Source organism: Rhodothermales bacterium, assembly GCA_040221055.1.
Classification (GTDB): domain Bacteria; phylum Bacteroidota; class Rhodothermia; order Rhodothermales; family UBA10348; genus 1-14-0-65-60-17.
In genome coordinates, this window is record JAVJVN010000019.1 from 57,672 (window position 1) to 113,260 (window position 55,589).

A 55,589-nucleotide genomic window follows, 5' to 3' on the forward strand; every position below is an offset into this window, starting at 1 on the left:
CTGGGTCCACATGCGTCGCTCCAACACGGAGCCCATCATCCGGGTCTATACCGAAGCCGGATCCCCGGAAGCCGCTCACGCGCTGGGCGAACGGTTCATGGCCGAGCTGCTGGACGATTAAATTCGGACGTTACGCGTATCCCTTGGTCGTGTCAGTACGTTAGGCAGCGTATTCCGTGTGCACAATGACCTGTCTGGGATGAAGGTCCGGGAAGTCATCGTCAATACAAACACCCTGGGAAAAAGGGGCTGGTTACGGTTGCCGGCAAGGCAGGACTTGACTTGCCACCAGGAACACTGAACAGTATTTTTCGTCAAGCTGGACTGCGTAAATAGATGCCAGCAATGAAATACGCCGTAATAATTGAACAGGGAGCGTCGAGCTTCGGTGCATATGTCCCTGATCTGCCCGGTTGTGTAGCGGTGGGCAAGACGGCTGACGAGGTCATGACGTTGATAACTGAAGCAATCCAGCTTCACCTGGAGCACATGAGAGCGGAAGGGGAGGTGATTCCGAAGCCGCACTTTCGGGTTGAATATGTCGACGCCACGGGCTGAAGCCGTCAGGGCAGGTCCACGAAGCGCGCATCTTCCACATCTTCCTTGGTACGTGCCTGTGTTGGCACATGAGTGGACGCTCTGTGGGACATCGACGGATCCTGCCGCGTACCCGACCCTGTTCCCGGACGCGATGGCCCCAGCGGCCGCTCAGGCTGTCCCCGCAGCGCACGGATGAGGTTGCCGGCGGTCTTGAATACGTACCAGGCCAGGATGGCCAACAGGATCAGTTTGATCATGCCGTTCTGTCCGATCAGCGCGACGGATTGAAGTAGCGGGTGCCGGGATGCGTGATGCCCCCGATCTGTCGGATGAGTTCGTCCAGATCGCCCGATTGTTTCACGAAATCAATGTGCGTTGCGTTCACAATGAGCAACGGACTGGCCGTGTAGTGGAAGAAGTACGCATTGTAGGCGTCATTCAGCTGGGCAATGTAATCGCGCTCCATGTTCGCTTCGTAGGGGCGGCCCCGCTCGGCGATGTTCACCATGAGCCGCTCGGTGGAGGACTGCAGATACACCACCAGATCCGGCACGGGTGTCCGGGGCTGCATGATGCCGAACATCGTTTCGTAGAGGGACAGCTCGTCGCCGTCCAGGTTGGTCCGCGCAAATATGCGATCCTTGTCGAACGAATAGTCGGCCACCACGACATCGTGGAACAGGTCCCCGCGTGAAATGCCCTGCTGCTGCCGGAACCGGCTGGCCAGGAAACTCAACTGCGTCTGGAAGGCCCAGCGGGGCCGGTCCTGATAGAACCGTTCCAGGAACGGATTTTCATCGAACTCCTCCAGGACCAATCGGCCGTTGAAGCGCTCGGCCAGTTCGCGCGCCAAGGTGGTCTTGCCGGCTCCGATGACCCCTTCAATGACGACGTATTGCAGATTGTCCGGGAGCACACGGGGTACGGCTACCGGCCCGCTCTCCCTGGGGCCATCCTGGAGTTCGTCAAAGAGGCTCATCGAGTCGGAGTCTGGTTGGGATTGCCTCGTCAGGGCACACGGACAGAAGATACTCGACAGACGCGTCCAGTGGAGGACCAATGAGGAGTCCCGGGGCAATTTCCGCAAGCGGTTCAAGGACGAAGCGGCGTTCGGCCAGACCTGGATGGGGCACCGTCAGGTCCTCGCTCGCCAGGTGGACCCCCTCCATGTACACGATGTCCAGATCCAGGGTACGCGATTCCCACCGGCGCCCCGCGCTGCGTACCCGGCCGTGACGGCGTTCGATGTCCAGGCAGCGCTCCAGCAATGCGTCGGGGGAGAGCGACGTCCGCACGTGGACGACGGCGTTCAGATACGGGGGTTGAGGCTCCTCTGACGGCCGGAGGTTGTCTGGTCCGGATTTGTCTGCAGGCGCCTGCAATGCCGGGCTTTCATAGACGGATGATACGGCGCATACCTCGAGGCCAGCCGATGCGCCGAGCTCCCGGGTGGCCGCCCGTAGGAAGTCCAGGCGCGTCCGATGCGGTTCGTCGAGGTTGGATCCCATTGCGATGTAGGCGTGGTTCATGTCCCCAACTTACGATCAAAAAAGTGCACCAAAAAAAGTGGGGGCGGGCCGACAGGCCCGCCCCCACAGGAACGTCAGGAATTGACGGTCACGGCTTACATCATGCCGCCCATGCCGCCCATTCCACCCATGCCGCCCATGTCCGGAGCACCACCACCCTGGCCTTCCGGCTCAGGCTTGTCGGCGATCACGGCCTCGGTCGTCAGGAGCATGCCGGCCACGGAGCCTGCATTCTCGAGAGCCGAACGGGAGACCTTGGTCGGGTCAATGACACCGAACTCGAACATCGAGCCGTAGACGCCCGTGTAGGCGTTGTAGCCGAAGTCCTTCTTGCCTTCGAGCACCTTCTGCACGACGATGGATCCTTCCATGCCGGCATTGGCTGCAATCTGGCGCAGCGGCTCTTCCAGGGCGCGGCGAACGATGGAGACACCGATGGTCTGGTCTTCGTTCTCCGTCTTGACCTTGTCGAGTACCGAAAGGGCACGCAGGTAGGCAACGCCACCGCCGGGCACAATGCCTTCTTCGATGGCAGCACGCGTGGCGTGAAGCGCATCTTCAACGCGGGCCTTCTTTTCCTTCATTTCAGGCTCGGTAGCGGCACCAATCCGCAGCACGGCAACACCACCAGCCAACTTCGCCAGACGCTCCTGGAGCTTCTCGCGATCGTAGTCGGACGTCGTGTTCTCGATCTGCTGCTTGATCTGGCCAGCGCGGGCCTTGATCTGCTCCTTGTCGCCGGCACCGTCGACGACGGTCGTGTTGTCCTTGTCCAGAACGACGCGCTTGGCACGACCCAGGTAATCCATGGTCGTGTTTTCCAGACGGTAGCCCTTCTCTTCGGAAACGACCGTTCCACCCGTCAGGATGGCAATGTCTTCCAGCATGGCCTTGCGGCGATCGCCGAAGCCCGGAGCCTTGACGGCAGCGACCTTGAGCGTGCCACGCAGCTTGTTGACCACGAGGGTTGCCAGGGCTTCGCCCTCGATGTCTTCCGCAATGATGAGCAGCGGCTGACCGGACTGGGCTGCCTTCTCGAGGATGGGCAGCAGGTCCTTCATCGCGCTGATCTTCTTGTCGTGGATCAGGATGATGGCATCGTCCAGGACGGCCTGCATGGAGTCCGAATCCGTGACGAAGTAAGGAGAGAGGTAGCCACGATCGAACTGCATGCCTTCCACGACGTCCAGCGTCGTTTCCATGCCCTTGGCTTCCTCGACCGTGATGACGCCTTCCTTGCCGACGCGCTCGAAGGCTTCGGCGATGTCGTTGCCGATGACTTCGTCGTTGTTGGCCGAGATGGTGGCCACCTGGGCAATGCGGGAGCGGTCCTTTACGTCCTCGCTCATGCTGCGCAGTTTCTCGACAATGGCGGCAACGCCCTTGTCAATACCCCGCTTCAGGTCCATCGGGTTGGCACCTGCCGTCACATTCTTGAGACCGGCGGTCATCATGGCCTGGGCCAGGACCGTGGCGGTCGTCGTGCCGTCGCCGGCGACGTCGCTGGTCTTGGAAGCGACTTCCTTGACCATCTGGGCACCGACATTCTCAATCCGGTGCTCCAGTTCGATTTCCTTCGCGACCGTGACACCGTCCTTGGTGACCGTCGGGGCGCCGAATTTCTTTTCGATGATGACGTTGCGACCCTTCGGGCCCAGCGTCACTTTTACGGTGTCGGCCAATTTGTCGACACCACGCTTCAGAGCCTGACGGGCTTCTGAATCAAATACAATTTGCTTTGACATATCGTGTATTGTGGGATTTGGGTGTGTTCAGAATCAGCCTGCTACGATGCCGAGGATATCCGACTCACGCATGATGAGCAGGTCTTCCTTGTCAAGGTTGATTTCCGTACCGGAGTATTTTCCGTAGAGGACGGTATCGCCTTCTGCGACCGTCATGTCGACCTTCGTGCCATTTTCGACCTTTCCGGGGCCGACGGCGACGACCGTGCCTTTCTGTGGCTTCTCTTTTGCAGTGTCAGGAATGAAGAGGCCGCTGGCCGTCTTCTCGTCCGCTGGCAGCGGTCGGACCACTACGCGGTCGCCCAATGGTTTGATGTTGGCCATAGATACGTACTGTTGTTTCTGGTGGTACAGGTTGGCACTCTCAATGGGAGAGTGCTAAGGCATGTATAAAATGATGCGGAATCCGGGCCCCGAAGGGGGTCCACCGCAGATCCATAGAACCTGATGACCCCGTTCGCTGTTCCACGCCGTCCACGCCAAGCGTCTCTTATCCGATCAAGAATCCGTGAACAGACCCACACGCATCCCGTCCGGCTCCGGCATCCTCCTGCTGACCGGACTGGTCCTGCTGGCCATCGTGCCTGCGCTCACCCCGTTCGTCGGGGAGGGACTCCGGGCATCCCTCATGCAGGGCTTCTCCATGGTGTGCCACCAGATACCGGGACGGTCGCCGCATTCACATGGCGTGCAGTGGGCCATTTGCCATCGGGACCTCGGTATCTACTGGGGGTTGCCGGCGGGGGCGTTGGCGTACATCGTGACCGGATGGGCACCGTCCTGGATGAACAGGGGCATTCCATTCCTTTTCGCGGCCGCGCTCGTACCGCTGGGTCTGGACTGGGGCCTGGATGCATTCGGTGTCCTGGCCAACTCGGCGCCGAGCCGGATAGCCACGGGGGCCGTTTTCGGAATTACGTCCGGGTTCATCCTGGCATGGACGGTACTGACGGACCGGTCCGTAAAATGACAGATCATCGCATGGACGCGCGTATGTCATGATGCGGACGCTCGTTTTGTGTAGATTGACGCATCCATCCAACCCAACCGCGTTTTCGCCATGAACAGCAAAACCCAATCGCTCATTCTCGGGGGACTGGTAGCCGGACTGCTCAGCACGTCCTACCTGGGCTTCATCAACATGATCTGCTGTCTGGGCGTCATAGCAGGCGCGCTTACGGCCGTCTGGCATTACACGACAACGTACGATGTGACCATACCGTCCGGTGAAGGGGCCGGCATGGGCGCGGTAGCCGGCCTCATCGGTGCGGTGGTATCGACCGTTCTGAACCTGGTACTCATGGCCGCCGGTATTCGCCATGATCTTGCGGTGAACCAGTTCATGCTCGATCGTTTCGGCGATCAAATGCCGCCCGAGCAGTACGATCAAATGATTGCCATGATCGAGAAGCCGTTCACGATCGGTGGATGGATGGCGGAGAACCTCGTGGGGCTCGTCATCGGTCTCGCCGTGTCCGCGGTCTTCGGTGCCATCGGCGGCGTGATCGGCGCGAAATTGTTCAAGAAGGGCGGCGAAGAAGTCTCCGATCCGCTGGCGGCGTAAGACGCGGCCTCAATAACGCCGTTTCGAGACCGGCGGGCGCAGGATTTCCGACAGGACCACGGCCTTCCGCATGGCGGCGATGTCGGTTGCCGGGTGCAATGTGGCGTCGCGCTCCTGCGGCAGGGGCTCCAAAACCAGCTCCGGCTTAGGCTTCGCTTTGGGCTTCGGTTGTGCCTTGAACGGATCCTTGGCCCTGGATTCTGATTTGGGCGTCGATGTTTGCCCGAACTCCATGTCTCCGAAGGTTTCCCAATGGGCCGGGGGGAGTTCGACCTCCTGAACCCGTGTGGGAGCAGGACGGCGTGTTGCCTGGGCCGCTGGATCTGACTGGGGCTGGGGCTCCGGACGTCGCAAGGGCTCACCGGTCAGGATACTGCGGATTTCCTCGAGCGCGGAATCCATGTCCGGTGACGATTCCACGGACGGATCCACCCCGTCGGGCGACTGCCCGGCGGGACCTTGCTGCGGTTTTTTCCGCCCGATGAACCCCTGCAGCAGGTAGATGGCTGCAATGGCAATCCAGAAGATGATGTCGAGATCCATGGAGCTGTGTACGACGGGGAATTCGAGGGGTTCAATCAGTCATATCCTTGCGCACCAATCTGTCTGTCAAATGCCGGTTGGCGCGAGGAAACGGCAGGTCTTCCATTTCGGACGGCGTTGACCATGCGGAGCGAAGATCGGTCCGGGGCGGACGCGACGCATCGGTCAGGCGACAATGCCAGGCATGCAGCGTGATCCTGAAATGCGAATAGGCATGCTGTATGGGCGGCTCCGGCTGCCCGATCTCAATGTCCGTGTCCAACTCCTCGCGGACCTCGCGTCGGAGCGCATCTTCCAGATCTTCTCCCGGCTTGCGTTTACCCCCCGGGAATTCCCAAAGGCCACCCAGCATGGCATCTTCCGGGCGGCGCTGGACGAAATACCGGCCTTCGGGGTCCCGGATGAGCGCGACCACGATGTCATGGTGGGGTACGCGATCCTTCTTCCGCTTGATCGGGTATCGCATCGGATCTCCTTCCGAAAGACCCACGCAGGCAAACGAGACCGGGCAGTCGCCACAACGGGGATTCCGCGGTGTACAGACCGTAGCTCCCAGTTCCATCATGGCTTCGTTGTGATGACCGGGTCGGGTCGGGTCCAAAAGACGTGAGGCCAGGTCGTCCAGGTGCTTCCGGGTGGCCGAGCGTGTGACATCTTCCGGGATGCCGGCCAGGCGGGTCAGGACGCGTATCACGTTTCCGTCCACGACGGCGCGGGGCTCGCCGTGGGCCAGGCTGGCAATGGCGGCTGCGGTGTAGGATCCAACACCCGGCAACTCCAGCCATTCGGAATAGGTGGAGGGAAGGGCGCCGTCCCGCTCCCGTACGACCTGCCGGGCTGCAGCATGCAGATTCCGGGCGCGGGCATAGTACCCCAGGCCTTCCCACTTCCGGAGCACGTATTCCAGCTTCGCCGCAGCGAAATCGGCGACGGTGGGCCACTCCCGGATGAAGGCCAGGAAGTATGGCAGTCCCTGGTCCACGCGGGTCTGTTGGAGCATGACTTCCGACAACCAGATGTGCCACGGATTCCGCGTGGTTCGCCAGGGCAAGTCCCGGGCATTGCGTTCGAACCACCGGGACAGCTCCGTACGCACGGCGATGAGGTCCGAGGATGGCCAAGGTCCTGCTTCGTCCGGCCGAGCCTCGTCCGGTCCGTCGGTGGTTCGGGGACCCGGTGCGCTCATGATCGTTGAACGGGAAATGTTGCCATTCCGAAAGATAGTGTGCCATCCTGTACGCTGTGTGCAGTCGAGGCGTTCGTCGTCCGCGGTGTTCGTGCTCGCTGTGCTCGCTGTGCTCGCGGCTACGCCTGCCCGGTCGCAAGCCACGGCGGAATGGACCCTGGCGTACGAACAGATTGGAAAGGAGCCGGGTGGCGATGGCGGGGAGGCATCGGCGTCCAGTCCATGGCCCGCCGGCCTGATAACGCCGGACGTACCGGGCGACCGGTGGCGGAATGACCTCGAGCAATGGCTGCACGCAAACGGATGGTTCCAGGCCCGGATCCTGCACGTGGATCGACAGAATCGGGCCGTTTCCGTGCGGCGTGGACCGGCAGCCCTCGTGTCGGCGGTATCCGTTGAAGGCTGGACGGGATTCGCCGCCGGGCTCGCGCCCGGCGATACGCTGACCGAACGGGCCCTGGAACGGGAGATGGACACCATCCTGGCCGCCACGACGCGTGCGGGTCGACTGGCCTCCCGCGTCCGTGTGGCCCGTCTCGAGCCCGACGGCGACCGGATCCGGGTCACATTCGCCGTGGAGCCGGGGCCCATGGCGATTGTGGAAGGGGTCGATTTCGAGGGGGACGAGCGGACCAAGCCCGTGTACCGGGCACGGGTCGCGGGGATCGTACCGGGGCAGGGGGCGGCGGGGCTGGACCTGGAACGGGCACGACGGCGCACCGCCGCCGCCCCCACCGTACGTCAGGCGGGCACCCCCAAATACGTCCTGACATCCGATTCCACGGCCCGGCTCGTCATTCCGGTTGAGCCGGCACCTCCGGGTCAATTCGACCTGACGGCCGGCTGGCTACCCGGCGCGAGCGGCAGTCGGGGACAACTCATCGGGGGCGGTCGCCTTAACCTGCTGAATGCGTTCGGGGCAGGCCGAGCCATTGACGTTGAATTGGATCGTCGGCCGTCGCAGGTCAGCCAGGCCTACATCCGCCTGTCCGACCCGATGGCCGCCGGCCTGCCGTTCGGCGTGGAGGCATCGTTCTCGGGCATCCAACAGGATTCAACCTATGCGGACAGGCGCTGGTCGGGGGCCGTCAACTACCTGCTGGATGATCGGCTGTCCCTCGGGGTGCGGTTGACCAAGGACGTGACGCGGCCGGGCCAGGCGGGGTTGCGGGTGGAGGACGGTCGGCAACGCATCCCCCGGGCGGAGGCCCTGTTCTGGGGGGTGCAGGTCGAACTCCGGAACGTGGACAGCGAATGGCAACCCACACGCGGCATCCTTTTCCGCTCGCTCTACGAAAGGGGGAATCGCACCACGCGTGCGCGGGTCGTGGCAGAAACCGGCGCCGAGGAAAGCACGATTGCCGAAACCAGCGCCGTGGAGCGGCTGGAACTGGCACTCCGGGCATTCCTGCCCACATCCGCACGGACGGTCCTGGCCCTGGGAGCCGATGTGCGCGGCGTGCGAGGTGAGCAGCTCGACGAGAGCCAACGCATCCGGTTCGGCGGAGCCCGTTCACTTCGCGGATATGACGAGGACCGGTTCCTGGTCCGGAGTGCGCTTCGTACCTTTGCCGAGTGGCGATACGTACTCGAACGCGGTCAGCGCGTTTTCGCCTTCATGGACCTGGGTTGGCTGGATGAGGGAGCGGGGTCCACGGGTTGGTATCCGGGATTCGGCGTCGGGGCCCAGGTGGAAACCGGGGCGGGCGTCATGGACCTGACGTACGCCATGAATCCCGAGGAATCGCTGATCAACGGGCGCATCCACATCGGACTCTCTTTTGGACTGTAACTGTCAGAACATGGTCGTCGCAGCATGAACGCAAAGCATCGTTTCTACTGTCCTCCTTCCTGTTTTTCGGACAAGCACGTGGTGTTTCCCGAGGATGAGGCGAGGCATGCCGTGAAGGTGCTGCGCCTGGCTCCCGGAGACCTCGTGACGGTGGTGGATGGCGTGGGCGGCGAGTTCCAGGTCCGCATGGAGACGCTGGCCAAACGAACGGTCATCGGGGCCGTCGAATCCCGGTCCACGGTGCAGGTGGAGCCGGCCGTCCAGGTGCGTGTGGGGTTGGCCTTGCTGAAGCAGTCGGCCCGGTTCGAGACCTTCCTGGAAAAGGCGGTTGAACTGGGGGCGCACGAAATCATTCCGCTGACCACGAGCCGGTCCGAAGCGTCGTCGTTCCGCCGCGCACGGGCCGAAGCCATCATGGTGAGTGCGCTCAAACAGTCCGGTCGATCGGTCCTTCCGGTACTCCGTGACGTCACCCGCCTGGAAGATGCGCTCCGTGAGCCCCCGCCCACGCCCGGTGGCGCACGGCTCCTGGCGCACGAGGGGACCGGACCCGCATCCCATATCCGTCACGTCCTGCCGGCCGATGCGTCGCATGTGACCGTCCTCATTGGCCCGGAAGGTGGGTTCACGGACGAGGAAGTCCAGGCAGGCCGCGAGCGGGATTGGACACCGGCCTGGTTGGGCGCCCGCCGATTGCGTGCGGAGACGGCGGCCATGGCGGCACTTGGATTCATCATTATGTCACTTGAGTGAACGCCTGCGGATGTTGTATCTTGACAGGCTGGAAACCCAACTCTGTTTGACCCATGTTTACTTTTATAGTGGTCCTTATTTCGATCATCGCCGTCCTCATGACGCTGGCTGTACTCTTGCAGAGCGGAAAAGGAGGCGGCCTGGCCGGTATTGCATCCGGCGGTGCGACCACGCAGATCCTGGGTTCCCGGCAGGCTCCGGACTTCCTGGAGAAAGCCACCTGGTATCTGGGCGGCTCCTTCATCGTCCTGTGCATCCTGTCGAACTTCGTGATTGACCAGTCCACGGCGCCGAGCTCGGTCATCCAGGGCCAGTCACAGGGTCAGACGCAGCAGTCCATCCCGGTTCTTCCGCCCGCCGATGCCGGTGCCGAGAATGCGACGGAAGGCGCTGTGAACCCGGACAACACGCCTCCGGACAACCAGTAGTTGCTGTAGGCTCAACGGACCAATGACCCGAATGAAACAGGGGCGCTCCGCGTATGCGGAGCGCCCCTGTTTGCATTACGCGGCCATGCCGACCTGTAAGCCGAATTCTGTCTGACTGCGAAGCGCCGCCCTCGACGCAGTGAGATCATCATTTATCTGGGACCGGTGTCACCACCGGCCTCATGCAGTCTACCCGCATCGCACTTCGACGGGCCGCCATATCCCTTGCGGGAGCGATGCTGCTTGACCTTGCACCCCATGGGGTTTGCCTGGCCACCCCGGTCACCCGGAATGCCGGTGGGCTCTTACCCCACCATTTCACCCATTGCCTGTGCCCTTGCGGGCCATCGGCTGGTTTGCTTTCTGTTGCACGTGCCGTCACGGTCCGAAGACCGTGCCTTCCTGTTAGGAAGCACGGCGCCCTGTGGTGTTCGGACTTTCCTCACCCGGAAACCGGGCGCGATGATCCGATCGGCATGATTTGGTTTACAGCGAGAGGCTGTTGGCCGTCTCCTCGAACAAGTCGCCGTCGACAATAATCCGTCCGGAGTGCTCGCAGACCACGACGCGGTTGCGCTGACGGATTTCAAGCTGACGCTGGGGCGGTACGGCATATCCGGCAGCGGCACCCCGCTCGAGCGGGACCACGGCGCGGCCGTCACGGACGCGGCTGCGGAGTCGGTCGTAGGCGTTGATGTAACGACCTTCAACCGCATTCACGGCATCCTTGCGAAGCTTTTCAACCGCCGTCTGCTCGCTTTTCGTGTCCTTCAGCACTTCCGACAGTTCAGACTGCTTGGAGGCCAGGATCTCGTTCAGTTCCGCGAGACGGTTGGTCGCTTCCTCGACCGCCACTTCGACAACCGGAGCGGCCGCCGCCAGCTCTTCGATTTTCGTCTGGCTGTCAATGATCCGCTGCTTCTGGGCTTCGATTTCCTTTGTCAGGGCATCGTATTCCCGGTTGTTGCGGACCTGGAGTTGCTGCTCCTCATACTTCTTGATGAGGCCTTCGGACTCCTTGATGTCGTTGGCCGCCTGCGCCTTTGCAACTTCGTTGTCCTTTTTTTCCTGCTCCAATTTCTCGAGCCGGATTTCAAGGCCTGCCTTTTCGTCCTCCATGTCATGGATTTCGTCAGGAAGGTCGCCCCGCAGCTTTTTGATCTGATCGATTTTGCTGTCGATGGTCTGAAGACGGACGAGGGCTTTCAACTGTTCGCCGATCGTCGTTTCCGTTGCAGTGGTGGGCATATCGTATGTGTGTCGTTCTTTGGCAGACGGAGATGAACGATGCGTTCCTGATTTGGTTCAGTATAATTATCGTGAACCGGCGGGCTTTTCACGTATTCAATTGCCTGCCAGCCAAGTGCGTACCGGCGCCGTTCGCGTGCCCGTAACATGCCACGTGACGTCCGGAATGGCGTCCGCCAATCGGTCCCTCAGGAGATCCTCGGTCAGGCGTTCGGTTTCGTAGTGTCCAGGATCGACCAGCGCCATGGCGACGGATCCGTCGGGTGCCATGACGTCGAACCACGTATGGTACGTGATGTCGGCGGTAACGTACACATCGGCCCCGGCCCGCTGCGCAACGGGAATGAAATCCGATCCCGATCCGCCACAGACGGCAACGCGCTGGACCATGCGTTCGGGGTCCCCGGCATAGCGCAATCCCGGGGATGCGAGCGCGTCGGCGACCCGGTCCAGGAACGTGCCCAACGGGATGGACTCAGGCAACTGCCCGATGGCACCCAGACCGGCATCCCGGTACGGTTGCTGCACCGGGTACAGGTCGTAGGCCACTTCCTCATAAGGATGCGCGTCGCGGAGGGCAGCCACGACGGCCGATACGCGATGTGCCGCAACTTCCATTTCGAGGCGGATTTCCGGGACCGATTCAAGCGGCCCCCCGGCCGTTCCCGTGTGGGGGTTGGCCTGTGCGCCCGGACGGAACTGTCCCGTGCCGTCTGATCGGAAGGCACAGGCTTCATAGTGGCCAATCCGACCTGCTCCAGCCGCGGCAAGTGCCTGGTGGACCGCGTCGGCATCATCCGGCGGCACGAAGGTCACGAGTTTCCGGACGGCATCCTCCAGTCCGGACAGGAACGTCACGTCCCGGGCTCCCAGTCGGCGGGCCAATTCAAAACTGACGCCGTCCCGCGCGGCGTCCAGGTTGGTGTGGATGCTGTAGAGGGCAATGCCCTGTTCGGCCAGGCCGAGCACGAGGCCGGGAACGAGGCCGTCGGGCGTGACGCGCTTGATGCCCCGGAACAGCAACGGATGATGCGTCACAATGAGTTCCGCATGCATGGCGCGCGCCTCTTCCAGCACGTGCGGGGTCATGTCGAGGGCAATGACGGCGCGGGTAACTTCGGCGTCCGGGCGGCCCACCTGGAGACCCACATTGTCCCAGGACTGGGCGGTTCCACCCGGCGCCCACGCTTCGAGGACGCGTGCTATTTCGGAAACGGTTGCGGACATGGGGGAAATATAGGGCTCGCGTGGTTGGGCGGATTGGGCGGGTCAGGCGGGTCAGGCGGTGGGGCGGGCAGCCGATGCGATGCCTTCGGCCTCGTTCACCCGGAGCAACAACAGGCCGCCAACCAGGAACAGCACGACGACCACGGCCACGCCGAACCGCATGCTGCCGAAAATGACCGTCAGTTTGGCGAGCAGGAAGGGTCCCAGGAACGCCGTGAACTTGCCGGAGAAGGCGAAGAATCCGAAGAATTCGTTTTCGTGGTCGGGGGGCGTGAACCGGCCCAGCAACGAGCGGCTGGCACTCTGGTTGGGGCCGGCCAACAGGCCGACACCGATTCCGGCAACCCAGAAAAGGACCACACTCTGGCTGAGTACGGCCAGAAGCGCGGCCGCAATAAGTCCTACGAGCGACACCAGGATGGTCCGCTTGCCACCGAGCACATCATCCAGGAATCCGAGGGCAAAGGCGCCCACGCCGGCGGCCAGGTTCAGGGCAATCCCGAAAATCATGATGTCCTGAAAGCTGAAATCGAACACAACGGCCGCATACACGCCCCCGGCTCCGAATATGGTGATGAGCCCGTCGTTGTAGATGAGCCGCGCAACCAGCAAACGGAACACCTGACGGTATTTGCGGACGTCATTGAAGACCCGTTTCAGGTCCTGCCATGCCGCGCGTACGAGGGTGCCCATGGAGGGCGGGTTCTCCACTTTCTTGTCCCCGACTATCAGGAACATGGGGAGACTGAAAAGCGCGAACCAGGCCGCAACGAGGAGATTCGTGGCCCGGACGTTTTCACCCGTGGCGGCGTCCAGTCCGAAGAGGGGAGGGTCGGGATTGATGAAAACGACCAGTCCGACGACCATACACAACAGTCCGCCCACGTAGCCCAGTGCCCAGCCGAAGCCCGATGTCCGGCCAATCCGGTCGAGCAGGGTAATGTCCGGGAGGTAGGCATTGTAGAACACGTTGGCCATTTCGAACGCCACGTTGGCGACGACGAAGATTCCGATGGCCATCCAGACGTCTCCGGGCCCCGGGAAATACAGGGCCACCGTGCCGGCAATGCAGACGATGGTGGCTCCAAGGAGGAATCTTTTCCGATGTCCGCCTTTGTCGGCCATGGCACCCACGAAGGGGGCCAGCACGGCTACGATGAGGGCCGAAATGGTAATTCCCGTGAACCACATGTCCGCGCCAGTGGTCTCGTCCGGTGCAATGCCTTTGGTGAAGTAGGTGGCGTAGATGAACGTCACCACCAGCGTCGTGAAGGCCGAGTTGGCAAAATCGTACAGGGCCCATGCCGTTGTGGACCTTCGGGTTGGGACAGCAATGGGCATGAGGCGGGACCAGGTGGGTGGGATCCGCAAAAGTAGCCGGTTCGAGCGGAGCGGTCAAGTCGTCGCCAAGCGAACGGCATCCGTGAAGCGATCAACCTCGTCCAGCGTATTGTAGGCGTGGATCGATGCGCGGATCATGATCGGCAACCCTCGGCGCTCGGCGTCCAGTCGGGCCCAGTCCGGATCCGACAGGTTCACGTTCATTTTCAGGGCGGCCAGATGCGTCCGGATATCGCTCGACGGCGTCCTTGCATGGGAAAACGTGACAATGCCGCATTGACGGACGCCCTCGTCATGGACGGTGATGCCCGGCAGGCCTGCGAGCTGTTGCCGCAGTCCGGCGGCCAGATCCCGGATCCGGGCCTCCAGGGTGGGCATTCCGATTTCCAGAGCGTACCGGACCGCTACGCCAAGCCCGATCTTTCCGGCCACATAGCCCTCCCAACTCTCGAACCGGCGGGCGTCGGGCATGAGTTCGTACGCGTTGAGGGCTGACCAGCGGGCGGCGTGCAGGTCCAGGAAGGGCGGGTCAAGGAGATCCATGGCGTCCGAGCGCACGAACAGGAAACCGGTTCCGCGCGGTCCGCGCAGGTATTTCCGTCCCGTAGCGGAAAGGAAGTCACATCCTATGTGATTCACATCCAGGTCCACCTGCCCGGCCGACTGGCACGCGTCGAGCAAATAAGGCAGACCGTGCTTCCGGGCCACTTCCCCGACGTCCTCCGCCGGATTGACCAGACCGGAGTTGGTGGGTACATGGGTCAGGCAAATGAGCCGCGTCCGCGCCGAAATGAGGCCTTCGAGCGCATGGACATCCACCTGACCGTCCGCGTCGTTGGGAGCCACGTCGATATCAATGCCGAACCGGTCCCGCACCTGCATCATGGCCAGGTAATTCGAGGCATAGGACGCCTGCGCGGTCAGCACCCGATCGCCCGGCTTCCAGCGGATCCCGTAGAACACCATGTCCCAGGCGCGGGTGGCATTCTCCGCCAGGGCAATTTCCCCGGGATGCGCCCGGATGAGTTCGGCAATGGCATGGTACGTGTCGAGATACGCCGGTTGCACGGCGGCAAACGCCTCGTATCCTCCGGTCGATGCCTCCAGGTCCAGATGCGTCTTCACGGCATCGAGCACCTGGCGGGGCATGAGTCCCGCCCCGGCATTGTTGAAATGCAGCACCTTCTCGCATCCCGGCGTTTCGGCTCTCAGGCGCGTTGTCAGTGGGTCCTCGGTACGGTTCTCGCGAGTCTTGTGGGTCATGACGAGTTCTTCGTTTGGCAGCGTCGTTTGTCCGTGCAGTCCGTATTTTAAGGAATACCCGCCCTCGTAGCTCAGGGGATAGAGCACCGGTTTCCTAAACCGGGTGTCGGAAGTTCGAATCTTCCCGAGGGCGCATGAGCGCAACCCTATCAGACGTGATTTCCAAAACCACCGCCGTTTTCCTGGCCGTGGCAGGAATGGCGATTGGGCTTTCCGGCTGCTACGCGCTGTCGCGCGGAGACGACAACCCCTGCCGCGAGGCCGCTGCACTGGTCATGGAACGGGAAGACCTGCGTCAGGACCTGGATGCTCAGCAGGACTACTACCGCCGCCGGGAAGTCCTGCTCAAGCTGAACCGGCTGCAGCGCGAGTTGGACAAAGCCGACGCGGCGTGCGAAAAATATCGGGCCCAACCGTAACAATGCATGGAAGTTCGAGGTATCACAGGCATACCTTGAACTTCTATCCATTGTCGAAGGCGGAAAAGTGATCTCAAAGGAACTCATTGGCGCGAGTGCACGCCCATTGTTGCTGACCATCCTGGCGCGCGGCGAATCGTACGGGTACGCCATCCTGCAGCAGGTCCATGACCTGTCGGGTGGCACCATCGAGTGGAAAGACGGTACGCTCTACCCGGTGCTGCATCGTCTGGAAGATGAAGGGCTCATTGCGAGCACCTGGAAGACGCCGGCCGGGCAGCGGCGGCGCAAATACTACCACCTGACCCCGGCCGGCCAACGCGCGCTGGCCCATGAGCGTCGCCAGTGGCTGCAGGTCGATTCCGTGCTCGCCATGTTGTGGGGCCTTGAACCGCGGGTGGCATGATGAACTTCAACGTCAACGTGGCGCTGGCAACGTGGCGCCGGTTCATGGAGCGGAATCCCGCCCTTTCGTCCGAGGATATCGACGAAATGGAAGTCCACCTCCTGGACCATATGGACCGGCTCATCGCCGATGGGGAGGAACCTGAGGCGGCTTTCCGTGGCGCCACGCATCGGTTGGGCGGATACGATCTGCTCGAGCAGGAATTCGACAAAGTCCGGTGGGGGCGCACGTCGCGCAGCGCATCGATCAAGAAAACCATTCTCGCCATGAAAGACATCCTGGGCACCTTCCTCCAGAGCAGCATTCGCGGTATCCGCCGGCATCCGGCCCATACCGGCATCAATCTCGTGGGACTGGCCATCGGGCTGGCAGCCGTGTTGTTCATGGCGCTGTTCATCCGGGACGAACTGGCCTACGACACCCAGCACGCGGACGGAGATCGGCTGTACCGGATCGGAAATTCGACAACCGGTTGGCCGTACGGCCGTCTGGTGATGGAAAACAACCCGGAAGTCGAAGACGTCACCTATTTGCGGTCCTATCCTGCGCTTTCCATCAAGCACGAGGGCCGGTATTCCTACAAGAATCAATTGTATGCAGATGGTGCGTTCCTGCGGATGTTCGACTTCCCGTTGCTGCTCGGCGATCGGGAAACCGCCCTGGAGCGTCCGTTCACGGCGGTGGTCACAGAGCCCCTGGCCCGGGAGCTGTTCGGACACACCGACGTGCTGGGTGAGCCCCTGGTCATGAACGATTCGCTCGAAGTGACCATCACCGGAGTGACGCCGGCTCCGGAACGGTCACACATTGATTTCGATTTGTTGGTCTCGTTCTCGACCTTCCGGGCGTTCGATCCTGAATCCTTCGATAGTCAGATGCAGTCCGGATGGTTGAATCTGAACGTGGTGACCTACATCCGACTGGCCGAGGGCGTCGATGCAGAGGCATTCGAGGCGAAGATCGCCGGACTTCCCATGGAACACGCAGGGGATATGTTGCGCTCCTGGGGTGCCAACTATGCGCTCAGCCTGCACGGCGTCCAAGATATTTATCTGGATCCGGACGCAGCGAATTCCATCGGGCCGTCCAGTTCCATCGAGGTCGTGTACCTGATGTCTGCCATTGCCGCCTTCCTGCTGCTCCTGGCCATCGTGAATTTCGTGAATCTGTCGACGGCCCGGTCGCTCCAACGGGCGCGGGAGGTGGGCATCCGGAAGGTGGCAGGGTCCTCAAGAGGCCTGCTCGTTGCCCAATTCATGATCGAAGCGGTGGTGTTGACCGGTCTGGCAACCATTCTTGCCGTCGTCCTGGCCACCGTCACGTTGCCGGTGTTCAATGGACTGGCGGGCAAGTCCTTCCTGCGTTGGGACCTGGTGGCACCGGGCATGGTCCTGGCCGTCGTGATGGCCGGGATCGTCGTCGGACTCCTGGCTGGCTGGTACCCGGCCCTGGTCCTGTCCCGATTCGCGCCGGCCCGTGTCCTGAAGGGCCTCCACGACCCTGAAGGAGGAGGCAGCGGATTCCGTCGGGCGCTTGTTGCCGTCCAGTTTGCCATCTCGGCCGTCATCATCCTGGGTACGCTGCTTGTGAACAACCAGGTGCGCTACATGCAGACGGCCCATCCCGGGTTCGATGCCGAGCAAGTCCTGCTCGTCGACGCCCGCCAGGTCCCCTATGCCGTTCGCGCCTCGAACATGGAGGCGCTCAAGAACGGATTGGAGTCCCATCCAGGCGTGCTGTCCATGTCCGCGGCACTGGCGGTACCGGGACGGAACGGCTGGCGCGGACAACTGTCGTTTCCCGAGGGGTGGGATCAGGATCAGTCCATTTCCCTGGAGTACATCGGCGTGGATCCATGGTACGTCGGCACGCTCGGCCTGGAAATCGTTGCCGGACGCGATTTCAATCCAGAAAGTGGTCTCGACGAACGGCAGTCGGTCATCATCAATGAGGCGGCTGTCCGGGAAGTGGGCTGGTCATCTCCCGAGGAAGCCATCGGCAAGGGATTTGCCTCGCCCGGCTCCGGAAAACCGGACGGCGTGGTCATCGGAGTGGTGCGCGATTTCCATCAGCACGGACTCCAGGAGGCCGTGCAGTCCATCATGTACGGCATCCGGCCATATGGCGGATTGCTGGCTGTACGGTTCCATCCGGAACAGGCGTCTGCGGTCCTCGAACACGTAGCAACCACCTGGAACGAAATGCTTCCGGAGTACACGCATGAAACGGTCTTTTTGGACCGCGATTTTGCGCGTCAGTATGAGCAGGAAGACCGACTGCGCAAGGTGGCCGGCGTGTTCTCGTTCCTCGCCATCGTGATTGCCTGTCTGGGACTGCTCGGTCTGGTCTCGCACGAGACGTCCAGGCGAACGAAGGAAATCGGTATCCGGAAAGTCCTCGGGGCGTCGACGGCCGGGATCGCGCTCATGTTGTCCCGCCAAATGGTCCTCCTGGTGGTACTGGGGTATGCGGTGGCGGTCCCTGTCGCGTGGCTAGCCATCCGGGCGTGGCAATCGTCCTTCGCTTACGCAGCACCCATCTCCATCGGCTGGATCCTGGTGGGCGGGTTGCTCCTCGTGCTCCTGGCCGTGATCACATCCGGGCAACAGGCCATCCGGGCCGCCATGGCCAACCCGGCGCAGAGCATCCGGGCGGAATAAACGGACTTACGGCCGGAGCGTATCGGTCAACAGCTGCTTGAGCTGACGCATCTGCTCCATCCCGAGATGCCGCCCCATCTGTCCGGCAGCGTAGACGAGGGCAGCCGCTGCCGCAGCCGCCGGTCCGCTCCAGAACGCCATGCCTGAGCCGCCAAGGGTCCAATCGGCCCAGCCGTAGATGACCCCCATGCTTCCGGCGAATCCGATGCCCACGTAAAGCGCCACGAACAGGCTCCAGATGGTCGGGCGCGGCCCGAACAGTCCATGCACGACCGAGCCGGACGGCAGATGGGGGTCTACGGAAACGCTTAGTTGGGGACTCCAGAAGTGGAACGCTTCGGGCGGCACGGTCAAGACGGCCGAAGAGGCGAAAATCTTGCCCGTAACTGACGCCGACGGGTCCCGTAGCACGTGGTCGAGCCGTCTCAGCACATCGTTGGGTTCGACAGCAACGATCATGTCGAACCGGGGTCTTAACCGGAGATCCGTCTTCATACACCAAAGGTATTATGAAAAAAGACATTCTGCCCGCCCTCGTCCTCATTTTGGCTGCGGGTTTTTTCGCCGTCAGCCTGACAGCCCATTCTGCACACGCCCAGTCAGGGGACATGGATGACACGGAAGCCGTCCACGCGGCTGTCGTGGACTACGTGGAAGCCCTGTACAGCGTCGAACCGGAGCGCATTGCCCGGAGTGTCAGCACGGATCTGGTGAAGTTCGGATGGTTCAAGTCGAACGGAGCCTACGTGCCGGCGCCCATGACGTACGAGCAGTTGGTCCGGCTGGCCGGATCATGGAACCGGGACAACCGGCAGAACATCACCGACGAGACCGTCCGTGATATCGTGGTTTACGACGTTCTCGACAAGACGGCCGTCGCCAAACTCACGGCGCAGTGGGGGATTGACTACTTCCAGCTCGAGAAAATCGACGGAACGTGGAAAATCCGGCACATCCTGTGGCAGAGCCACCCGGACTGACCCACTTCTTCAACAGCCTTCTAAATCCCGAACCGCAGCGCCACCGTCGTCCAGCTCTGGACAATCTTGCCCTCCTCGCGCGCCGGACTGAACATCCACTGACGGGCGGCATCCAGGGCGGCCTCTTCAATGCCGTAGCCGATGGTGGCCACGGATTCGTCCCGCGACCCGTCATCCTTGCTGAGCAGATAGCGTTCAACGATCTCGGTCTGCTCCACGCGGCCGGAGCGGTTCACCAGGACGCGCACCACGACTTCGGCCCGGACATTCCGCCGCCGGGCCTCCCGGGGATATTGGGGCTCCACAATCCGGCGGGGCTGCGGACCACGGTCGGCCCGGGCAGCGGCTCCGGTCGTTTCGGCTGTGCCTTCCTCAAGCTCCATGTCGGTTCCGGGGTCATCCACCGGGAGCAGATTGTCGTCCAGGTCCAGCTCGACTTCTTCGAATTCCTCATCGTTGGGTACAAGAACAGGGACGAGGGGGCGCGGTGGCGGTGGTCGCCGGGCGCGCTGCGTGGTCTGCTGGATGTCCTCGACCTGGATGGTTTCCGGGCTGCGCGCATCGTACACGAAATCGTCGTCCCCGCCCCAATCCGATGGCCACCACCGGACGAGCACGTTCGCCAGGATGAGCGCGGCAAGCATCCCCCACATGACATGCGTGGGATACCGTTCATACCGCCGGGTATTTCTATCGAGTTTCTTCACGGTATGCACTAACGACATGCGTGCTATGGGGTTCGGGCAAATCGTCGAACAGGCAAAAGGGCCCGCCGGACGGGAGTCGGGGCATTGTGGACAGTTTTGGTTTGTGGGGAAGGAGCCATCGCCGTATTTTGACCGAAACGCATAAGAGACGACGTGTCCCACCGAACAGCTCGGACCTGCCACACATGCCGATGACCATTCGCTGGTCCAAACCTTCCCGGGTTGCGGGGAGGTTTTTTTTTGGGCATCACGTAAGGGACACGATCAACGAGACCCACACAGGAGACAATCCGGATGATTGAACGAATGGAGCCATGCAAACTGGCACTCGCGGACGGCACCGTCGTGACCGGCGAAGCGGTCGGCTATCGCGGGGAAACGAGCGGGGAGTTGTGCTTCAACACCTCCATGACGGGCTATCAGGAAATCTTCACCGATCCGTCCTACCACGGACAGATCATGATGATGACCTATCCGCACATCGGAAACTACGGCGCCATGGACATCGACATGGAAGCCCGGGAGCCGATGGTGGCGGGCGTGGTGGTGCGGCAGTTCTCACACCGGTATTCGAACCATATGGCCGACGAATCGCTGGACTCCTTCATGAAGCGGTTCAAACTGGTCGGGATTTCCGGAGTCGATACGCGACGTCTGGTCCTGCACATCCGCGACCAGGGGGTCATGAACGCCGTGATTTCGTCGGTGGATCTGGATGATGCGTCGCTGGTGGAAAAGGCCCGATCCTGGCCCAGTATGGCCGGCCTGGAACTGGCCTCCCGGGTCACGACGGCAGAAGCGTACGATTTCTGCGAGGGATCCGGCCCACGGATTGCGGTCTACGACTACGGGGTGAAGCAGAACATCCTGCGTTCATTCAAGGCGCGCGGATGCACGGTCCGTGTTTTCCCGGCCGACACGGACTTCGCGGTCATCCGGACCTGGGATCCCGATGGGGTCTTCTTCTCAAACGGACCGGGCGACCCGCGTGCCATGGAGGGGGCCATTGCCACCGTGAAGGAGGCCACGGCCTCCGGACTTCCGTTGTTCGGCATCTGTCTGGGGCATCAACTCATGTCACTCGCCGCCGGACTGGATGTGTACAAGATGTTCGTCGGCCATCGGGGCGCCAACCATGCCGTCAAGAACCTGCAGACGGGGCAGGTGGAAGTGTCCACGCAGAACCACGGTTTCGCCGTCAACAAGGACTCCCTGTCGCCGGACGTGGCCGAGTTGACGCACATCAACCTGAACGACCAGACCCTTGAGGGCGTCCGTTTCAAGCAGTTCTGCGGATTCTCTGTCCAGTACCATCCCGAAGCTTCGCCGGGTCCGCACGACAGCCAGTACCTGTTCGATGCCTTCATGGCTGACATCAAGGAAAAACGGGGCGTCCAGGCGACGCACCTGAAAGACGACCACATGATTTACGCCGGACGATAACGACCCATGCCCAAACGCACCGACATCAAGAAAATCCTCCTCATCGGATCCGGTCCGATCGTCATCGGCCAGGCCTGTGAATTCGACTATTCCGGCAGTCAGGCCTCCCGTGCCCTCCGGGCAGAAGGGTACCATGTGGTCCTGGTGAACTCGAATCCGGCCACCATCATGACCGATCCCGTCACTGCGGACACGGTCTATCTCAAGCCGCTCACCCCCGAATCCATCAAGGAAATCGTGGAAAAGGAGCGCCCGGACGCCGTGTTGCCGACCATGGGTGGGCAGACCGCCCTCAACCTGGCCAACAAGCTCCACGAGCAGGGCTACTGGGAAAAAATGGGCGTGGAGGTGATCGGCGTGGACATCGACGCCATCAACATCACCGAGGACCGGCAGCAATTCCGCGACCTCATGGAGCGGATTGGGGTCGATCAGGCCCGGAGCAAGGTGGCGAAAAGCCTCCTCGAGGCCAAGGAAATCACGCAGGACCTGGGCGGACTTCCGGTCGTCATCCGGCCGTCGTTCACGCTCGGCGGCAGCGGGGGCGGCATTGTCTGGGCCCCCGGTGAGTTCGACAAGAAAGTCATGCGCGGCCTGGAGCTGTCTCCCGTCCACGAGGTGCTGCTGGACGAATGTCTGGTCGGGTGGAAGGAGTACGAGCTGGAACTGCTCCGCGACAAGAACGACAACGTCATCATCATCTGTACCATCGAGAATCTCGACCCCATGGGGGTCCATACGGGGGATTCGGTGACCGTGGCGCCCAGCCAGACGCTCACCGACAAGCAGTTCCAGAAGATGCGCGACGCCGCCATCAAGATGATGCGCTCCATCGGTACCTTCGCCGGCGGATGCAATGTGCAGTTCGCCGTCGAGCCGAAGACGGGTCGCATGATTGCCATTGAAATCAATCCGCGCGTCTCCCGGTCGTCCGCGTTGGCCTCGAAGGCTACCGGTTACCCGATTGCCAAGGTCGCGGCCAAACTGGCCGTGGGGTATACCCTGGACGAATTACCGAACGATGTCACGGGCACGACCAGCGCCTGCTTCGAGCCGTCCATCGACTATGTCGTTACCAAGATCCCACGGTTCAACTTCGACAAGTTCGAGGGCGTGGACGAGGAGTTGACGACCCAGATGAAGGCGGTCGGCGAGGTCATGGCCATCGGCCGGACGTTCCCCGAAAGCCTCCAGAAGGCGTGGCAGAGTCTGGAGAACGGATACAGCGGGTTGGGATCGGACCGCGAAGAATCTTCCCGCAACGAAATCCGGGACCGGCTGAAGAAGTCCTATTGGGATCGCACCCTGCAGATCAGGAATGCCTTCAAGATGGGCGCGAGCGTGGATGAGGTCGCGGACGTGTCGAAGGTGGATCCGTGGTTCCTGTACCAGATCCAGGATATCGTATCGATCGAGGAGAGCATGCAGTCGAAAACGCTCGGCGAGCTCGATGAAGCGACCCTGCGTACCATCAAACGATACGGATTCTCCGATCTCCAGATTGCCTGGAACGTGCTGGACGATGTAACGGAAGCAGATGTGCGGGCGCATCGGTTGGCGCAGGGCGTGAAACCGGCCTTCCTGCTCGTGGATACGTGCGCGGGTGAGTTCCCGGCCCAGACCCCGTACTTCTATTCATCCTACGAAACCCACTCGGAAAGCGTGCGCTCGGACAGGCAGAAGATCATCATTCTCGGAAGCGGGCCGAACCGGATAGGGCAGGGCATTGAATTCGATTACTCCTGCGTGCATGCCGTCCTGGCGTGCCGGGAATTGGGGTACGAAGCCATCATGGTGAACTGCAACCCCGAGACGGTTTCAACCGATTTCGACGTGGCCGACAAGCTGTACTTCGAGCCCGTCTTCAAGGAGCGGGTCATGGACATCATTGACCACGAGCAGCCCATGGGCGTCATCGTTCAGATGGGCGGGCAGACCGCGCTGAAACTGGCCGAGCACTTCCACAAGGAAGGCATTCCCATCATCGGCACGTCGTATCGGGACATGGACATGGCCGAGGACCGGGGACAGTTCTCCGACCTGTTGAAGGCCCTCGAAATCCCGTATCCCCCGTATGGTGCTGCGCGAAGCGTGAACGAAGCCGTTACGACGGCCGAGAAGATCGGATATCCGTTGTTGGTCCGCCCGAGTTACGTGCTGGGCGGTCAGGGCATGCGGATTGCCATCAACAAGGAAGAAGTCGAACAGTATGTGGGCCAGATCTGGAAATTGTTGCCCGACAATGTGATCCTGTTGGACCTGTTCCTGGAGAATGCCATCGAGATCGATGTCGATGCCATCTGTGACGGGGATGAAGTGTGGGTGGCCGGGATCATGCAGCACATTGAACCGGCCGGGGTCCACTCCGGGGATTCAACGGCGGTGGTCCCGCCGTACTCCATTCCGGAGCACGTCCAGGACAAGATCCGGGCGTATGTGACGTCCATCGCATCGCACATGAACGTGCGGGGCCTCATCAACGTCCAGATGGTCATCACCGGAGAGGACGTCTTCGTGATTGAAGCCAATCCTCGTGCATCCCGGACGGTACCGTTCCTGGCGAAGGCGATGGGCATTCCGCTCTCGAACATCGCGACGAAGGTCATGCTCGGTCAAAAACTTGCAGACTTCCGGAAGCGGGGCGAATTGGAGTCCAAGCTGGTGGGTTATGCCGTCAAGGAGCCGGTCTTCTCGTGGGACAAATTCCCTGAGGTCCGGAAGGAGCTGGGTCCTGAAATGAAATCCACCGGCGAGGCCATCGCGTTCATCCAGGACTTCGACGACGAACATTTCCGCAAGCCGTTCGAAATGCGGAACCTGTATCTGTCCCGGTAGGCGTCAGGGCAGCATGGCCATCAATCCGTTGGCCAGCATGGGGCCAATCCGGACCGTACATATCTCGCCAGTCTGCGATTCGTCGAACGGGGCCTGTACCCGGATGTGGTTGTCCGTGAAGCCGGACATCGTGCCGCCGTCCTGGGCGTATTCCCAGAGGACAGGGCGCTCCGTTCCCGTGAACTGCCGGTAAAACGCGGCCCGCTTCTTCTCCGAGAGCAGCCTGAGGCGCCGGTTGCGCCGGGATCGATCGGCCTTGGGTACCGGCGAGCCACCCAGCCGGTCCACGGCCACGGTCCCTGGCCGTTCCGAGTAGGTGAATACGTGGAAATACGATGCTGGCAGGTCGGCCAGGTACGCGAAGGTGTTTTCGAAGCGTTCCGGTGTTTCGTTCGGGAAGCCCACAATCACGTCCACACCGATGGCGGCATGGGGCATGGCGTTGTGGATCCGTTCCACGCGCTCGGAATAGGTCTCCCGGCGGTACCGGCGTCGCATGGCCCCGAGCACGTCATTGTCGCCGCTCTGCAGCGGGAGATGGAAATGAGGAACGAAAGCGCGTGATTCCGCCACGAAATCAATGATGCCGTCCGTGAGCAGATTGGGTTCGATGGATGAAATCCGGTAGCGATCAATGTCCGTCACTCCGTCCAGGGCCTTCAGGAGGGGAAGCAGCTCCTCGCCACGCTCCTGACCGAACAGGCCTATATTGACGCCACTGAGCACGATTTCCCTGTAGCCCCTGCCGGCAATGGTCCGGGCCTGGTCCACGATGTCCTGAACCGTAGCGGACCGGCTCGGTCCACGGGCTGCCGGAATGGTACAGAACGAACACGAGTAATCGCATCCATCCTGGACCTTGAGGAAGGCACGCGTTCGCTCGGTCGCGGAAAACGCGGAGCCGAACGACGTCACGCCATCAATACAGGATACATCGATTTGTGTCCGCTCCCCTTTGTGAAAGGCCGACACGTACCGGAAGACGTCGAACTTTTCCTGCGCGCCCAGGACGACATCAACGCCTTCGATTCCAGCAATCTGTTCCGGGCGGAGCTGGGCAAAACACCCGGTCACAATGACGAACGTATCCGGGTTCTTGCGCAGGGCACGGCGGATGGTCTGACGGCATTTCCGGTCGGCCTCCTCGGTGACCGTGCACGTATTCAACACCACGGTATCGGCGTGCTCGCCGAACGGTACGATTTCCCACTCTCGGGCACGGAATTGCTCGGCGATTGAACCGGTCTCGGCGAAATTGAGCTTGCATCCCAGCGTATGAAAAGCAACAGAAGGCAACAGAACGGGGGATGATGGGCAGATGGAAACGTGTGCGGCAAGTACGAAAGAGGTATTTTCGGGTTTCCGACACCCCACCCCAACCCATCCGGAATCGATGTTCGCCAAAGAAGGAATTGCCCTCATTCTTGCCTCACTCCTGATTGGAGCGGCTATTGGTGTGTTGGCGTGGCAATTTCCGGGACCGGTGCGATGGCTGATCATGATCCTCGCCGTTGCGGTCCCGTTGTTCACCATGTACTTTTTCCGGGATCCGCAACGTACGCCACCGGCCGACACGACCAACCTCGTCCTGGCGCCGGCCGACGGCAAGGTGGTGGTCATCCAGGACGTGGAAGAGCCGCTCTATCTCCAGGGTCCGGCCAGGCAGGTGTCCATCTTCCTGTCTCCGCTGAACGTGCATGTGAACCGTGCACCGGCGGATGGGGTGATCGAGTTCGATGAATATGTCCCGGGAGACTATCTCGTAGCCTGGCATGAGAAGGCGAGTGAATTGAACGAACGTTCCCAACTTGGATTGCGGCATCCGACGGGCCAGAAAATCCTCTTCAAGCAGATTGCCGGCGCCGTTGCGCGTCGGATTGTGTATCACATTTCCATCGGGGATGCGGTCAAGGCCGGGGAACGGTTCGGAATCGTGAAATTCGGATCGCGTATGGACATCCTGGTCCATCCGGATACGGAAATCCTGGTTGGACTCGGCGACAAGGTGACGGCCGGTGAGACCCTTCTGGCTCGACTGTCGCCGGAGGCGAAGCATGCCGAATAACGGATCCCGGAAGAACGGTCGGCGCCCGGGCCTCAAGCAGCGCCGATTCCGTCAGCGGCTCTCCGCGTACCGGGAATCCCGGGCCGGTCGTGCGCCCCGGCGGATTCCGCGTGCGGCCGTGCCGTCCTTTTTCACGCTCATGAACCTGTTCTGTGGATTCCTGGCCATCGTCCAGGTACACGAAGGACAGTTCGTGACAGCCGGATGGTTGATTGTGCTGGCGGGTTTCTTCGATGCGCTGGACGGCATGATGGCACGGCTCACCAACGGCCAAAGCCTGTTCGGGGTCGAACTCGACTCGTTGTCGGACATCGTCAGTTTCGGCGTGGCACCGGCCTTTCTCATGTACGTGTACGCCCTGAACGGTCACGGCACGGCGGGACTGATTGTGGCGTCGCTGCCTGCCATGTGCGGGGCGGTCCGACTGGCCCGGTTCAACGTGTCCTTCGACGGGGACAAGAAGGAGTTTTTCACCGGGCTACCCATTCCCATGAGTGCCGCCGTATTCGTCGCAGTCATCCTGAACGCGGATTCCCTCGCCTTCCTGTCTCCGGATGCGGAAAGCCATCGGGTGCTGTTGACCACGGTCATCGTGATTTCCGGACTCATGGTGTCCAATGTCCGGTTCGATACATTGCCCAAGCCGTCGGCGGCCAGCTTCCGGGAGAATCCGACGAAGGGGTTCCTGTCGGTGGCTGCCATCCTCATGCTGGTTTTCTTCAGGGAGATGGGGCTGTTGATTGTCCTCGTGGTCTATTTGCTGTTGGGCATGGGACGGGGACTGTATGCGTTCGGACGCAGTGTCTGGGTCGCCGAATCTTCAACGGAAGCCGATGCCTGACGACGTATCTTTCTGTTCAAATCCCTGTCCAGTGACCTGAATCATGAAGTTTACCGCACACGTTACCGTCACGCTCCGACCGTCCATCCTGGATCCGCAGGGCAAGGCCACGCATCATGCCCTTACGCAGCTCGACTTCACGCAGATCGGTAGCGTGCGGATCGGCAAGTTCATCGCGTTGGAAATTGAAGCGGGATCCGAGGATGAAGCGCGTCAGATTGCCGAGAAGGCCGCTGGCCAGTTGCTTGCGAACCCGGTCATGGAGGACTTCCATGTGGTCATCCATCACGCATCCTGATCGAACGCGTCGGGCACCGATGACGGTGCCGACACCGGAACCGGCCCAGCCGGACGTGGCTTCCGACCAACCCTGGCACGTCCTGCTGTTCAATGACGACGTGCACACGTTCGAAGAGGTCATTCTGCAACTCATGAAGGCTACGGGGTGCACACAGTCCACGGCCGAAGGGCAGGCCTGGACCGTACACACGAAAGGCAAGTGCACGGTCTTCACCGGGACGTTCGAAGCCTGCCTTTCCGTGCAGGGCGTCCTGAACGAGATTGCGTTGCTGACCGAAATCAGGGGCTGATTTTTCCGGGTCCACGGAAAAGAATTCCCCGGAATGACCTGTTTCCGGGACACAAGGACGGGATTTGACGGTCCGAATGGCCCGGAACGCCGTTCCAACGCGAATGTCCATACGTGGCACGGCAATTGGATGTCCCAAGCCACAAACCAACCCCTCCTCTCGGGACACAACCATGAAATACATTTCCTCACTTTCCATCTTCATCCTGATGGTCGGCTTTGCGTTGCCAACCGCGCATGGCCAGCTTCTGGCCACGGCCGACGGATCCAACGGAACGGCCAGCTATTACCATGAAGGGTATCACGGCTCCACTACGGCGAGCGGTGAACAATACGATCACAATGCGCTTACGGCGGCCCACCGGACGCTGCCGTTCAATACGCTCGTCCGTGTAACCCGCGTCGACAATGGACGCGCGGTCATCGTACGCGTAAACGATCGCATGGCCATGGGACCAGGCAAGACCATCGACCTGTCGGGCGCCGCTGCAAAGCGACTCGATATGATGACGGAAGGTGTGGTCGACGTCCGAATTGATGTCCTGGATACGGGATCCGTTACGGCTTCGGCCGACGTCGATTCGCGTCCCCGCGTCATTGGCTGGTCCTCCCGGACCCGTACGACAGCATTGGATTCGAAGCCAGCGCCCGTCCGTACCGCCGTTGCTGCGCCGGATGGCCCACCGGCTCCGGTCCGCACGGTTGCGGACGCATCCGAGCCCGATCCCACCGGAATGAAGAAGGCTCCTTCGCGCGATTTGCGTCCCATCGTGTTCACTCTCCAGATCGGCTCGTTCACGACCCGTGAAGGAGCCCGCGAAATGGCGCAGGCATACGATTCCGCGTGGGTCGACGAGGTCGTCGTGAACGGCGCGGAAATCTGGCGTGTGTACTATTCCCGCTATACGGTCGAACAAGACGCCCGGAATGCACAGAAGGTACTCTGGCAGGATGGACAGGACAGTTTCCTTCGACGGGTAACGTCCTGACCGTATCTTCCCGGTGTGACCGCGGACGATACATACACGACCATTTCGGCCCCCTCAACAGCCGAAATCAAGGAAAAGGCCTCTCGCTTCATTGCGGAGGCTTTTCCTGTTTCTTCCCCGGACCAGGCGGAAGCCCGCATCCTGGAGGTCCGGAAGCGGGAGTACAACGCCACCCACGTCTGCAGCGCCTGGCGTGTGGGGCCTACCGGCGATCCGTTCCGATTCAATGATGACGGCGAGCCCGGCGGGAGCGCCGGAATGCCCATCCTGCGCCATATTGAAGGCCGGTCGCTGACGAACGTCCTGGTGACGGTCACGCGCTACTATGGCGGCACGAAACTCGGCACGGGTGGGCTGGTCAGGGCCTACGGCGATGCCGCCTCGCTGGCCCTCGACGCGGCACCGACCCAGGTGGTCGTGCTTCGGGACGACGTGAAGATCACATTTGCCTACGACGACACCTCACCGGCCATGCACGTAATCGGTCTGTTCGATGCGGTCATGGGGGATGCGACGTACGACGAGAGAACCCATCTGACCGTAGCCGTCCGGCGGTCGGAGACGGCCCGGTTCCGCGCCGCGCTCATCGATGCGCTCAGTGGGCGGGTGGTTATTGAAGCTTGAGTGCTTCCACGGCCAGGCGATCCACCCGGTTGTTGAGTTCGTCGTCCGCGTGGCCCTTCACCTTGACGAACCGGACCTCATGCCGGGCCATCTGGGCCAGCAGATCCTTCCACAGGTCCTGGTTCTTGACCGGCTTCTTGCCGGCCGTCATCCAGCCCTTTTTCTGCCAGTTGTCAATCCAGCCCTGTTGGAAGGCGTTGGCAATGTAGGCCGAATCGGTGTGGACGGCCGCCTTCACCGGTTCCTTGAGCACCCGCAGGGCTTCCACGACGGCAGCCAATTCCATCCGGTTGTTCGTGGTATTGCGTTCGGCCCCGGTAATGACGCGTTCCTTGCCCTGGTACATCAGGAGCGCCGCCCATCCGCCGGGTCCCGGATTGCCGCTGCATGCGCCGTCGGTGTAAATGGTTACGTCTTTCATGTAGAAGGGTCTTCGTTGGGCGGGACTTCGGTGCCGGTCGCAAGTATACACACGCTGTTGTCCAGTCCCCATGAAGACCTTGTTTGAAGCATGAAGTTTGTTGATTACGTGACCGTGACCGTCCGGAGCGGAAAGGGCGGCAAGGGTGCCATGTCCCTCCGCCGGGCAAAATACGAACCGAAAGGTGGACCGGACGGAGGCGACGGAGGCGACGGAGGCTCTGTCATCCTGGAAGGGGACAAGCAACTCTATACCCTGCTCGATCTGCGCTACAACCGGCATCATTTTGCGCAAAACGGGGGTCCGGGCGGTGGCAATCAGCGATCCGGGAAGAAGGGGGACGATATCCTGCTGCGCGTGCCGCTGGGTACCGTGCTCAAGGACTCGGACACGGACGAGTACATTGGCGAGGTTACGGAGCACGGCGAGCGCCTGGTCCTGGCCCGCGGTGGGCGTGGGGGGAAGGGGAATACGTTTTTCAAGTCATCCACCAACCAGACGCCCCGGCACTCCCAGCCGGGAGAGCCCGGAGAAGAGCGGAATGTGACTTTTGAGCTCAAGCTGCTGGCCGACGTCGGTCTGGTCGGTTTTCCCAACGCCGGGAAGAGCACGCTCGTATCCAGTCTTTCGGCTGCTCGACCGAAGGTGGCCGACTACCCCTTCACCACGCTCGAGCCGTCCCTGGGTGTGGTTTCCGTCGGGGACTTCAAGTCGTTCGTGATGGCCGATATCCCGGGCATCATCGAAGGCGCCCACGAGGGCAAGGGACTGGGTATCCAGTTCCTGAAGCACATTGAGCGCAATGCGGTGCTGTTGTTCGTGATTCCCGTCACCTCGGACGACGTGGCCGCGGAGTACGACACGCTCCTGCACGAACTGGAAATGTTCAGTCCGGACATGCTCCGTAAACCCCGTATGATTGCGCTCAGCAAGATGGACCTGGTGCCCGTCGACGACGTGGAGACCAAGGTCGAAGAGGCCCGGGCGGGATTGCCGCCGCCGGTCGAGTTGTTTCCCATCAGCGCCGTCTCCCGCACGGGCCTTGACGATCTGAAGCGCGCGCTCTGGCGGTACATCGAGGAGGACCGGGAGGAAGACCTGGTGGATGACGTGACCGGATGAACCTTTCCCGCGGTGAATATGAAGCGCGCGTACGCCTCATGATGGCGGAGGGGGTGGGGCCGGTCCGGCTCCGCGCCCTCGTGCCTCCCGGCATTACGGCCCAGGAATTCCTGGACGGTGGCCCGCACCTGTGGAGCCGGACCGGCCCGCTTTCCCCGTGGATGCGGCAGGCCCTGGAGGACGTTCGCGGCCGTCCGGTCACCGTGCGGCCTCCGGACGGGTGGTCGCTGTGGTGGATGAACGACCCCTGGTATCCGACCCTGTTGGGGCAGATTGCCGGTCCGCCGATCATCTGGGTAACCGGTCGCACCGAGCTGTTGGCACGGCCCTGTATTGCGGTCGTGGGCACGCGTCGCTGCACCGACTACGGCCGTCGGATGGCTTACAAGTTGGGCGAGGCCCTGGCCGAAGCGGGCGCCTGTGTGGTGAGCGGGCTGGCCTATGGGATCGATGCGAAGGCGCATCGCGGAGCGCTCAATGCAGGCGGCGCAACGGCGGCCGTATTGGGATGTGGCCCGGGACAGTCCTATCCGGCGGGCAACCGGGATCTGCAGGCCAGGATTGCCGGGGATGGGGTGCTGATCAGCGAGTTCATGCCGGGCTCGGAGCCGGTACGGGGGCATTTTCCGCGCCGGAACCGGATTATCAGTGGCCTGTCGGCGGCCACGGTGGTCGTGGAAGCCTATGACCGGGGCGGCGCATTGATAACGGCCGATCTGGCCATGGAGCAGAACCGGGACGTCTATGCCGTGCCCGGGAGTGCGGAGCATTTGGCATCGCGCGGCAGCAATCGGCTGCTGGCCGACGGAGCGGGCCTCGTGGTGAGTGAGCAGGACCTGGTTGAGCGGCTGAGGGCCAGCGGGTATTTGCCCCCGCCCGCGTCCTTGTCGGAGTCCAGCCAACCGGTGGAAGGGCACAACCCGGGAAGACTACGCGCTCCCCAAGCCGCACGCGGAGCCAGACCAGCTGCGGAACAGGCCATTCTCGCCGCTTTGGAGCACGGGGAGCAGTCCGTGGACGAGCTTGCCATGAATGCGCGTATCTTGCTGAACAATCTCTGGCTGCCCTTGGCCCGCCTCGAGAACGAAGGAGCCATCTGTCAGGGTACGAGCGGGCGCTTTGCGCTGTCCGTGGAAAAACCACAAAACGGACGCAAGCCGACCGCCCCCACCAGACGATCGGCTTGCTGACATTCAGAGGAGGCGTGTTCGAGATCCCCGTCTGACTCTTTTTCTTGACGGCAATTCCCCGACATAAGTTGCACCCACCCATGGAAGAAACACTCGTCACATTCGATGTACCCCCGGGATACCGGGAGGGAGAGCGCCTGGACGTCTATTTGACGGGGTTCATCCAGAATGCGACCCGGACCAAAGTCCAGAAGGGCATCAAGGACGGCCGCGTGGAGGTGAACGGCAAGATCCACGATAAACCCTCGTATGTGGTACAGGCGGGCGATCGCATTGCGTGTCGTCTGCCGCGGCCGCCGGCGCTGGAAATCGTACCGGAGGATCTCGGTCTGGACATCGTGTACGAGGATGACGATCTCATCATTGTCGACAAACCGGCCGGAATGGTCGTCCATCCGGCCTATGGGCACCGTTCAGGGACGTTGCTTCACGGCCTCCTGCATCACCTGGGTGCCGGGCCGTTCCGGATGGAAGACGACGCGGACGCAGACGCGGACGACGATGCCGATCCCGAAACCGACCCCGGACTGTCAACGGTGAACGCCGCACCCCGGTTCGAAGGGGACGTCGCGCTCCGTCCGGGCATCGTGCATCGACTGGACAAGGACACCAGCGGATTGCTGGTCATTGCCAAGAACGACATCGCCCATGCGCGGCTGGCGGCGCAATTCGCCGACCACACCATCAATCGCCACTACATTGCCCTGGTGTGGGGCATCCCCGCCGAGGAGTCGGGCACCATCCGGAGCTGGTTGGGTCGCGACCGGCGGGATCGTCGCCGGGTAAGTGTGACCCCGGAGGGCACGGGGAAGCACGCCGTGACACACTGGAAACGACTGGAGTCCTTTGCGGACACGAGTCTGCTCGAATTCCGCCTGGAAACCGGTCGGACGCATCAGATCCGGGTCCATTCCAGCCACATGGGACATGCCATATTCGGCGACACGACCTACGACGGCGACCGCATCCGGTACGGTCGGAAGGACGGGTCCCGAAAGGGGTTCTACCGGAATCTGTTCAAACGCCTGCCCCGACAGGCCCTGCACGCCGCATCCCTGGGTTTCGTGCATCCCACAACCGGCCGTGAGGTATATTTCGAATCGCCCCTGCCGGACGACATGACCGACGTCGTGCAGCGAGTTCGTGCGAACTTGACGAACGTATTCGGCGGCGAAGGGTAGACGCCGTCCAATCCATCGAAATCCATGCATATCTCCCAATACCTAACGCCCGGGTCGGTTGCGGTCGGTCTGGACGCCGCCGACAAGGAATCGTTCATCAACGCCGTGGTCAACCTTCTTGAAGGCCGGCCTGAAGTCAGGGACCTGGATGAGGTACGCCGCAGTGTCCTTGAGCGGGAGTGGCTCATGTCGACCGGCGTGGGCAAGGGTCTGGCGCTTCCACACGCCAAGACGAATGCCGTGAGCGGTACCGTGGCGGCTCTCGTGGTCACGCGTTCGCCCGTGCCGTGGGACGCCATTGACGGGGAGCCCGTCCGCCTGGTCTTCCTGCTGGTCGGCGTTCCCGATGCCAAGTCCGAACATGTCAAGGTCTTGAGCCGGATATCGCGGATCATGAACCGGGATGCCGTGCGAAAACAATTGGCTGAGGCGGCCTCCCCGGACGAACTGCTCGAGACGCTCAGGAACGCTGAGGAGAGTCTGCTCGATGAGTAATCCCTTCCGGAATATTCCCGGTACGTTCGACATCCTGCCGAATGCCCAGACCAGCAGTGATGACCAGATTGCCGGTTCGCGGGCCTGGCAGCATGTGGAGGAGGTCATCCGCCGCGTCATGCACCGGTATGGCGCCCAGGAAATCCGCACGCCCGTCCTGGAACCCACTGAACTCATTGCGCGCGGAGTCGGGCAGCTGACCGACATCGTTTCGAAAGAGATGTTCGCCTTCGAGCGCGGCGACACGAATTATGTGTTGCGGCCGGAAGTCACGGCGCCCGTCATGCGGGCCTGGTTGCAGCACAATCTGGGACAGCTGGGCGGGGTGCAGCGGCTGTTCTATATCGGGCCCTGTTTCCGGGCCGAGCGACCGCAGAAGGGCCGGTACCGCCAATTCCATCAGTTCGGCGTCGAATACATTGGTTCGGAAGACCCGAGGGCCGATGCGGAGACCATCCTCATGGCCATTGATATCTACCGGGAGCTGGGGTTGGATGAATTCACGGTGCGTCTGAATTCGCTGGGCGATGCCGAATCGCGCCCACGCTACAAGGAGGCCCTCGTTGCGTTCCTGACGCCTCACGCGGAAGCGTTGAGCGAAACCAGCCGTCAGCGACTGGAAGGGAATCCACTCCGCATTCTGGACACCAAGAATCCTGACGAGCGGGCCCTGCTTGCGGATGCTCCCCGGCTGTCGGATTTCCTGGATGATGCGAGCCGCGCGCACCACGCGGCCGTGAAGGCCTGTCTGGATGCGGCCGGCGTGGCCTACGTGGAGGATCCGTTCCTGGTGCGCGGTCTCGACTACTATACGCGTACGGCGTTCGAGATCGAGAGTCCGGTGCTGGGCGCCCAGGGCACCTTGGCCGGTGGTGGTCGATACGATCTACTGGCCACCGACGTGGGTTCCAAGCAACCGGTTCCGGCTGTCGGTTTTGCGGCCGGTATGGAGCGCCTGTTCCTGGCCCTGGGTCGGGCGGGTGTGGAATTGCCGGCATATGAACCACCGGACGTGTTCGTGGTAGCGCTCGGGGATGCCGCCGCTGAGTGGGCGTTCGGAGCCGCCAACGCGTTGCGGCAGAATGGCATACGGGTCATGTACGACCTCCGGGGTCGTTCGATGAAGGCCCAGATGCGGGAGGCGAACCGGCAGGCCGCACCGCGCGTGCTGATTGTGGGTGACGAGGAACTGGCCGCCGGTCAGGTCATTGTGAAAAACATGGAATCCGGCGAACAGGTAACGGCTGACTGGCTGACCGTGTTGAACGAATCCGATGGGCACTGATCCATGTATCCCCGACTGAGCGACATTTTCCAGGACCTGTTCGGGTTTTCCCTCCCCATCCCGATCTATTCGTTCGGATTCATGGTGGCCGTGGCCGTCATGATGGCAGCCTGGTTGCTGCAGAAGGAACTGGATCGCAAGTTCCGGGCAGGCATCATGGGCAGCGTGCGCGTCCCGGACCCCGAGGCGTCCGCAAAAGGGAAAGCCGGACGCGGGTCCCGGATGGTGGATGCGAGTCCGTCCGTACTGGTCGGCAGCATCACCATGCTGGCCGTGTTCAGTGGATTCGCCGGGGCCAAGCTGTTCCACATCCTGGAAAACCTGGACCAATTCGCCCGGGCTCCGCTCGACATGATTTTTTCGACGGGGGGATTCACGTTCTATGGTGGATTCGTCGTGGCCATGCTGGTCGTGTCCCGGTACCTGAAGGGCAAAGGTGTGAGCGTGGGAGCCGTTTCCGATGCGGTAGCACCCGGACTCATGTTGGCTTATGGTATTGGTCGCATTGGTTGCCATCTGGCAGGCGACGGGGACTGGGGGATAGCCGCCAACCTGGCCGCCAAACCGGATTGGCTCCCGATGTGGCTCTGGGCGGAGACCTACCCGAACAACATCCTGGGCATTGACCTGTCTGCCGCCCCGGTCTATCCCACACCCATCTATGAGTTCGTCGCCGCTCTGGCGCTTTTCGGTGTCCTGTGGTCGCTTCGCCGCCATGCCCACCGTGCAGGCTGGTTGTTCTGGATGTACGTGGTCTTTGCGGGCGTGGAGCGGTTCTTCATCGAGAAAATCCGCGTGAACAACGAGTTCGACCTCCTGGGATTCGCCGTTACACAGGCCGAAATCATTTCCGTCCTGCTCGTGGTCGCCGGATTGGTCGGTATGTGGGTTTTTCGAACGCCAGGGGCCGCTGCCGTCGATGCAACATCGCGTGCTGAAACATGAGCGAGGAACGAAGCCGACACGTTGCGGGTCGGAATCCCGTCAGGGAATTGCTGGAGCAGGATGCCGACCGGATCGAGAAAGTGCTTTACCTGGCGTCCGGTGGGGGATCCCTGGGCGAAATCCGGCGCATGGCCGATGCCGCCGGCATTCCGGTACAGGCGGTCCCGCAAGGCAAGTTGAACAGCCTGGTGCCCGGCGTGAACCATCAGGGGATCGTGGCGGTCGTGTCACCCATCCGCTATATGGACGTCGACGAAATGCTGTCGTCGGTGGCCGCCACGCTCAACGAGGTACAGGAGCGCAAGCCCATCATTCTCATCCTGGATCACATCCAGGACCCGCACAATCTGGGGGCCATCATCCGCTCGGCGGTGGCGGCCGGTGCCGGTGGTGTGGTCATTCCGGAGAGGGGCGCGGCACCCGTGACCGCTGCTGCCGTCAAAACCAGTGCGGGGACGGTCTCGCAGATTCCCATTGCCCGCGTCGGCAACATCAAGATGGTCATCCAGGCCATGAAGGAGCGGGGGTACTGGATTGCCGGTGCGGAAGGATCGGGACCTACGACCCTGTGGGACATGGACTGGGATCGCGCCATCGGCCTCGTCATCGGCTCGGAGGAGAAAGGCATGTCGCGGACCGTAAGGGAGTTGTGCGACTACGAAGTCAGCATTCCCATGCGCGGGCCGGCGGAGTCCCTGAACGCATCGGTCGCCGCGGCCGTGTTGCTGTTCCAAGCCATCCGCTGCCGCGTCTAAAAAAAGATCACCCCGGCCCGGCGAATGCCGGACCGGGGTGCCCACCTTTCAAGCGCGCCCGTCACCTATCGGGTCGGGGCAGCACCTGAAATATCACGGCTGATCGGACGTGGATGCCGCCCCACCCATGCGGTACACGATCTTGCGGATGGTGTCGAACTGGAGATAGGGATACTCTTCACGCAGATGCTCGATGGCATCGTACGCGGAGACATTCTCGCGCCGCATGGAGCGGAATACCCGCCGGATGCGGTAGTCCCTGACACCCTTCTCGTTCAACAGGTTCTGTTGAGCCAGCACTTCGTATTGATCGGTGCTGATGATCCCTTTCAGCGGGTTTCCGTTCAGTTGGTCCGTGGCTTGCATGATGGTTCGGAGTTTCGGTGCGACTTCACTGCCTCTTCCGGATGGCAATGTGAGAGTAGGGCATGGCTCCGGGCCTGCAAAGTGAAATGGCCTGAACGGTTGGACGCGGGGGGCGAGCCGCCTCAACAAGCGTTCAAAGGGCGAAAACGACTGGAGAGATCAGGGCAGGTGCCGGGAGAGGGCGCGGCGCAGCGCTGGACGGGTCTCCAGGGCCAGCGCGGCTTCGAGGGCCTGCGGGGTGATGGCGTCGTCGGGCAGCACGTCCAGCGCTGCTATGGCGGCCGCGCGCAACGCGGGGAGCGCATCGGGCAACCAGGCAGCGGTACGGCGGCGGACCGTGGCGTTCCCGGGCTCCACGCGCGCGGCCGCCAGAAGCGCTTCGCCGCGCGTCACCGGATGGTGGGGATTCTCCGTGAGCGGCAACAGCGCGGCGACACGCTCCCGCGCCCCCCGGCTGCTTCGTTCAACCAGTCGGATGGCTGCCCGTCGGATGCGGTCGGCATCGCTGTCCGTGACCAGGGCCGACTGCAGGACGGACCACGCCAGATCCTCTCGCCGTTCGACCAGGATCCGCACGGCTTCCTCCAGCAGGAAACCATTCTGACTGGTGTTTGCCGTCCGCAGGGCTTCCTCGGCAGCGGCCGGACCCGGCCAGGCGGCGAGCGCGCGGAGCCAGGCCAGGCGAACGCCCGGGTCGGTGGCCGAGGACTGCTCCTGGACCATGCGCAGCGCCGACGTCGACGGGGCCATGCCCGCCAGGACCGGCAGGGCAGCCTGAAGCACATACGGGCCGGATCCGGTCAGTGCCGGCCGCAGGCCGATGATCAATTCCGGTTCGGCGCCGCCCCGGGCCAGCAACGAGAGGGACCGGATCCGGCCCCCTGCTGTTTGGGCATCCCCGAGCTGGGATGTCACGTCGTCCAGGTCAGGGTCGGACGAAAACGCATACAGTAGATTTGCCGTTTCGTCCAGGTGAACGTACCGGGGCCGCAACGGAGCCTCATACACGAACCGGACCTCATTCGCGTCCAGGTGCACCGGGTGCCGTTCCAGTCCGGCCAGGGACGAAATGACGATGTCGGTATGGATGTCGAATACGTCCGGGACCAGCGGTCCATCCTGCTCCTGGGTAAGGATGACGGCCAGTTGCCCGGCTTCCGGGCGGTGGGAGTAGATGAGCGTGAAGACCGGATGACCGGCGCCGTACACCCACGTATCGAAAAAGGCACTCCGGCCACCGACCAATTGGCGGAAGGTTTCGGTATCCACGGCCGCGGAGGCGGCCTGCGCATCCAGGTCCGTGGCCGCATCGAGCACCCGCTCCACCCCGATTTCCTCGGCCAGCATGTGAAGGACCCAAAGGCCTTTCCAGGTGGCGTGTGCGTCGTTCAGGTCGGAGGGCGTATACCAGCGATCCCAGATCAGCGGCCGGACGTAGCGTTCGGCTTCCTCCAGGTACCGCGTGCGGGCTGTTTCCAGGATCAATCCGTAGGCCCCGTCGCCATGCTCCTGGCGGAGCGCCTGGGCGGCCGCGAATACCGGGATGGCTCGCGACAACCAGGCATCCGTCGGGAAGACGTTCGTCTGGAGGCTTCCGAACCGGGCCTGGAAGCGTGCTGCACGGGTCGCCAGATCGGCCATGAGTGGGGAATCTTCCAGCAGCGCCGGATCGGATTCGAGACGGAGACCGTTCCAGATCTGCGTGGGATAGCCCGGCGGCAATGCAATGGACCGGCCGGTGCTTCCACCGGTCGAGTCCACCTCAACCGTCACGAATCCGGATTCAGCCGCGAGAAAGCCGACGGCATGTGTCAGGCGTTCTCCCTCGGGCTGCCAGATGTGCGTTGTGGCTTCCGGTCCGAGCACTGTGCTGTTGGGGCCATCGGGCCAGAATACGTCCCATCCTGACGGAACCGTCACGCGGATGTCAGCCGAGTACGCATCGAACCACTCGAGGGGCGCCGGTATCCAGTGCGTTTCATCGGCCCGGCTCGGGGTCCATGCCGCCTTCCATCCACCCCGATCGCGGATATCGTAACCTGCGCGGGAGGTCTCGTAATCCACCTGGACCACGACTTCTTCCGCACCCCCGTCCGGCAGCGCGATGTACAGGGAATCCCCCGAGGTCGTCCAGCGCGTCGAATCGGAAAACACGCGGACGTCACGTATGTCCACGGCACCCGCGCGCAGGATGAATCGCCGCGCTGTCGACGTGGCATCAACCGAAACACGATAGACCGCCGAGCCCACAAGCCGACGTTGCTCGGGCATCAACAGGACCGATGCCTGGACATGATGGATATTGATGCCCGGTGCAAGATCCGATTGGACGGGGGCCTCCATCGGATGGTACGCATCCCGTGACACCGCTTCCAGCACCTGCGCACGGACGCTCAAGGGCGAGCCCACGAGGACGGCAACCAGCAGAACCCACCGCACCATGCCCTTCGGAACGGCGGTCAGAACAGTCATGAATGGGCCGGAACGCGTCATGAGCGGGCGGGGCGGTTGCCGAGATACAGGATTCCGAGGAAGCCGGCAGCCACATACATGACCATCTGTCCCGTGTGGGTCAGCAGGGCGTATGTGGCCGCATCGGTTTCGGGCACAAGATACAGCAGGCCAAGGGCCTGGACGGTAATGAAGTGGTAGGTGCCGATGCCCCCCGGAGCCGGGATGACCACACCGATGGACCCGATGAGCATGATTCCGAGGGCATCGAGCATCGAGAAGTCCGTCATGTGAAGCATGGCAAACGGGACCCAGGCCATGAATACGTAGCAGGCCCACATGGCCACGGACTGGACAATCAGCGTCCCGGTCCGACCGGTGCGGAGAACGGACAGCAATCCCGACCGGAAGGTCTGGATGAGGCGCCCCAGGCGCGATTCGCCGCTTGACCGTCGGAGGACCACCAGCCAGAATACGACGCCGCCTCCGACCAGAGCCGCTCCGGACAGCAGCAGCCAAGTCCCTGTCGACACCGATCCGAGCGGACGTCCCAGAGCGTCGATCAGGGCCGGGAGCTCATTGCCGTAGATGAGCGGGAGCATCAGCAGCCCCAGCCCGAGCATGACGACGTCGAGCACACGCTCCACGACGACCGTGCCCAGCAAGGTGGAGAACGGAATTTTTTCATGGGCGGCCACGTTTCCGGTGCGGATGAGTTCGCCCACCCGGGGGCCGGCGTAGTTGGCCATGTAACCCACCATGAGGGACAGGAAGGCCACCACGCGGGAGGTTCGCCTGGATTGGCCGGGCAGTTTGTCCATCATGAGGCACCACCGTTCTGCGCGCAACCAGTGGCTCGCGTAGGTCGCGACGACGGCGGGGGGCATCCACCACCAATTGGCCTGTTTCAGGGCCGTGCCCACGGCCGCGAAATCGGCATTCCGGAGGGCAAACCAGAGCAGGACGGCTGCGATCGCAAAACTGCCCGCGCGGATGGCCCAGGTCCTGGCGCGTGAGGATAGCGCGTTGGAGTTTCCCACGCCTACTGCAGGTCTATGACTTCAACGCCGTCCGGAATGGCGAACGAAAAGGCGTCTTCCGCCAGGGAGGGATTGAATTCGACGTCGGACAGGTGGAAGGTCATCTGTACGTCGTTCAGGTCAACGACATGCATCCGCAGGACGGCCAGGTCCGCGGGGCGAATCCACATCGTAACGGTCTTGAAGGAGGCGAAGGCATCGGTCGGCGTCAAGCCGAGGACGTGCATCCGTGTGCCATCCAGAGACGCATCGGCCTCCTGCCGGATGGCATACGCCGAATCGAACTCACCCAGGAACGACGTCAGCGAGAAATCCTCCATGTCGTCCTCCACGGTATTGATGAGCACTTGCCGCTCGGCGTGGTTGTGGATCCAGGTGCGTTCGCCGTCGCTCACGATGGTCTGACTGCCCGTTTCAATCCGGTAACGGTCGCCGGCAATCCAGACCCGACCGGAATACCGCTCATCCATCTCCAGGAACTCGGAGGAGATGGTCTGGACAAACCGGGCCGCCATGGTAGTCTCCGCACCGTAAAGCGCGCGGACCTGGTCCGCCAGCGGTTGCGCCCCGGTCGGAGCAGTGAACGCGCCGGAAAGGAGAATGCCCAGCAGAACGGTCAGCGCGGCGGTCGGGAGTATGGACAGGTGTCGGGTTGTCATGGTGACAACAGTACGTCCACCAGGGCCTCCAGGTCCCGTTCCGTGTTGTAGACATGCGGTGAAATCCGCACGGCCGTACCACGAAGCGACACATGGACGCCGGCTGCGCGCAGCTGCTCCTGGACCGTCGCCGGTTCCAGGCCGGCGGGCAGGGAGAGGCCGAACAGGTGGTGGCCCCGATCGGTCACGGGCGCCGTATGGAATCCATGCCCTTCCAGTTCGGCCAGGGCCGGCGCCATCAATCGCCGACACCAGTCCTGTATGCGCTCCGGCTGCCATTCCAGCAGCAACGCGAGGGCGGCTTCCACCATGGGCAACAGCAGGAAGTTCGACCGTTCCCCGACATCGTACCGGATGGCCCCCGGCGCATAGTCATCCACGTAATCCACGAGGCCGGCAAAATTGCTGCTTCCCTTGCGGGCAATCCAGTTTTCCTCAAGCGGAATGCCGTCCAACAGACGTTCTCCCCACCAGGCCAGTCCCGTCGCGTAGGGGCCCATGAGCCACTTGTATCCGGCTGCCGCCACCAGGTCGGGCTGGATGGCAGGCAGGTCCATGGGCAGGGCGCCGACCGACTGCGTGCCGTCAATGATCAAGTACGCACCGACGTCCCGGACGCGCTGGCCGACCGCCTCCAGGTCAAACAGGGTTCCGTCCGTCCAGTGGACATGGGGTACGGCCACGATCCGGGTCCGCGGTGTAATGGCTTCGAGCAGGCGCACATTCCATCCGGCCGCGGTCGGAGCCCGGGGTATGGTGCGTACGGTGGCGCCACGCTCGGTCGCGAGCCGCCGCCATGCATAGACATTGCTCGGAAACTGATCCTGCAGATGAACGATTTCGTCGCCGCGGCCTATCGGGATGTTGCGGGCGGCCGTGGCGATGGCGTAGGAGGCAGCGGGAATGAGCGATACGCGCTGCGCCGTTTCCGGAACGCCGAGCAGCCGGGCAAAGGCGCTTCGGATGCGTTCCGCGGGTTCGAAGAAGCCGCTCCCGGACAGTCCGGAAGGGTCGCGGGATGCCACCAGGGCCTGGATGCCCGCCTCTTCCACGGCGCGCGGCGTGGGGGACATATAGGCGCAATTCAGCCAGTGGACCGCATCCGGGATCTGAAAAGCGTGGCGTTGGCTTTCGAGAGGGTTCATCCCTCCAATATACGACCGCGGCGGCGGGGTCCACCCCCTGAACCCCGCGCCGCAGTCGCCATGGACCGGCCCCTCATCTGGAGGCACCGGTCAACGGTTACTATTGTGTCTTGACGATCACTTCGACTTCAGCGATTGCGGCTGCTTCGGCAGAAATCCGTGCCTCCAGCTTCCGCAGATCCCGCTCCAGGTCGTCCGTGTTGAATTCCCACGATGAAGGGGCCGAATGCCGATGGATGCGGATCAGGCGGTGGACATCCGGCACTTCGATTTCAACGAGATGAGGAATGGCCGGCACTTCGGCGATGGCCATGGCTTCCGTCGTGCGGCCGAACAGCGGCAGGTCGGGCCAGAAATGGCGCGCGACGACGGCCGTGATATTGGCGGAGAGGAGCAGGATGGCCAGGATGCCCAGACCCATCACGACTTTTTCGCGACGCCCGCTGGCGTCCGGTTCAGTTGTGGACATGATTCGCGTTCGGCAGGTTATAGTAATCCGACCTGTTCAGAACGCGAATGGTTGGCGCCTTATTGCCCGGATGGGCCACAATTTCCCGGATTGCCGTTCGGGTCGCCGCCGGGGCCGTGCAGGCGGGCGGTGGAGAATTGTCCGAGGTCCACGTCGTCCTTCTGGTTCCAGCACCAGAATTGCTGGCAGGGGAACCGGTTCTCATAGAGGGCCCGTCCGACAATGACCGAGTCCACCCGGTACGGCTTAAGACTGGCAATGGCCATCAGGTCGCGGTAGTCGCCCACCCCACCGGAGGCCGTAATGCGGGCACGCGTCAGGCGAGTGCCGAGCTCCCGATAGGCCTCCACATTGGGTCCTTCCAACGTGCCGTCGCGAGCAATATCCGTATACACAATGCGACAGCAGCCGGCCTCTTCCATTTTCAGGGCAAACTCCACGGCATCCTGTCCGCTGCCCTCCAACCATCCGTCCACGCGGACCTCGCCGTCGCGCGCATCGATCCCGACCACAATCCGACTCGACCCGAAGCGGGCCACCGCTTCCTTCACCAGATCCGGCTCCCGGAGCGCCGCCGTCCCCAGGATGACGCGGTACACACCGGCTTCCAGGGCTTGCTCAATATCCTCCATCGTCCGGATGCCGCCGCCCTGCTGCACGGGAATGTCGAGCGTGCGGCAGATTTCGTGGATAACGGCCCGGTTATGCTCCTCACCGCCACGGGCCGCGTCCAGATCCACGACGTGGAGCACCTTGGCGTTCTGGATACGCCACAGCCGTGCCATCTTGACCGGGTCCTCGAAATAGACTTTCTCTTTTTCGTAGGATCCCTGGTACAGGCGAACGCAGCAGCCGCCGCGCAGATCTATGGCCGGAATGACGAGAATCATGGGTATCGGTAGGGTCGGCGGCTGAAACGGAGGCAGTCGCCGGGGGTTTCCCGACCCAACGTGCGGTTTTTATGCGGATTCCTCGGACCGTCGTCCGGTGTCGCCTTGGCATGCCGTATTTTGACGTTTTGCTACCTGTTCATTTTTCTGCGACGTGATGTCCTCCTTCAAGCGCATCCTGGTAACCGCCGCCCTGCCGTACGCCAACGGACCCATCCATCTGGGTCATCTGGCGGGCGCGTATCTGCCCTCCGATCTGTTCTGTCGCTATCAGCGTCTGAAAGGGAAGGACGTGGCCTTCATCTGCGGCTCGGACGAAATGGGGGTCGCCATCATGGTCCGAGCCCGGAAGGAAGGCATTGACCCCAAGGAACTCGTGGACCGGTACCACCCCATGATCACGGATGCGTTCGAGCGGTTCGGCATGTCGTTCGACCACTACGGGCGCACCACCTCGTCCGTGCACGCGGAAACCAGCCAGGCCTTTTTCAGCGATTTGGCTGCCAAGGGAACGTTCACGCTCCGCACGGAAAAACAATTGTTCGACCCTGAGGCCGGAATATTCCTGGCGGACCGGTTCGTTGTCGGTACCTGTCCGGTCTGCGGGAATGCGAACGCCTATGGTGACCAGTGCGAGAAGTGCGGATCGTCGCTCAGTCCCCTGGAATTGAAGGATCCCCGAAGCACGCTGTCCGATGCTACGCCGGAGTTGCGCGAAACCACGCACTGGTACCTGCCGCTCGGCGACTTCCAGGACCGGTTGTCCACGTGGTTGGACACGCACGCAGACTGGAAGCCGAACGTGTTGGGTCAGGTCAAGTCCTGGCTGAAGGATGGGTTGCGTGATCGCGCCATCACGCGCGATGTGCCCTGGGGCGTTCCTGTTCCTGAAGATGCTGCCGCCGCGGTAGGTGTGTCCGCCGAGGGCAAGGTCATCTACGTGTGGTTCGATGCGCCCATCGGATACATTTCGGCCACCAAGGAATGGACGGCGGCACAGGGCCATCCCGATGCATGGAAAACCTGGTGGCAGGACGAGGAAACCCGCCTGGTCCACTTCATCGGAAAGGACAACATCGTTTTCCACTGCCTCATGTTTCCGGCCATGCTCATGGCCCACGGGGCATTCGTGTTGCCGGACAACGTTCCGGCAAATGAATTCCTGAACATCGAAGGCGACAAGCTCTCCACGTCCCGGGGCTGGGCCGTCTGGCTGCACGAGTACCTGGACGAATTCGATCCAGACCTCCTGCGCTATGCGCTGGCCACGACGCTGCCCGAAACCAAGGACGCCGACTTCACGTGGGGCGAATTCCAAACGCGGGTCAATTCCGAACTGGCCGATGTGCTGGGTAACTTCGTCAACCGGACCATGACATTCGCGACCCGGTATTTTGACGGTGTCGTCCCGGAATTGAAAAATTCGTCCGCCGTGGACTCGGAAACCCTCGCTGCCATCGCCGACTTCCCGGAGCGGATTGGACGCGCGTACGACAATTACAAGATGCGCGAGGCCGTGTTCGAAACGATGGCCCTGGCCCGACTGGGCAACAAATACTTCAACGATACGGAGCCGTGGCACACGCGCCGGACGGACATGCAGGCGTGCGCCAACACCATCCACGTATCGCTCCAGATCTGTGCCTCGCTGGCCGTACTCATGGACCCCGTGCTGCCGTTCTCAGCCGAGAAACTGCGCCGGATGTTGAAGTTGGAAGGTGTGCGGTCCAGTATGCCGGCGGACGGCGATGCGAATGGCGCAGCCGCTGGTGCGCCGGCCGGAATCGGGTGGGATGCCGCTGGTCAGCCTTTGATGTCGGCCGGCGCCTCACTGGGCGAATCCGAAATCCTGTTCACGAAAATCGAAGACGACGCCATGGAAGCCCAGATGCAGAAATTGAAGAAAGCAGATCCTCAGGGCGGCGGGGCTGACGGGGCAGAAGAAGAAGCATTGCCCTATGCGCCCGTGGCAGACACCGCTACCTTTGACGACTTCATGAAAATGGACTTCCGTATGGGTACCGTCCTCGAGGCCGAGCCTGTGCCGAAGTCGAAGAAGCTTCTGCGCCTGGTCATCGATCTGGGCTTCGAGAAGCGTCAGATCCTGGCCGGAGCGGGCCAACACTATTCGGCGGAAGAGATGATTGGTCGGCGGGTGGCCGTCGTGGCGAACCTGGCCCCCCGCAAGATGATGGGTCTCGAGTCGCAGGGCATGGTGCTCATGGCCGAAGACCGCGACGGTGGACTCTTCCCGATCACGTCGGGCGGAGAAGACGGATCGGTCATCCGTTAAATGTAACCTGGCAGGTTACATTTGAATACGGGCCGTCGGGTCAGCGCCGGATGACGGGCTCCGTGATTCGTGCTCCGAGAGGAAGGATGAAGGTGGCGATGATGACCGTCGGGGTGTCTCCCGGGTTCACGGTCTCGTGGATGACGTTGCGTCGGTTCTCATACGCCTCTCCGGCCGCGACGCGGCGCACCGTGCCGTCTGCTCCGTGGATTTCCAATTGACCTTCAAGTACCACGGCCCGTTCGTCGCCCGGGTGCAGGTGCCAACCGGTGGTGCCGCCGGGCGCAAATGTTGCCCGGATGGTGACCGACATCAGGGAGTCGGAGACGGACAGCGGAGACTCGTGGAGGACGTCCAAGGTAATGCCTTGCTGCTGTGCTGGGCTGTGTCGCGGAGACACGGCCAGCCAAGTGGTCAGTAAGGCAAATACGACAGCCGCGTGCTTGAGCATGGAGTTCAGCCAAAAGAGGACCGCTCGGACGAAACGACCGTCATGGGCAGTCGCCTGTGCAGGGTTCGCCGGTTCCACAGTGAGCCTCAAGAACGCCTCCGCGGCTGTCAAAGGCAACCCGGCAGCACGACAGCAGGTCGTCTTTCAGACGACTACGGGCGCGTTGGACGCGGGACTTGGCTCCGGACACGGAGAGGCCCAGACGCTCGCCCATCTCAGCCTGGGTCAACCCCTGGAACTCCGTCATTTCAACGGCCATCCGCCAGTCTTCAGGGAGATCCTCCAGGAACGGAAGCAGGCAGTTCGAGAGCGCAGCGTAGGCTGACATGTCCAAGGATTCTCCAGACAGGTCCGTTTCGTCGTTCAGCGGTACCGTCCGATCGGGTTTGGACCGCCGCCAATAATCCGTAACCGCATTGCGCGCAATGGCATACAGCCACGGGAGTATCCGGTCCTCGGATTTAAGGGTATCCTGGCGCTGCCAGACGCGCACGAGGATGTCCTGAACGACATCCTCGGCGTCGTCAGACGTGCGTACGCGGCTCTGGACGTAGTCCAGGAGCCGCGTACGCAGCGCGTCGAGTTGGTTGCTGCTCAGCAGCATCCGCCGCCACCGCAGGTGCAATTTCCGTCAGAGCAGGTACAGTTGCTGCAGGTACATTTCGTGCAAGTACAGTTCATGATGATCACCATGTGTTCCGGTTAACGCAGGACCCGAGTGGACCCGCTTCACCTGTACAGACGCACGTTTCCCGAAAAGGACGCAGGATCAGGTATTCATGGGGATGCCGTAGGCCACGCGGGTGGCTTCCATGATGGCTTCCGAAAGCGTCGGATGCGGATGGATGGAATCCATGATCTCGTGGGCGGTCGTTTCCAGCGTGCGGGCCACGACCACTTCGGCAATCAGTTCGGTCGCATCGTATCCAATGATGTGGCAGCCCAGGAATTCGCCGTATTTCGCATCGAAAATGACCTTGACGAATCCTTCGCTGTGACCCATGGCCACGGACTTGCCGTTGATGGAGAACGGGAATTTGCCCACCTTGAGGTCGTATCCGGCCTCTTTTGCTTTCTCTTCGGTGTAGCCGACGCTGGCAATCTGCGGCTGGCAGTAGGTACAACCGGGAATGTTGGACTTGTCGAGGGCATGCACGTCCTTGCCGGCAATCTTCTCGACGCAGATGACGCCTTCGTGGGAGGCCTTGTGGGCCAGCCACGGGGGTCCGGCAACGTCGCCGATGGCATAGATGTTGTCGACGCTCGTGCGGCCGAATTCGTCAATGACAATGGCACCGCGCTCGGTTTTCACGCCCACCTTTTCCAGGCCGAGGTTTTCGATGTTGCCGGCCACGCCGACCGCCGATAGGACCTGGTCGCATTCAATGACTTCCTCGCCCTTCTTGGTCTTGACCGTGGCCTTCAGGGTCTTGCCCTTGGTATCGACTTTCTCGACCGACGCGCCTGTCAGGACATTGATGCCCATCTTCTTGAATGCCTTCGCGAGTTCACGCGAGACGTCCTTGTCTTCGACCGGGACGATGCGGTCCATGAGCTCGACGATCGTGACTTCCGTACCCATGTTGTGGTAGAAGTAGGCGAACTCGACCCCGATGGCTCCGGCGCCGACAATGACCAGACGCTTGGGCTGCTCTTTCTGGAGCATGGCCTCGGTGGACGAAATGATCTTCTTGCCGTCAATGGGCAGGGAGGGCAGTTCGCGGGGGCGGGCACCGGTGGCAATGATGATGTGCTTCGCCTTGAGGGTGGCCTTGTCGCCCTGTTTGTTGCCGTCCATGTCGGTGGAGGGCTCGACCTGGATGGTATCCTTGGCGGTCAGTGTGGCGAATCCATAATGCACGTCGATCTTGTTCTTCTTCATGAGGAACTCGACGCCCTTGTTCATCTGGTTCGCGACGCCGCGGCTGCGGTCAATGACCTTGGCGAAGTCCGCGGTGACCGACCCTTCGATGTTCAGCCCGTAGTCGGCCGCGTGACGGGTGTACTCCATGATTTCGGCGCTCTTGAGCAGCGCTTTCGTCGGAATGCAGCCGATGTTGAGGCACACGCCACCCAACTTGTTCTTTTCGACGATGGCCGTCTTGAGGCCGAGTTGTGTGGAGCGGATGGCGGTCTCGTAGCCTCCGGGGCCCGAACCGATGACGACGACGTCGTAGGATGCTGCAGCCATGACCTGGGGATTGAAATGATGGAACGTAACAGTCCCGAATGATACGGCATGCAGCCTTCACGGTGCCCCGCCGTCCGGTTCAAATGCGGTGAAAACCGGCTACCGCGACTCCATGTCCGTCATCTTGTCGACCCGCTTGGCATGACGGCCGCCCTCGAACGACGTCTCCAGGAAAACACGCAGGATGCCCTTGATGACTTCAATGCCCAACGTTCGACTGCCCAGCGTGAGGACGTTGGCATTGTTGTGGGCCCGTGCGTTCCAGGCCGTGAATTCATTGTATGCGCAGGCGGCGCGGACGCCCGGGACCTTGTTGCATACCATGCTGGAGCCGATGCCGGCGCCATCAATCATGATGCCGTACGCCGCTTTTCCGGTGGCGACCAGGCGGGCTACACCATAGGCAAAGTCCGGGTAGTCACACGATGCGGGCGAGTCCGTCCCGATGTCAATCACATGCCAGCCGTCCTTGCGGAGCTGTTCGGCGAGCGTCTGCTTGAGTTCGAATCCACCGTGATCGGCGCCGATGGCCAGGGTCCGTGGGGGTGGGGCGTGGTGCGGAGGGGACGCCGAGCCCGGTTCAGGTGGCACACCCCGGACCAGTTCAATTCCTGCCGCGCGGGCGGTGTCCGCAGCGAGGGGAGTCACGAGCGCCCGTGGTGGAACGATCAATTGTCGCTGCCCGGCCCGGACAGCCGTGCGTACGTGGTCTTCGGTTATGACGGGTTTTCCTGGCATCGGGGCAAGCTACAACTTTATCGCGGAGCCAACCATCGCGCGGGATCGACCGGCACGGCATTCTCGAAAATACTGAAGAATACGGCATTACCCCGGGGTTCGTTGGTCGTGCCGCCGCGCCCGATGACATCGCCCGGTTCGATCATCGCCCCGGCCTGCGTGTAGATGAGCGAGAAATTGCCGTAAACAGTGTGGTAATCCCCATGTTCGACAATGATGTACGACCCGATATCCGGCATGACATCCACCGTGGACACCCGACCGGCCGCCACGGCCCGGATTTCCGCCGAGGGACCCGTGGCAATCAGGATGCCTGGATTCGGCGTGCGTGTTCCGTAAACGGGATTCGTGACTTCCCCGAACGGCTCCTGGACACTTCCGGTGGCCGGCCACGGCATACGACCCTGGGCCGAACGGAAGGAGGCACCGAGCGCTGAAAGTGTGGCCGCATCCAGGGATCCGGCACGGGGAAAGCCCCCAGCGACCGCACCGGGCTCTGCGGGCACGGGCCGGGCACTCGCAATGAGTGCGGCAATCCGGTCACTCAGCTCCCGCGCCATGGTCCGCTTGTTTTCCAGTTCCTGGGACAGGTCGACGCGGAGCGAACGCAGACGACGGACCTCCGTCTCCCGATCGGTTTTCAGATTGGCCAGCCGTTCCTGCTCGCGATCGGCCTGGGTAAGCAGGATCTGCATGTCGACCAGTCGCGCCGACAGCGCCTCCCGGGCTTCATTCAGTTGCTGGTTCGCATCGTTCAGCGCATTCAGGCGCCCCCTCCGTTCGTTCGAGAAGCGCCGCAGGTACCCGATCCGGATGAGCATCTGGTTGATGGACTCGGCCGCCAGGATGAGCGCCACGTCGTGTTGCCGCCCGTATTTGTAGGCGTGCGTCGCGCGCGCCGTATAGTCCCGTTTGAGTTCGGCCAGATCGGCTTCCTGGGATGCGACGAGGGATGCCAACGAGTCTTCCTCGGCCCGCATTTCGGAAATCCGCTTCGCATAGACGTCCACGAGCTCCTCGCGCATGGCGATCTGACGGTTGAGGTCGGCCAACTGGCGGGCTGACGCCTGCTCCTCCTGCTCGGTGGATTGGAGTCGGAGTTCATCGTCTGCGATCTGCTGGCGCAACTGCTGGAGGCGCGCCTCGGTCTCCCTGACGGCCGTTTCCTGCGCGAACGCGTGAGGAACTGCCAGTCCCGAGAGTCCAGCCGCGACCAGGAATACCGCAATCCGGCAGAGGGGATATGTCCGCATGGCCTTCATTCGATCACGTAGCGCTTCACATCCGACGCAAGGCCCAGATCGAAGGCAAGTTGGCCCGGCGATGTATCGAGGCGGCTCAATGCCATGACGAGTCGGGTTTTCTGAATGGGATGCGATACGCTGACACGCCGGGGCACGCGTATGCCGTCCATGTCGTCGAACGATGCGTACCAGCGTTGTTCACGGATGGCACCGTCCGGGTTCCTGAACTCCACGAAGACGACGCGCCATTCCACGGGATCGATGAGCCAACGGTCTCCGGTGTCGGGTGCACGCAATTCATACAGCAGACTGTCCGTCCGGACCTGCCAATCAAGCCGTGGATCCGGATGGATGAAGCCCGTTGCAAGGGTCACCAGATCCGTACCTGCCACCGCAACCGGCAGGACGGCCGAAATGTTATCCGGTGTCCCGGCGACCAGGGTGCCTTCCGTTCGGTCGTAGACGAACGCGGAATCCCGGGTGACCAGGACGCGCGCGCCTTCAATGCCCAGCGGAAACCGGATGCGGACGAGCATGGAGTCGTCCCGCCTGTAGGCAATGCGGGCAGAAAAACGTCCGGATTCTTCCGGAGACGCCACGCTTACTTCGGCGACCGCTGAAAGCTCGTCCAGGTCGGATGGAGCCATTGGGAGGTGGCGCAGGATATCCCGGGCCGTATGGTTCGGCCAACCGGCCACGTCCGCGTTCGACACGACCACGGGCCCCGAAGCGCAGGCCGCAAGCAGCACGGCCGGCAACAGCACAGCCAGTACGCACCTCATTGTGGACTGTCCAAGGCCGTCAGAAGGCGTCGCAGGGGGGCGGTCCAGGGGTCGGACTCGCGGGAACGTTCAAGCGCGGAACGGGCCATGGCTACGGCCTCGGCGGTGCGTCCGTCGGCCGCCAGTGCCTCGGCCGTAGGAAGGACGAGGGGCCCGTAATTGGGGTACAGCACCAGGCCGTCCGTCCCCAATGCGGCCGCACGTTTCCATTCGGACAGGGTGTTCAGCGCCGTTACGCCCTCCACCCACAGGTCCAGCTGCCGGGGATCCTTTTCCACCAGCTCTTCAATGGTCCGGGCGGCCTCTTCCAGTCGTCCGGCATCCAGCAGCGTTCTGGCACGGACATCCAGGGGCACGGTTTCAGAGGGCGCGGCGGCACCCGTCACATCCGCGGCCCTGATTTCCGCGCGAAGCGCAGGATCGGCAATCCGGTCGACGACGGCGGCCAGATTTTCCTGTGCCTTGGCGTCGGGCAGCAGGTCCAGCCAGATTCGAGCGGCCGCCTGAAGGTCATTGTTGCGGGCATGGGCCTCGGCAAGGCGTTGGTCCACGTTCCGGTAGGCGGCGACCTCCTGCAGAAGCGAAATGAGGCGGGGCAGCTCGCCGGCACGCTCCAGTGCATCGGCCCGCAGCGTCACCAGGTCGGGATGGGCTCCGAACTGCGCAGCGAGCGACGCATCCATGGCCACGGCGTCCGGAATGCGGTCAAGTTGCAGGTACAGCGACAGCAGGCGCGTAGCAGCCTGGAGGTCCGTGGGGTGGGCATCGACCATGCCTTGAAGCACGTGGAGCGCATCGTCCATACGCCCGGAACCGAGCAAAACGTTGGCATGCACGTGCAGGACTTCAACCCGGTCCGGGGCCAGGCTGGCCGCAGCCGAACTGTAGAACAGCGCCGATTCAGGATCGCCGGACGCGTACTGGGCCTCACTCATGGCCACCAGCAGGGCGGGCTCCTCGGGCGCGGCGCGGATGGCCTCCATGAAGACGGCTATAGCGGCGTCCCAGTTGGCGGTGCGCATGTGCGTCAGGCCGCGGACAAGGGCTTGTTCCGAAGCGGAGCCACCCGACTGCGCCATTGCCGACGGGGCCAGGAGGGCCAGAAGTAAGAGGATTCGGAACATGCCTTCGAATAACGGCAGCCACTTTGGCAGGTTTCGTATACTTCAAGTCCACCAATCCACGGCCTCATGGGACAACACGACGTCTCCCAGCATTTTGACCCGGCGACCATCCGGCGTTTTACCCGGCAACTCATGAATGACGTGCGTGCCATGGAGTTCATGCTGACCGAAGGTATGTTCGAAAGTGGCGTGCACCGGATAGGAGCCGAGCAGGAACTGTTCCTGATTGATCACAGGCATCACCCGGCGCCACTCGCCGAGGAAGTTCTGGCGCTGTCGGAGAATCACCGACTGGTCAACGAGCTGACGCGCTTCAATCTGGAAATCAATCTGGACCCCCACGATTTCAAGGGCACGTGCCTTTCCGACGTCGAGCGGGATTTGAATGAGATGCTGGCCTATACGCGCACGTTGACCTCCCAGGTGGGGGCGGACATCGCGTTGGCGGGCATTTTGCCGACCATCCATGCGTGGGATCTGCGCATTGAAAACATGGCGCCGAAGCCCCGGTATTTTGCGCTGAACGATACGATCATGGCGTTGAAGGGGGGGCGGGCGCAGTATCACATCCGGGGCACGGACGAACTGTTCTTCCAGCATGACAACATCATGATGGAGGGGTGCAACACCAGTTTCCAGATCCACTTCCAGGTGTCGCCTGAGGATTTCGCCCACTACTACAATATTGCCCAGCTGGTATCGGCACCCTCCCTGGCGGCTGCCACGAACTCACCGGTGCTGTTCGGGAAGCGACTGTGGCGGGAAACCCGGATTGCGCTCTTCCAGCAGGCCGTCGACACGCGCAGCAGCAACATGTATCTGCGGGAAATGAGCCCGCGCGTGCACTTCGGTTCGGAATGGGTGAACGAGTCGGTGCTGGAGATATTCCAGGAGGACATTGCCCGCTTCCGGATAATCATGACCAGTGACTACGAGAATCCCTTCGATGTGCTCAAGGCGGGTAAAATCCCGAAGCTGCAGGCCCTGCAATTGCACAACGGAACGGTCTACCGGTGGAACCGGGCCTGTTACGGGATCAGTAACGGCAAGCCCCACGTCCGCATTGAGAACCGCCTCATCCCTTCCGGACCCACGCCCGTGGATGAAGTGGCCAATGCCGCGTTCTGGCTTGGACTGATCAAGGGGATTGCCCGCCAGCACGACGACATCCGGCCCTTGTTGGACTTCGACGATGCCAAGAGCAATTTCATTGCGGCTGCGAGGCAGGGGCTGGCATCGGAAATCAACTGGATTGACGGTCGCCGATGGCCCGTCGTGGATCTTATCCGGGAGCGCCTGATCGAGGTGGCGCGGGACGGGTTGGAACACTCCGGCATCAGTACGGCCGACATCGACAAGTACATCGGCATCATTTCGGAGCGGGTCTCAGCCCGGATGACGGGATCGCAGTGGCAGCTGCTGTCCCTGGCCAAGATGAAACGGGAAGGCAGTACACGTGCTGAACGGCTGGACGCCCTGGTCGCCGCCATGGTGGAGCATCAGAAGACCGGTGAACCGGGTCATACCTGGGCATTGGCGGATTTGAACCGTCAACCACTGAAAGGCATCCGGGGCACGCGGGTGGAGCACTTCATGACCACCGATCTGTTCACGGTGCGGCAGGATGAACTCATCGATTTCGTGGCCGTCCTCATGAACTGGCGACACATCCGGCACGTGCTGGTCGAGGACCGGCAGCACCGGCTTGTGGGCCTGGTAACGAACCGGGCGCTGCTGCGCGCCCTGGCCGAATACAAGGCCGCGGGCAACACGGATGACATTCCCGTGTCGGAGATCATGGTGAAGGAACCCATCCACGTGGGGCCCGAAACGCCCACCATCGACGCCATCCGCCTCATGCGGGAAAGCGGGGTGGGGGCGTTGCCTGTCGTCCACATCGGCGAACTGGTCGGCATCATCACCGAGACCGACTTCAATCGCCTGGCGGCGCGGTTCTTCGACGAGGAAGCGGCGCCAGACGTCAGTTGAGGCGGAAGCGGACCGGCAGTGTCATGTACACGCGAACCGGACGGCTGCGCTGCATGGCTGGTTCGAACCGGAGCTGCATGACACCCTCGATGGCCGCATCGTCCAGGACCTTGTGGACGCCGCGTGCAATGGTCGGGTCGGACGGTGTGCCGTCCGCATTCACGACGATCTGTACCACGACGGTGCCTTCCAGGCCGGACTTGCGGGCGAGTGCGGGATACTCGACCAACTCATACAGTTTCTGCAGTCCGCCAATGATTTCCGGTGCCTGCTCGACGACCGTGAAGATCTCATTTTCATCTTCTTCCACTTCTGCTGGTCCCGGCGGGAGGGGTGGAGGCAGGTCGGACGGCGCATCCATGTCCAGGAAGGCATCCAGATCCAATTCCTCTTCGTCGAGGTCAATGTCGTCGGGGACTTCCACCGGCACCGGAGGGCGAGGCGGCGGCGGAGGCTTCGGGACCTGCTGGGTCTGCAGGATTTCCTCCATCTGGACCACTTCCTGGTCGGGCGCATTGTCGAACGTGACCGCATCGGCCGTGAAGTCCAGGCGGAAGGCCACCAGCATGAGACCGATGGACAGAACGACACCGGCCTGGCCGGTCGTGAGGTACTCGTTGCGGCGGGCCCGGTAGCTGCTGCCGCG

The 55,589-nt window shown here is 62.2% G+C and carries 57 protein-coding genes, 1 tRNA gene, 1 other RNA gene and 1 pseudogene (2 of these 60 cut by a window edge); 29 read left to right on the plus strand and 31 right to left on the minus strand.

The window, feature by feature from the left end:
* Both glmM and RIE53_12110 read left to right on the plus strand, forming a co-directional pair.
* On the plus strand, positions 1-121 hold the 3' portion of the coding sequence (gene glmM / locus RIE53_12105) for a phosphoglucosamine mutase (GenBank protein MEQ9105426.1). 1,268 nt of this gene lie to the left of the window's left edge; the window shows 121 of its 1,389 coding nt (coding positions 1,269-1,389); its start codon lies beyond the left edge, outside the window; its stop codon occupies positions 119-121.
* A 95-nt stretch (positions 122-216) separates the two neighbouring features.
* Positions 217-336: pseudogene (locus RIE53_12110) on the plus strand (type II toxin-antitoxin system HicA family toxin).
* 227 nt (positions 337-563) lie between these two features.
* On the opposite strand, the gene RIE53_12115 reads toward RIE53_12110, so the two are convergent.
* The 5 genes from RIE53_12115 to groES all read right to left on the minus strand — a co-directional run bounded on the left by RIE53_12115 (position 564) and on the right by groES (position 4,138).
* Positions 564-797 carry a hypothetical protein gene (locus tag RIE53_12115; GenBank protein MEQ9105427.1) on the minus strand — a complete coding sequence of 78 codons (234 nt, stop codon included), beginning with the start codon at positions 795-797 and terminating at the stop codon, positions 564-566.
* A gap of 14 nt (positions 798-811) precedes the next feature.
* Positions 812-1,519: a deoxynucleoside kinase gene (locus RIE53_12120; GenBank protein MEQ9105428.1), complete on the minus strand. Its 708-nt coding sequence runs from the start codon at positions 1,517-1,519 to the stop codon at positions 812-814.
* Positions 1,506-2,069: a 2-amino-4-hydroxy-6-hydroxymethyldihydropteridine diphosphokinase gene (gene folK, locus RIE53_12125; protein MEQ9105429.1), complete on the minus strand. Its 564-nt coding sequence runs from the start codon at positions 2,067-2,069 to the stop codon at positions 1,506-1,508. Before folK ends, RIE53_12120 begins: the two co-directional genes overlap by 14 nt.
* A gap of 95 nt (positions 2,070-2,164) precedes the next feature.
* The gene (gene groL / locus RIE53_12130) at positions 2,165-3,814 is read right to left on the minus strand and encodes a chaperonin GroEL (protein ID MEQ9105430.1); all 1,650 of its coding nucleotides are present in this window, start codon (positions 3,812-3,814) and stop codon (positions 2,165-2,167) included.
* Positions 3,815-3,847: 33 nt separating this feature from the next.
* Positions 3,848-4,138 carry a co-chaperone GroES gene (groES, locus tag RIE53_12135; protein MEQ9105431.1) on the minus strand — a complete coding sequence of 97 codons (291 nt, stop codon included), beginning with the start codon at positions 4,136-4,138 and terminating at the stop codon, positions 3,848-3,850.
* A 184-nt stretch (positions 4,139-4,322) separates the two neighbouring features.
* On the opposite strand from groES, the gene RIE53_12140 reads away from it, so the two are divergent.
* Positions 4,323-4,784, plus strand: a complete 462-nt coding sequence (locus RIE53_12140; protein ID MEQ9105432.1) for a DUF2085 domain-containing protein — start codon at positions 4,323-4,325, stop codon at positions 4,782-4,784.
* A gap of 90 nt (positions 4,785-4,874) precedes the next feature.
* Positions 4,875-5,378, plus strand: coding sequence for a DUF4199 family protein (locus tag RIE53_12145; protein MEQ9105433.1), 504 nt, complete (start codon positions 4,875-4,877; stop codon positions 5,376-5,378).
* Positions 5,379-5,387: 9 nt separating this feature from the next.
* On the opposite strand, the gene RIE53_12150 is transcribed toward RIE53_12145, so the two are convergent.
* On the minus strand, positions 5,388-5,921 hold the full coding sequence (locus RIE53_12150; GenBank protein ID MEQ9105434.1) for a hypothetical protein: 534 nt from the start codon (positions 5,919-5,921) through the stop codon (positions 5,388-5,390).
* Between the two features lie 31 nt (positions 5,922-5,952).
* Complete coding sequence (gene mutY / locus RIE53_12155; GenBank protein ID MEQ9105435.1) at positions 5,953-7,107, minus strand: A/G-specific adenine glycosylase; 1,155 nt, start codon at positions 7,105-7,107, stop codon at positions 5,953-5,955.
* Positions 7,108-7,198: 91 nt separating this feature from the next.
* Between mutY and RIE53_12160 the strand changes: the two genes are divergently transcribed.
* Genes RIE53_12160 through secG form a run of 3 tightly spaced genes read left to right on the plus strand, consistent with a single transcriptional unit; the run spans position 7,199 to position 10,080 of the window.
* Positions 7,199-8,899, plus strand: coding sequence for a hypothetical protein (locus tag RIE53_12160; protein ID MEQ9105436.1), 1,701 nt, complete (start codon positions 7,199-7,201; stop codon positions 8,897-8,899).
* Between the two features lie 24 nt (positions 8,900-8,923).
* Complete coding sequence (locus RIE53_12165; protein ID MEQ9105437.1) at positions 8,924-9,652, plus strand: RsmE family RNA methyltransferase; 729 nt, start codon at positions 8,924-8,926, stop codon at positions 9,650-9,652.
* A gap of 53 nt (positions 9,653-9,705) precedes the next feature.
* Positions 9,706-10,080: a preprotein translocase subunit SecG gene (gene secG / locus RIE53_12170; GenBank protein ID MEQ9105438.1), complete on the plus strand. Its 375-nt coding sequence runs from the start codon at positions 9,706-9,708 to the stop codon at positions 10,078-10,080.
* 80 nt (positions 10,081-10,160) lie between these two features.
* Here secG and rnpB read toward each other — a convergent pair.
* From rnpB to RIE53_12195, 5 genes are all read right to left on the minus strand, one after another.
* Positions 10,161-10,559, minus strand: an RNA gene (gene rnpB / locus RIE53_12175) — RNase P RNA component class A.
* A 7-nt stretch (positions 10,560-10,566) separates the two neighbouring features.
* Positions 10,567-11,328 (minus strand): hypothetical protein, encoded by a 762-nt coding sequence (locus RIE53_12180; GenBank protein ID MEQ9105439.1) that lies wholly within the window; start codon positions 11,326-11,328, stop codon positions 10,567-10,569.
* Between the two features lie 96 nt (positions 11,329-11,424).
* A complete protein-coding gene (locus tag RIE53_12185) occupies positions 11,425-12,555 on the minus strand; it encodes a Nif3-like dinuclear metal center hexameric protein (GenBank protein MEQ9105440.1) in 1,131 nt (376 codons plus the stop codon).
* 51 nt (positions 12,556-12,606) lie between these two features.
* Positions 12,607-13,896, minus strand: a complete 1,290-nt coding sequence (locus RIE53_12190) for an MFS transporter (GenBank protein MEQ9105441.1) — start codon at positions 13,894-13,896, stop codon at positions 12,607-12,609.
* A gap of 54 nt (positions 13,897-13,950) precedes the next feature.
* The gene (locus RIE53_12195) at positions 13,951-15,159 is read right to left on the minus strand and encodes an aminotransferase class V-fold PLP-dependent enzyme (GenBank protein MEQ9105442.1); all 1,209 of its coding nucleotides are present in this window, start codon (positions 15,157-15,159) and stop codon (positions 13,951-13,953) included.
* A 60-nt stretch (positions 15,160-15,219) separates the two neighbouring features.
* Here RIE53_12195 and RIE53_12200 point away from each other — a divergent pair.
* The 4 genes from RIE53_12200 (at position 15,220) to RIE53_12215 (ending at position 18,644) form a co-directional block, all read left to right on the plus strand.
* Positions 15,220-15,292 (plus strand) — tRNA-Arg (locus RIE53_12200).
* Between the two features lies 1 nt (position 15,293).
* Positions 15,294-15,578, plus strand: a complete 285-nt coding sequence (locus RIE53_12205) for a hypothetical protein (GenBank protein ID MEQ9105443.1) — start codon at positions 15,294-15,296, stop codon at positions 15,576-15,578.
* A 67-nt stretch (positions 15,579-15,645) separates the two neighbouring features.
* Complete coding sequence (locus RIE53_12210) at positions 15,646-15,984, plus strand: PadR family transcriptional regulator (GenBank protein MEQ9105444.1); 339 nt, start codon at positions 15,646-15,648, stop codon at positions 15,982-15,984.
* The gene (locus RIE53_12215) at positions 15,981-18,644 is read left to right on the plus strand and encodes an ABC transporter permease (GenBank protein MEQ9105445.1); all 2,664 of its coding nucleotides are present in this window, start codon (positions 15,981-15,983) and stop codon (positions 18,642-18,644) included. The genes RIE53_12210 and RIE53_12215 overlap by 4 nt, the downstream gene beginning before the upstream one ends.
* 6 nt (positions 18,645-18,650) lie before the next feature.
* On the opposite strand, the gene RIE53_12220 is transcribed toward RIE53_12215, so the two are convergent.
* Positions 18,651-19,103 carry a hypothetical protein gene (locus tag RIE53_12220; GenBank protein ID MEQ9105446.1) on the minus strand — a complete coding sequence of 151 codons (453 nt, stop codon included), beginning with the start codon at positions 19,101-19,103 and terminating at the stop codon, positions 18,651-18,653.
* Positions 19,104-19,153: 50 nt separating this feature from the next.
* On the opposite strand from RIE53_12220, the gene RIE53_12225 reads away from it, so the two are divergent.
* Entirely contained in the window at positions 19,154-19,624 is a 471-nt protein-coding gene (locus tag RIE53_12225) for a nuclear transport factor 2 family protein (GenBank protein ID MEQ9105447.1), read from the plus strand.
* Between the two features lie 20 nt (positions 19,625-19,644).
* Here the strand turns inward: RIE53_12225 and RIE53_12230 are convergent, their stop codons facing one another.
* A complete protein-coding gene (locus RIE53_12230; protein MEQ9105448.1) occupies positions 19,645-20,331 on the minus strand; it encodes an energy transducer TonB in 687 nt (228 codons plus the stop codon).
* Positions 20,332-20,625: 294 nt separating this feature from the next.
* Between RIE53_12230 and carA the strand changes: the two genes are divergently transcribed.
* Both carA and carB read left to right on the plus strand, forming a co-directional pair.
* Positions 20,626-21,774, plus strand: coding sequence for a glutamine-hydrolyzing carbamoyl-phosphate synthase small subunit (carA, locus tag RIE53_12235; protein MEQ9105449.1), 1,149 nt, complete (start codon positions 20,626-20,628; stop codon positions 21,772-21,774).
* 6 nt (positions 21,775-21,780) lie between these two features.
* Positions 21,781-24,609, plus strand: coding sequence for a carbamoyl-phosphate synthase large subunit (gene carB, locus RIE53_12240; GenBank protein MEQ9105450.1), 2,829 nt, complete (start codon positions 21,781-21,783; stop codon positions 24,607-24,609).
* Positions 24,610-24,612: 3 nt separating this feature from the next.
* Here carB and mtaB read toward each other — a convergent pair whose 3' ends face one another.
* Entirely contained in the window at positions 24,613-25,905 is a 1,293-nt protein-coding gene (mtaB, locus tag RIE53_12245) for a tRNA (N(6)-L-threonylcarbamoyladenosine(37)-C(2))-methylthiotransferase MtaB (protein ID MEQ9105451.1), read from the minus strand.
* Between the two features lie 97 nt (positions 25,906-26,002).
* Here mtaB and RIE53_12250 point away from each other — a divergent pair, with 97 nt between their 5' ends.
* The 6 genes from RIE53_12250 (at position 26,003) to RIE53_12275 (ending at position 29,717) form a co-directional block, all read left to right on the plus strand.
* Positions 26,003-26,674, plus strand: a complete 672-nt coding sequence (locus RIE53_12250) for a phosphatidylserine decarboxylase family protein (GenBank protein ID MEQ9105452.1) — start codon at positions 26,003-26,005, stop codon at positions 26,672-26,674.
* Positions 26,664-27,515, plus strand: a complete 852-nt coding sequence (gene pssA / locus RIE53_12255) for a CDP-diacylglycerol--serine O-phosphatidyltransferase (GenBank protein ID MEQ9105453.1) — start codon at positions 26,664-26,666, stop codon at positions 27,513-27,515. Before RIE53_12250 ends, pssA begins: the two co-directional genes overlap by 11 nt.
* 43 nt (positions 27,516-27,558) lie before the next feature.
* Positions 27,559-27,813, plus strand: coding sequence for a phosphoribosylformylglycinamidine synthase subunit PurS (gene purS / locus RIE53_12260; GenBank protein ID MEQ9105454.1), 255 nt, complete (start codon positions 27,559-27,561; stop codon positions 27,811-27,813).
* Entirely contained in the window at positions 27,788-28,105 is a 318-nt protein-coding gene (locus RIE53_12265; protein ID MEQ9105455.1) for an ATP-dependent Clp protease adaptor ClpS, read from the plus strand. Before purS ends, RIE53_12265 begins: the two co-directional genes overlap by 26 nt.
* Before the next feature lie 172 nt (positions 28,106-28,277).
* Entirely contained in the window at positions 28,278-29,093 is an 816-nt protein-coding gene (locus tag RIE53_12270) for a septal ring lytic transglycosylase RlpA family protein (protein ID MEQ9105456.1), read from the plus strand.
* 15 nt (positions 29,094-29,108) lie between these two features.
* Complete coding sequence (locus tag RIE53_12275; protein ID MEQ9105457.1) at positions 29,109-29,717, plus strand: YigZ family protein; 609 nt, start codon at positions 29,109-29,111, stop codon at positions 29,715-29,717.
* Here RIE53_12275 and rnhA read toward each other — a convergent pair.
* Complete coding sequence (gene rnhA, locus RIE53_12280) at positions 29,704-30,138, minus strand: ribonuclease HI (GenBank protein ID MEQ9105458.1); 435 nt, start codon at positions 30,136-30,138, stop codon at positions 29,704-29,706. The two genes, RIE53_12275 and rnhA, sit on opposite strands and share 14 nt — an antisense overlap.
* Before the next feature lie 90 nt (positions 30,139-30,228).
* On the opposite strand from rnhA, the gene obgE reads away from it, so the two are divergent.
* The 7 genes from obgE to rlmB all read left to right on the plus strand — a co-directional run bounded on the left by obgE (position 30,229) and on the right by rlmB (position 37,111).
* Positions 30,229-31,260: a GTPase ObgE gene (gene obgE, locus RIE53_12285; protein ID MEQ9105459.1), complete on the plus strand. Its 1,032-nt coding sequence runs from the start codon at positions 30,229-30,231 to the stop codon at positions 31,258-31,260.
* Positions 31,257-32,450, plus strand: coding sequence for a DNA-processing protein DprA (dprA, locus tag RIE53_12290; protein MEQ9105460.1), 1,194 nt, complete (start codon positions 31,257-31,259; stop codon positions 32,448-32,450). Before obgE ends, dprA begins: the two co-directional genes overlap by 4 nt.
* 80 nt (positions 32,451-32,530) lie before the next feature.
* Positions 32,531-33,631: an RluA family pseudouridine synthase gene (locus RIE53_12295; protein MEQ9105461.1), complete on the plus strand. Its 1,101-nt coding sequence runs from the start codon at positions 32,531-32,533 to the stop codon at positions 33,629-33,631.
* Positions 33,632-33,655: 24 nt separating this feature from the next.
* Positions 33,656-34,126, plus strand: coding sequence for a PTS sugar transporter subunit IIA (locus RIE53_12300; GenBank protein ID MEQ9105462.1), 471 nt, complete (start codon positions 33,656-33,658; stop codon positions 34,124-34,126).
* The gene (gene hisS / locus RIE53_12305) at positions 34,119-35,411 is read left to right on the plus strand and encodes a histidine--tRNA ligase (protein MEQ9105463.1); all 1,293 of its coding nucleotides are present in this window, start codon (positions 34,119-34,121) and stop codon (positions 35,409-35,411) included. The genes RIE53_12300 and hisS overlap by 8 nt, the downstream gene beginning before the upstream one ends.
* Positions 35,412-35,414: 3 nt before the next feature.
* Entirely contained in the window at positions 35,415-36,356 is a 942-nt protein-coding gene (locus tag RIE53_12310) for a prolipoprotein diacylglyceryl transferase (protein MEQ9105464.1), read from the plus strand.
* Complete coding sequence (gene rlmB / locus RIE53_12315) at positions 36,353-37,111, plus strand: 23S rRNA (guanosine(2251)-2'-O)-methyltransferase RlmB (protein ID MEQ9105465.1); 759 nt, start codon at positions 36,353-36,355, stop codon at positions 37,109-37,111. The genes RIE53_12310 and rlmB overlap by 4 nt, the downstream gene beginning before the upstream one ends.
* A 93-nt stretch (positions 37,112-37,204) precedes the next feature.
* Here rlmB and RIE53_12320 read toward each other — a convergent pair whose 3' ends face one another.
* The 7 genes from RIE53_12320 to hisA all read right to left on the minus strand — a co-directional run bounded on the left by RIE53_12320 (position 37,205) and on the right by hisA (position 44,131).
* Positions 37,205-37,477, minus strand: a complete 273-nt coding sequence (locus tag RIE53_12320) for a hypothetical protein (GenBank protein MEQ9105466.1) — start codon at positions 37,475-37,477, stop codon at positions 37,205-37,207.
* A 159-nt stretch (positions 37,478-37,636) separates the two neighbouring features.
* On the minus strand, positions 37,637-39,949 hold the full coding sequence (locus RIE53_12325) for a hypothetical protein (GenBank protein ID MEQ9105467.1): 2,313 nt from the start codon (positions 39,947-39,949) through the stop codon (positions 37,637-37,639).
* Positions 39,950-39,966: 17 nt separating this feature from the next.
* Positions 39,967-40,968, minus strand: a complete 1,002-nt coding sequence (locus RIE53_12330) for a lysylphosphatidylglycerol synthase transmembrane domain-containing protein (GenBank protein ID MEQ9105468.1) — start codon at positions 40,966-40,968, stop codon at positions 39,967-39,969.
* 2 nt (positions 40,969-40,970) lie between these two features.
* A complete protein-coding gene (locus RIE53_12335) occupies positions 40,971-41,627 on the minus strand; it encodes an outer membrane lipoprotein carrier protein LolA (protein ID MEQ9105469.1) in 657 nt (218 codons plus the stop codon).
* Entirely contained in the window at positions 41,624-42,700 is a 1,077-nt protein-coding gene (locus RIE53_12340; protein ID MEQ9105470.1) for an aminotransferase class V-fold PLP-dependent enzyme, read from the minus strand. The genes RIE53_12335 and RIE53_12340 overlap by 4 nt, the downstream gene beginning before the upstream one ends.
* A 172-nt stretch (positions 42,701-42,872) precedes the next feature.
* Positions 42,873-43,241 carry a hypothetical protein gene (locus tag RIE53_12345; protein MEQ9105471.1) on the minus strand — a complete coding sequence of 123 codons (369 nt, stop codon included), beginning with the start codon at positions 43,239-43,241 and terminating at the stop codon, positions 42,873-42,875.
* 59 nt (positions 43,242-43,300) lie between these two features.
* Positions 43,301-44,131: a 1-(5-phosphoribosyl)-5-[(5-phosphoribosylamino)methylideneamino]imidazole-4-carboxamide isomerase gene (gene hisA / locus RIE53_12350; protein ID MEQ9105472.1), complete on the minus strand. Its 831-nt coding sequence runs from the start codon at positions 44,129-44,131 to the stop codon at positions 43,301-43,303.
* A gap of 157 nt (positions 44,132-44,288) precedes the next feature.
* On the opposite strand from hisA, the gene metG reads away from it, so the two are divergent.
* Positions 44,289-46,424 carry a methionine--tRNA ligase gene (gene metG / locus RIE53_12355; GenBank protein MEQ9105473.1) on the plus strand — a complete coding sequence of 712 codons (2,136 nt, stop codon included), beginning with the start codon at positions 44,289-44,291 and terminating at the stop codon, positions 46,422-46,424.
* Positions 46,425-46,464: 40 nt separating this feature from the next.
* On the opposite strand, the gene RIE53_12360 is transcribed toward metG, so the two are convergent.
* From RIE53_12360 to RIE53_12390, 7 genes are all read right to left on the minus strand, one after another.
* The gene (locus RIE53_12360; GenBank protein MEQ9105474.1) at positions 46,465-46,875 is read right to left on the minus strand and encodes a cupin domain-containing protein; all 411 of its coding nucleotides are present in this window, start codon (positions 46,873-46,875) and stop codon (positions 46,465-46,467) included.
* 40 nt (positions 46,876-46,915) lie between these two features.
* Positions 46,916-47,479 carry a sigma-70 family RNA polymerase sigma factor gene (locus RIE53_12365; protein ID MEQ9105475.1) on the minus strand — a complete coding sequence of 188 codons (564 nt, stop codon included), beginning with the start codon at positions 47,477-47,479 and terminating at the stop codon, positions 46,916-46,918.
* 165 nt (positions 47,480-47,644) lie between these two features.
* Entirely contained in the window at positions 47,645-49,066 is a 1,422-nt protein-coding gene (lpdA, locus tag RIE53_12370) for a dihydrolipoyl dehydrogenase (protein MEQ9105476.1), read from the minus strand.
* 99 nt (positions 49,067-49,165) lie between these two features.
* A complete protein-coding gene (gene rpiB, locus RIE53_12375) occupies positions 49,166-49,804 on the minus strand; it encodes a ribose 5-phosphate isomerase B (GenBank protein MEQ9105477.1) in 639 nt (212 codons plus the stop codon).
* Positions 49,805-49,821: 17 nt separating this feature from the next.
* Complete coding sequence (locus RIE53_12380; protein ID MEQ9105478.1) at positions 49,822-51,057, minus strand: peptidoglycan DD-metalloendopeptidase family protein; 1,236 nt, start codon at positions 51,055-51,057, stop codon at positions 49,822-49,824.
* 5 nt (positions 51,058-51,062) lie between these two features.
* Positions 51,063-51,830 (minus strand): DUF4292 domain-containing protein, encoded by a 768-nt coding sequence (locus RIE53_12385; protein MEQ9105479.1) that lies wholly within the window; start codon positions 51,828-51,830, stop codon positions 51,063-51,065.
* Entirely contained in the window at positions 51,827-52,954 is a 1,128-nt protein-coding gene (locus RIE53_12390) for a tetratricopeptide repeat protein (protein ID MEQ9105480.1), read from the minus strand. Before RIE53_12390 ends, RIE53_12385 begins: the two co-directional genes overlap by 4 nt.
* Positions 52,955-53,020: 66 nt before the next feature.
* Here RIE53_12390 and RIE53_12395 point away from each other — a divergent pair, with 66 nt between their 5' ends.
* Positions 53,021-54,943 carry a CBS domain-containing protein gene (locus RIE53_12395; GenBank protein ID MEQ9105481.1) on the plus strand — a complete coding sequence of 641 codons (1,923 nt, stop codon included), beginning with the start codon at positions 53,021-53,023 and terminating at the stop codon, positions 54,941-54,943.
* Here RIE53_12395 and RIE53_12400 read toward each other — a convergent pair.
* Positions 54,936-55,589: the 3' portion of an energy transducer TonB gene (locus tag RIE53_12400; GenBank protein MEQ9105482.1), read on the minus strand. The gene runs 126 nt beyond the window's last position; only the last 654 of its 780 coding nucleotides appear in the window; its start codon lies beyond the right edge, outside the window; its stop codon occupies positions 54,936-54,938. The two genes, RIE53_12395 and RIE53_12400, sit on opposite strands and share 8 nt — an antisense overlap.

What these genes read in the sequence shown, in the direction of transcription:
- RIE53_12115 (MEQ9105427.1), bottom strand. Translation starts at nt 797, where the DNA reads ATGATCAAACTGATCCTGTTGGCCATCCTGGCCTGGTACGTATTCAAG.
- RIE53_12120 (MEQ9105428.1), bottom strand. Translation starts at nt 1,519, where the DNA reads ATGAGCCTCTTTGACGAACTCCAGGATGGCCCCAGGGAGAGCGGGCCG.
- folK (MEQ9105429.1), bottom strand. Translation starts at nt 2,069, where the DNA reads ATGAACCACGCCTACATCGCAATGGGATCCAACCTCGACGAACCGCAT.
- groL (MEQ9105430.1), bottom strand. Translation starts at nt 3,814, where the DNA reads ATGTCAAAGCAAATTGTATTTGATTCAGAAGCCCGTCAGGCTCTGAAG.
- groES (MEQ9105431.1), bottom strand. Translation starts at nt 4,138, where the DNA reads ATGGCCAACATCAAACCATTGGGCGACCGCGTAGTGGTCCGACCGCTG.
- RIE53_12145 (MEQ9105433.1), top strand. Translation starts at nt 4,875, where the DNA reads ATGAACAGCAAAACCCAATCGCTCATTCTCGGGGGACTGGTAGCCGGA.
- RIE53_12150 (MEQ9105434.1), bottom strand. Translation starts at nt 5,921, where the DNA reads ATGGATCTCGACATCATCTTCTGGATTGCCATTGCAGCCATCTACCTG.
- mutY (MEQ9105435.1), bottom strand. Translation starts at nt 7,107, where the DNA reads ATGAGCGCACCGGGTCCCCGAACCACCGACGGACCGGACGAGGCTCGG.
- RIE53_12165 (MEQ9105437.1), top strand. Translation starts at nt 8,924, where the DNA reads ATGAACGCAAAGCATCGTTTCTACTGTCCTCCTTCCTGTTTTTCGGAC.
- secG (MEQ9105438.1), top strand. Translation starts at nt 9,706, where the DNA reads ATGTTTACTTTTATAGTGGTCCTTATTTCGATCATCGCCGTCCTCATG.
- RIE53_12180 (MEQ9105439.1), bottom strand. Translation starts at nt 11,328, where the DNA reads ATGCCCACCACTGCAACGGAAACGACGATCGGCGAACAGTTGAAAGCC.
- RIE53_12185 (MEQ9105440.1), bottom strand. Translation starts at nt 12,555, where the DNA reads ATGTCCGCAACCGTTTCCGAAATAGCACGCGTCCTCGAAGCGTGGGCG.
- RIE53_12190 (MEQ9105441.1), bottom strand. Translation starts at nt 13,896, where the DNA reads ATGCCCATTGCTGTCCCAACCCGAAGGTCCACAACGGCATGGGCCCTG.
- RIE53_12195 (MEQ9105442.1), bottom strand. Translation starts at nt 15,159, where the DNA reads ATGACCCACAAGACTCGCGAGAACCGTACCGAGGACCCACTGACAACG.
- RIE53_12205 (MEQ9105443.1), top strand. Translation starts at nt 15,294, where the DNA reads ATGAGCGCAACCCTATCAGACGTGATTTCCAAAACCACCGCCGTTTTC.
- RIE53_12215 (MEQ9105445.1), top strand. Translation starts at nt 15,981, where the DNA reads ATGATGAACTTCAACGTCAACGTGGCGCTGGCAACGTGGCGCCGGTTC.
- RIE53_12220 (MEQ9105446.1), bottom strand. Translation starts at nt 19,103, where the DNA reads ATGATCGTTGCTGTCGAACCCAACGATGTGCTGAGACGGCTCGACCAC.
- RIE53_12225 (MEQ9105447.1), top strand. Translation starts at nt 19,154, where the DNA reads ATGAAAAAAGACATTCTGCCCGCCCTCGTCCTCATTTTGGCTGCGGGT.
- carA (MEQ9105449.1), top strand. Translation starts at nt 20,626, where the DNA reads ATGATTGAACGAATGGAGCCATGCAAACTGGCACTCGCGGACGGCACC.
- carB (MEQ9105450.1), top strand. Translation starts at nt 21,781, where the DNA reads ATGCCCAAACGCACCGACATCAAGAAAATCCTCCTCATCGGATCCGGT.
- RIE53_12250 (MEQ9105452.1), top strand. Translation starts at nt 26,003, where the DNA reads ATGTTCGCCAAAGAAGGAATTGCCCTCATTCTTGCCTCACTCCTGATT.
- pssA (MEQ9105453.1), top strand. Translation starts at nt 26,664, where the DNA reads ATGCCGAATAACGGATCCCGGAAGAACGGTCGGCGCCCGGGCCTCAAG.
- purS (MEQ9105454.1), top strand. Translation starts at nt 27,559, where the DNA reads ATGAAGTTTACCGCACACGTTACCGTCACGCTCCGACCGTCCATCCTG.
- RIE53_12265 (MEQ9105455.1), top strand. Translation starts at nt 27,788, where the DNA reads ATGTGGTCATCCATCACGCATCCTGATCGAACGCGTCGGGCACCGATG.
- RIE53_12270 (MEQ9105456.1), top strand. Translation starts at nt 28,278, where the DNA reads ATGAAATACATTTCCTCACTTTCCATCTTCATCCTGATGGTCGGCTTT.
- rnhA (MEQ9105458.1), bottom strand. Translation starts at nt 30,138, where the DNA reads ATGAAAGACGTAACCATTTACACCGACGGCGCATGCAGCGGCAATCCG.
- obgE (MEQ9105459.1), top strand. Translation starts at nt 30,229, where the DNA reads ATGAAGTTTGTTGATTACGTGACCGTGACCGTCCGGAGCGGAAAGGGC.
- dprA (MEQ9105460.1), top strand. Translation starts at nt 31,257, where the DNA reads ATGAACCTTTCCCGCGGTGAATATGAAGCGCGCGTACGCCTCATGATG.
- RIE53_12295 (MEQ9105461.1), top strand. Translation starts at nt 32,531, where the DNA reads ATGGAAGAAACACTCGTCACATTCGATGTACCCCCGGGATACCGGGAG.
- RIE53_12300 (MEQ9105462.1), top strand. Translation starts at nt 33,656, where the DNA reads ATGCATATCTCCCAATACCTAACGCCCGGGTCGGTTGCGGTCGGTCTG.
- hisS (MEQ9105463.1), top strand. Translation starts at nt 34,119, where the DNA reads ATGAGTAATCCCTTCCGGAATATTCCCGGTACGTTCGACATCCTGCCG.
- RIE53_12310 (MEQ9105464.1), top strand. Translation starts at nt 35,415, where the DNA reads ATGTATCCCCGACTGAGCGACATTTTCCAGGACCTGTTCGGGTTTTCC.
- rlmB (MEQ9105465.1), top strand. Translation starts at nt 36,353, where the DNA reads ATGAGCGAGGAACGAAGCCGACACGTTGCGGGTCGGAATCCCGTCAGG.
- RIE53_12320 (MEQ9105466.1), bottom strand. Translation starts at nt 37,477, where the DNA reads ATGCAAGCCACGGACCAACTGAACGGAAACCCGCTGAAAGGGATCATC.
- RIE53_12325 (MEQ9105467.1), bottom strand. Translation starts at nt 39,949, where the DNA reads ATGACTGTTCTGACCGCCGTTCCGAAGGGCATGGTGCGGTGGGTTCTG.
- RIE53_12335 (MEQ9105469.1), bottom strand. Translation starts at nt 41,627, where the DNA reads ATGACAACCCGACACCTGTCCATACTCCCGACCGCCGCGCTGACCGTT.
- RIE53_12340 (MEQ9105470.1), bottom strand. Translation starts at nt 42,700, where the DNA reads ATGTCCCCCACGCCGCGCGCCGTGGAAGAGGCGGGCATCCAGGCCCTG.
- RIE53_12345 (MEQ9105471.1), bottom strand. Translation starts at nt 43,241, where the DNA reads ATGTCCACAACTGAACCGGACGCCAGCGGGCGTCGCGAAAAAGTCGTG.
- hisA (MEQ9105472.1), bottom strand. Translation starts at nt 44,131, where the DNA reads ATGATTCTCGTCATTCCGGCCATAGATCTGCGCGGCGGCTGCTGCGTT.
- metG (MEQ9105473.1), top strand. Translation starts at nt 44,289, where the DNA reads ATGTCCTCCTTCAAGCGCATCCTGGTAACCGCCGCCCTGCCGTACGCC.
- RIE53_12360 (MEQ9105474.1), bottom strand. Translation starts at nt 46,875, where the DNA reads ATGCTCAAGCACGCGGCTGTCGTATTTGCCTTACTGACCACTTGGCTG.
- RIE53_12365 (MEQ9105475.1), bottom strand. Translation starts at nt 47,479, where the DNA reads ATGCTGCTGAGCAGCAACCAACTCGACGCGCTGCGTACGCGGCTCCTG.
- lpdA (MEQ9105476.1), bottom strand. Translation starts at nt 49,066, where the DNA reads ATGGCTGCAGCATCCTACGACGTCGTCGTCATCGGTTCGGGCCCCGGA.
- rpiB (MEQ9105477.1), bottom strand. Translation starts at nt 49,804, where the DNA reads ATGCCAGGAAAACCCGTCATAACCGAAGACCACGTACGCACGGCTGTC.
- RIE53_12380 (MEQ9105478.1), bottom strand. Translation starts at nt 51,057, where the DNA reads ATGCGGACATATCCCCTCTGCCGGATTGCGGTATTCCTGGTCGCGGCT.
- RIE53_12385 (MEQ9105479.1), bottom strand. Translation starts at nt 51,830, where the DNA reads ATGAGGTGCGTACTGGCTGTGCTGTTGCCGGCCGTGCTGCTTGCGGCC.
- RIE53_12390 (MEQ9105480.1), bottom strand. Translation starts at nt 52,954, where the DNA reads ATGTTCCGAATCCTCTTACTTCTGGCCCTCCTGGCCCCGTCGGCAATG.
- RIE53_12395 (MEQ9105481.1), top strand. Translation starts at nt 53,021, where the DNA reads ATGGGACAACACGACGTCTCCCAGCATTTTGACCCGGCGACCATCCGG.